We start from the raw sequence: 57,671 nt of genomic DNA on the forward strand, positions 1-57,671 counted from the left end.
TTCTAAAAACAACAATCAAAGGGGATTTAACTTATGAGCTTTTTCAATGATTTTCACATTTTACCAGGTACCCATACTTCATCATACACATCAAGTGTTTCCAACGATATCTTCGGTGGTTTACACAGCTTTATCTTAAACTTAGTTTCAGCATTCAAAGGCTTGTTCTCAAAATAAGCTCGCTTAAACTAACCAACAATACTGACTAAAAAGGGAGGATTTACATCATGAGTTTTTTCAATGATTTTCACGTATTACCAGGTACCCATACTTCATCATATACATCAAGTGTTTCAAACGACATCTTTGGTGGTTTCCATAGCTTTGTTTTGAACTTAATCTCAGCACTTAAAGGTTTGTTCTAAGCAACCATTGTGAGTGGCCCCAGTCTCAGCACTGGGCCATGACGCAACGCGTATAAGCGGATGAAGATGGTGGGTTGACAAACTTGTCACCCATCATTTTCGTAAAAAAAGCTTTTTAAGGTTGTATCCGGGGAGGATATCCAAATGTCAAAAGATAATCAAAAAATGACCGGTGATTCAGTTTATCGGGTAAAGATGTATAAAGATGGCAAAAAATGGGTTTATGCTGGTGCGACAACTTTAGCCTTAGCAGCTGGCCTCGTTTTTGCAAATGTTAACGCTTCAGCTGATACGGCAGCCAATGCTAGTTCAGCTGAACCACAAACGACGCAAGTAGCGTCCGCTGCGACTGATACCAGTTCTGTATCACAAACGCAAACTGTCACGCCTACAGCTGCCGCTGCACCAACGACGGCACCAACTGCTGCGCCTACGACAGCACCAACCACTGCGCCAACAACTGCCGCAGCTGAAACGCCTGCCGCTACGGCCGCAGCCGTTAGTCAAGCTGCCCCTGTTGTTTCAGCACCAGCTTCTGATGCTGCGGTTACAGTTAACAGTGCTGCCAGCGTAACGGTTACGTCGACTGCAGCTAGTCAAGCGACCTCAACGGCTGCTTCGCAAGTTGCAACCGGTGCCGGTGTTGTCAAGAAAGACAGTGCCGCACAAGGTGTTGGTGCGACGGTTGATGGGACCCAATTTAGTGCTGAAGCAGGGAAGAGCTACAATGTACAAGTAACTTTAACTAAGAATTCAGCGGTTGATTGGTCAAATACTAACGGTCAATTCAGCATTAAAGGTAACGTGGCTTCTGCTACTGGGACATGGAAGTTAGCTTCTTATGTCATTGGTGGTAAGACAACTACCTTAACTGACAACGATGCCGCTGCCATGGGTCCAATCGTCTACACGGCAATTGGCGACAATGATTCAGTTATTTTGAATTATGTTTATACGGCAACGACTTCTAGTGTGACCGGTGGGTTAGACTTTGAAGATGTGCCAGATGCTAATGCTGAAACTGATGTTACCAAGGTTGGCTGGAATTATGCCACGACCGTCACAACAGATGACAACACGACTACGCCAGTAGCAGATACTGATGATGTCAATGTTTATTACTTTGTTGTCGTTGGCATGAATGCTGATGGGACACCTAATGTTAAACGGATCAACGGCGCTGCCGATGATGCCGCAGCCGAAGTTGTTCAAAACGGTGATGTTGGTGGGACTTATACCATTACACCTGCTGATTTAGCTGGTTACACCTACATTCCACAGGATCAAAGCAATGCCCAATATGCCTTAACTGGTACCCTTGCTAAGGGTGGTGCCCATGTTGCCTTGATGTACATGGAAAATACTGGTTTAACAACCAAGTATCAAACTGCCGATGGTAGCACAGTTGCTGCTGATCAAAACTTCGTCAATGGTGCTGATGGGACCTTGACGCGTGCTGGTGGTTCTTATGAAGTTACCGCACCTGCTGTTGACGGCTTTAATTACGTTGGTTACAAGATTGGTGACGACAGCACTGTTCAAACTGGCAATATTGCCAAAGGCGCTTTAGCTGCTGGTAACAACGTCGTTACCTTCGTCTATGAAGCAATTCCTGCTGAAAAAGCTACGGTTACGGTCAACTATGTTGATGCAGCTGGTAAGGAAATCTCACCTGCTACTTCAACTGAATACACTGTTGGCGATCCATATACAGTTGGCACGCCAGCTATTGCCGGCTACACTTACAAGTCAGCTGATAATGATTTGACCGGGACGGTTGCCGGCAATACGACAATTACCTTAACTTATGTTGCTGATGCAACACCTGTTCAAAAGGGTACCGTAACGGTAAACTATTTGGATGATGCTGGTAACGTAATTTCACCTGCCACTTCAACCGAATACAGTGTTGGCGATGCGTACAGTGTTGACACACCAGCTATTGATGGCTACACTTATAAGTCGGCCGATGCTGCTTTAAACGGCACTGTCGCTGGTGATTCAATTGTTAACTTGACATACGGTAAGAATGGTTCTGCCACGACCGCGCCAACAACTGAACCAACCACAGCACCTACTACAGCTCCAACAACTGCACCTACTACGGCGCCAACAACCGCGCCAACGACTGACCCAGACACGAGTGATCCAGATACGATCAATCCTGGCGATGACAACAACGGTGGGACAACGACTGCGCCAGCAACGACGCCAGAAGGCAATACCACTGCACCAGTTACTGATACCACTGTAAGTGGCGATACTTTGACTGCTAGCGATAATGGGACAGCCGGCGTTGTGCCAACGAGCACTGTCTTAAAGCCAGTTGTAAGTTCAGCTGACCAAGCAACTAAGTCAGATGCCAAGACTTTACCTCAAACAGATGAAGAAAATGGCACGGCTTTAGCTGTCTTAGGTCTTAGCACCTTAGTGATGGGTTCAGCATTGTTCTTTGGCGCGACTAAACGTCGGAAGCACCAAGCTTAATTATTAAAAAAGGCTTGATTATTTGCTGAACGGATGGAAAGATCAGTTCGCTGACCTTTCTATTCTTTGAGCAAACAATCAAGTTTTATGGAGGAGTTGCATTATGAAGATGTTCAGTTTAAAGCGCAAAGATAAAGATGAAGAATTTGCGAGTGATTCTGGGCGCGCGACGGCCACTTCAACTGTTGCCGCACAGAAGCCCAAAGATACCCAAAGTACCACCAGCCCAAGTACGCGGCCGACAAGCTCACGGCCAGCGAGAAGTACTAGTGCAACGACTTCGCCAACGACTCCCGTTAAAGGACAAAATCGGGTTAGTCAACGTCGTGCCAGCCAAAAGGCAGCTAAAAACAGCCAAGCACTAGAACGTGAAATGGCCGATTTGAACAAGCAATATCAAGTCTTACGGGGCGAATTAAAGGTTCAATTAGTTCAAGACCGTAAACATGAAAGCCGTCAACGGGAAACGGTCGTTGCCGATCAAGCTAATTTAAGACAACAATTGGCAGATGCTAAGCTTGCCTTCAAAAACCAAGACAAGGTTGTCGAGAATAACGACGACGAACGCCAAGCCATGGTCACGAAGATTACGACTGAACAAACTGCTTATAATGATGCTAAAGCAACACTTGCCAAGAGTGATCAAACTTTAAGTTCATTAGCTAAAAAGATCAGTAGTTCAGAAACAAGTTTAGCCGACTTACGCAAGACTGAAGCTGACATGCGGCAAGCCATTCAAGGCGAACAAGACTTGAAGAAGTTGTTTGTCCTCATGAAGCAACAAGAAAAGCAAGCACAGGACCTTTATTCAAAGAGTGACGCTATCAACAGTGAACTCGTTAAACTTCAAAAACGGGAACAATCTGAAACGCGGCAACGTGCGAACAAAGAACATGCCATTACGACTGCTGAAAAGGCGTTACATACTGCACAAGATTCCTTAGTAGCCTATGACCGTAAGAAGAAGAGTGCGGCTGATGAACAAGACCGGACATTGAACTTATTGAAGCAAAAAATCAATCGTTTACAACATGATTATGATCAAAATGCGCAAAACGCTGCAAATCTTGAAAAGAAGATTACTGGTATTGATAACAAACTGCAATCAGATTACGGGACGACCCATTTGGTTTCACCAGTTGAGTTTGACCAAACGTCTCGTTACTTCCTGTTCAGCAACGATTTAATCCAGTCACTGTCACCTGAGGAACAAACCTCAATTAAGATGGTGATGGGCTTATTAAGCGATGAAGTCAAAAGTGCGCCGAGTGTCATTACGGTTAACTACAACGATAACTTACCAGCTATCTGGAAAGGCTATCATACCAATGACTTGGTTTCTAAGGATGCTGGCTTATACAATTTGTACTATACGATTCAAGAAAAAGTACCTGGTGAAGTGGCCAAGACTAAGTTGGAATTGCCAGACAATCCAGCTTGGGAATACAAACGGAATGAAGCCAAGCAAATTGTCTCAATCTCAGATGATGGCGGCAATTTGATCATGGACTTGAAGTATCGCAAGGATGGGGCTATTTGGTATATTACGTACTTTAACGGGTCAATTGCAACGCGTCGAGATGTCTACGATGCTGCTGGTTTCTTATCAGTCACACAATACCTCGACCGGTCAAATAACGCGCAAGTCACCCTTGAAAACTTCTATCGTCCAGATCATTCCGTGGCGATGATCAAACAATATGGCAATAATCATGAATTATCCATTCAACTCGTCAATGAAGACGAAGCCATCACCAATGTTTTCCATTCTGAAGAGCAATTATTAGTATGGTGGTTAGAATCTGTGATGAAGCAACAAAACAGCGTCTTGTTAATGGGTGTTAACACACCGTTATTTGACGAATGCTTGAAAGCGACTGATGATAAATTCCGCATTTTGCCAATCGTTTCTGCTGATGATTTGGATAATGCGCATGTCAAGGATATCATTGCCGGTAAGAGCCAGTTAACTTCGCTTGTGGCAACTGATCCTGATGTCCAAAAAGCGATTGAAAAACAAATGACGCGCGACTTGGAAATCACCGTGATGCCCGATGTTGCGGAACGCGTCTAAGAGTAACAGTCGTGGGGGATACCAGCTAGACACGACGATCACAAATGGGGTTGGAGAATTGAAAGCTGATACTATGGAAAAAAAAGAAAAATATAGCGACGAAGAGTTGTTTGATAAGATTTTAGTCGGGATGTCTTGGTTAGAAAGTCATCTACGCGAGATCATTCAAACGATGGTTGCTGACTTTGATATCTCGTTTGAACAGTTCTTAATCCTGTACTACTTGGACCATAGTTCGGATCATCGGATTACGGTAAAGGAACTGGCAGCTGATCGACACGTTTCTTCATCGGCAATTTCGAGAAAACTGACCTATTTAATTAATAATGATTTTATTATATTAAAAATCGATCCATATGATCGCCGTTATCGTTACTTGACACTGACAAGCAAGGGCGAAACAGCTGCGCATCTGATTGAAAAGGTCAATGAAGGACGACTACAAAAGTTTTTGGATGAATTTGGCCGTATCCGAATGTCCGAATTAAGTGATGAGCTTAAGATGGTTAACAAGGTATTGGTTGATACTAAAGAAATAAAAGGGTAGTTTGAAGCGACATCTCATTTGAGGTGTTGCTTTTTTGGTGGGGCTAAAGTTTGAAAGATCAAAATCGCCAGTAACTACTGGCATGTCAATGATTAGGGCATGAAGATTAGTTGACATGACCCGCTTCCGGTCGCCACTGATAACATGCGACCGTGGGACCGGATCAAGCCTGAGAAACGTCTTGAGCCTCGCCCGGAACCCTTGCACAAATCGCAAGTGTCCCGGACCGTCCGTGGCGTAACGCCGGCAAAAAGCATGCCGACCCAACGCCACCATCATGACCGATGCTATCAGTGGCGACTTCCAGCTAATTTGACAGTGTTTGCGAGTCCGTTTGTTCTTTCAACCTTCAGCTAAATTGGTTGACCGTTAGGATATGGGCGACCATCTTCAATTGTTGCTGAGTTTATATATATTGATGTAATGGCGTCTTCGCTGTCTTTAGCGGTGTCAATTTTTGGTAAACAAAATATTAGAGAGAGTAGAATCATCATAATTGTTGTATAAAATTGGATTGAAAGGTTTGGGGCATAGCTCAAACTTAGCCACTTTCGATGACTGAGCATTTCAGTAGGTTATGGGGGCCAATCTAAAAAGCAAGTCTTGAAAGATGTTTGTGGTGTAATTACCAAGCCCATGTGCTAATGCCACGGACACAGCGAATTATATGGCATGCTAGATATAGATTGATCGTGGGTCCAAATTAAAATCACGTCAGTACGATTGTATTAACGTGATTTTAATAAAACGGTCTGTATTCGAATGTCCCACTCCGGAAGTCAGTCGGTTAGTGTGGACGTGCTGAAATTTCTCTTAGCTGAGTGGGTTGCTCAGTTTAGAGAAAGGACAGCTTTCAAGATTTGTGGGCTTGACAAAGCTTGAAAGTGAGGCTGGCGACCGCTTTGTGGCGCCAACCGGTCCCAGCTCGGGAACACTAACCGACTGACTGGAGGAATCTGGTTAAAGACTTTTGTTTTGAGCGCTAAGTATGTTGAACGGCAACGATTATTTTGAACTTACGGCGATTGTGCCATAATGAACTTTGTGGTAATTGCATGCGAATTGAAATGTTGAGTTTTAAGAAAACAAAAAAGCCGTCATACGAGGTGTTAGCGACCTCGTTGACGACTTTCAAAACATTAAAATTGGGTATACTGGGCTCGAACCAGTAAATTACGGATTCAGAGTCCGCTGCCTTACCAATTTGGCGAATACCCAATAAACAACTATTCAATTTTAACTTTATGCACAAATCATGTCAACACTAATCCGATAAATAGGCCTTTTTTTTGCATATAAGCGTTCTGATGCAGGCCTTGTACTTTTTCCATCGACTGTTGTACGATTAAAATACGCATAAAAAGGAAAGCGGTGGTCACATGTTGTTGGTCGTCATAAGTTTTGTGGTGATTATTCTCGGAATCGTTTTGACGTTGTTGGCGGTGCGCGGTATGAGTAAGCAGCCGTTATTCACAGTGTCGGCTGGTGCGGATGCGACCACGGCCAAACGATTGTTTAATTTTTCGCCATTTATTGATTTTCGTCTGTGGGAGCGCGGCTTGGTCATTGTTGCGGGTGTTGTAGTAGTTGCGGCGATTGTTATGGCGCTGGTTGCCTTCAAGCAAGCGGCGACTCGATTATTTGCGCTCAGCTTTGATGTCGGCTTCTTAAGCTATTTGTTAGTCTTTCAACAGTGGCTACCAGCGCACTGTGTGCGCTTTTGGGATCAATACCCACCTATTGATCAGAACTTTCAGCTAACGCCGGTCACGACCAGACAGCGGCATCTGAGTAGTCGTTGGTTGCGAACGCTCGGCTTATTGTTGATTGCTGCTGGGGCAACCGGGTTCTTCTTCATTTAAGAAAAGAGGGTGGTCGCGTGACGGCCAAAGATTTAACACGATTGTTTAATCATATTCGGCAACAGTTAATTGTGTGGGCAGTGACGGCGATTGGGTTAGCGGTAATGCGGACCTTCTTGTTACCGCAACTGCTGACATTTGTCTTCTGGTGTAGCGTGGCTTATTGCCTAATTTTGTTTATTGGCTTGGTTGTCGTGACAATTTGGCGATTAAGGGTGAAATGAAGGATTGACAACACCGCTATTTTTCGGTAAGATAGTTATTGAATTTTGCCCGCTGGTCAAATTGGTTAAGACGTCGCCCTCTCAAGGCGGAGTTACGAGTTCGATCCTCGTGCGGGCGATTTGACAACACCTTGGGAGAACGAAAAGCTTTGATAAACACTGTTATGTCAGTGTTTGTTAAAGCTTTTTATTTGGACAAATTGACGTTGGGTAAACAAATTAGGTTTACGCAGGGAAAATGGGGACTATAATAGAGTTGTAGCTAGATGGGTAACGCCAAGTGGATTGACGTTGGTTAAAAATTTACCGGTAAAAAGTCAAAATAAAGGAGATCATGATTTTTGGTATACAAAGACGTGTTTGGAATTGACCACGAGGATTGTCACATTGTGCAGACCCGGCATGAATTCAACCGAATTTTTATTATTGAAAATGACGTTGGCTCACGGTTTACTTGTATCAAAAAAGATGCCCCGCTAGAAAAGAAAATGTCTGGTCATTGGAAGTATGCAAAGGCCAGTGATGCACCTAAAAACTACGCGGTTCCTTATAAGGCGCAAAAAAGTTAAGGCTACCGACTGAAAAGAGGATCGAGATGCGATTGTATCAACCGTTAACCAAACATAATGGGCGCGTGCCCCGTAGTGGAAAAGTTCGTAATAATCCATTTTACGGGATTCATGGTGCCGACTGGGTCAAAAATGAGAGTGCCTCGCTATTCAATGCCGAGCACGAACAGGCGCAACCCCATCACCAACTGCATCGGCGTGTTGGTCAAACAACGCGCAAGATTTTGTGGGCGATGGTCATCGTGATTGGCATGTTGATCATTGGTTTCATCCTTTATTCATTGGCAATTAACTTTTAAAGCAATCAAATAGAACGACACTTCAGCAATGACGAAATCGTCTCGTTGAAGTGTCGTTCTATTTTATTGTTATTTAAGCAGTCCCGCAAATGTTTCTAAGGACATGCCGGGTGTGACGCGTTGACGCGTTAAATTATAAGGGTCAGTCTCGCTAGTGGCAATTCCCGGAGCGGTTGATAAGGCGTACTTGTAGCCTGCCTTTTTGGCGGCGCGGCTGGTGGCTGCATTCGCCCGGCCGGCTGGATAACAAATGACTGGCGTTTTCTGGTGCAAGTTTTGATCGAGCCAGCGTTTCGACTCAGTGAGCTCTTTAAGCTGATCGGCATAGCTGAGTTCGTTTAAATCGAGATGCCTGACGGTGTGACTCTGGAAGTCGATGACGCCGGAAGCGGCCATTTTCTTTGCATCTGCGAGGGATAAATGGTTCGGATGGGTCGCAAACCCGGTAATGAAGTTAATCGTCGCATGTTGATGATTGGCTTTCAAAATTGGCCAGGCCGCAGTTTTGTTATCCGTGTAGCTGTCATCTAAGGTGACCCAAACGATTTTTTGTTGTGGAATCCGGTGATGAGATAAGGCGTAAACCGCTTCGGTCGTCGTCAATGTGCGGTAATGCTGTTGTTTCAAATAAGCCATCTCAGCCTTGAATTCAGTAGCTGGGACTTTGAGGGCATTGCCGCTGGAAATACTATGGTACATTAAAATCGGTAGTTTAACCGTTTTGACGGTTTTCCAGTCTGCATACGGCGACTTTTTGGGCTTGGTCGCTTTCCGTGTGACTTTTTTAGATGATACCGTTGAACTAGCTGCTTTAGAGTTGCTTGTGCCGCTACCACAGCCCGCTAAACCGACGATGAGTAATGTTAGCAAGCCGAAGCCTACAAAGTGTTTAAAACCCCTAAAATGCATAATAACTCCCCCCGAAATCTTGATTGTTTTAATTTTAACGGATTTTTTGGAATTTGGCGCGTTTTTGCTGAAAAAAACTGACAATTATTTAAGCTAGCAGTGCCCCTCAGGGAAAACTAATGTATTAAGAATTCGTTGACTTTGTTAGCAATTGTTTAATCAAGTTAAGAATGATTTAGCCCCTCTAGGCAGGCACGTTGCGGCTTGATACGATAGTGCTTGTAATCAAAAAATCACTCTTGCGGGGGAAACAAGTATGAAGAAATTAATTATTGGGTTGTTAGTTGTGATGGGCGTGAGTGTTGCGGCGCTGTTGGGTGCCGGGACGCTGACGAAGGATAGCGGGTCGGAGTTGTCAATGGCACTCGATAACGTGAATCCGTTAGTCAAGACGAGTACTGTTTATGGTGTCACCAACACTGCGATTAAAAAAGGGAAAGGCGGCGCTGGCGAAGACATTTATACTTATCGAATTAAGACCGTCGATGTGAAAGGCCAGGCCCGTTGGTTGACTTTTACCGCCGACAAACGGTTGAAACTAAATAAATATTTGAAGATCGACACCAAAGGTCAGAATGTCAATAGTTGGGAAGCAGTGAGTTTACAAGCGGTTCCCAAGACCGTGGTTCAGCAATTGGCGAACAGCTAAATGAAGCTGCGCCACCAGCTGTTTTGTATTTTCAAATTATCAAGTGTAAAAAATAAGGCTAAAAGACGAGCAAACCAGAAAAATCAGGTTGCTCGTCTTTTTTGATGTCGTCTAGATCATCGCTTCCAGTTGCTAACCCGCCGTACTTCACGATTATAAGTCATGGAGGGTTCACCATGAGTCTAATAGTGACCGGTCCGTTATAATGACAGTAAACGATGACTAGACACAAACTTTCGGGGCCTTAAGAAATTCTTAAACCCTTTTAGCTGTCAAAGCGTTAGAGTTGCGTTACAATGGTTTGCGTGAGACTTGTAAAGATGGTTGACAAAACACTGATTTTTAGCTAAATTAGATAATTGCACTGTCATTAGCATAATTATATTAGTGAAGGGGAGCGTGTTGATGCTTAAAATAGCAAAAGGGCGGATCTCAACGATGGCGGTTATCGGGGCAATCTTATTTATGATTGTCCAAGTAATCGCTACTTTGAATCTACCTAGTTTGACCTCAAATATTGTGAATAACGGGGTCGCCACAGGTAATATTAGTTATATTTGGAAAATTGGGTTTGAGATGATCGGATTTTCCTTGCTGTCTGTTGTTGCCGCCTTTGGGAATGTTTTCCTAGCTGCGCGGTCGTCACAAAAATTAGGTAAGAATTTACGTTCGGATATTTATAAAAAGGTTATTAATTTTTCGAATGATGAATTCGACAAGGTTGAAACCTCTTCATTAATTACACGAACAACTAATGACGTGGTCCAGATTCAAAACGTTGCGATGATGGCGTTACGGATGATGATTATGGCGCCCATCATGTTGGTCGGGGCGAGTTTTCTGGCCTATACCAAGAGTCATGAATTAACTTGGATCTTTGTCGTTTCAATTCCGGTATTATTGATCTTTATTGGGATAGTCATGGCTTTTGCAATTCCATTATTCCGAGCGATGCAAACCAAGACCGACCGGATCAACTTAGTTTTCCGTGAAGGCTTGACTGGGGTTCGGGTTATTCGGGCGTTCCGTCAAGATAAATTTGAACAAGATCGTTTTGAAGGTGCGAATAAAGACTACACCCAAAATGCGATTAAAGTTAACACCATCGTGGCGTTGGCTTTTCCAATCATGACGTTGATCATGAGCGGGACTAACGTTGCGATTGTCTGGTTTGGTGGTCAATTGATCAGTAGCCAAACGATGCAAGTCGGGAACATGATTGCGTTCATGACTTACGCCATGCAAGTTTTAATGAGCTTTATGTTGCTGGCGATGGTCTTTGCCTTGATTCCACGGGCTGCCGCTTCAGCAACCCGGATTCAAGAAGTCTTAGATATTGAAACTAAAATTAATGATCCAGAAAAGCCCGTGGCGTTGCCTGCAACGAAACAACACAGCTTGGCTTTTGACCACGTTGATTATCGTTATCAAACGGCAGAACAGTTGGCGCTGGCAGATATTGATTTCAGTGCCCATTCAGGTCAAACCGTCGCCATCATTGGTGGGACTGGTTCTGGGAAGACCACACTGGTTAATTTGATCCCACGGTTTTATGACATTGAAAAAGGTGCAGTGAAGCTTGATGGGGAGGACGTTCGCAGCTTAAAGACGGCGGACCTCCATCGGGCAATTTCCTTTGTGCCACAAACGGCGACACTGTTTACCGGGACTATTCGGGATAATTTGAAGTTTGGGAATGCGGATGCAACGGATGACGAAATTTGGCATGCGTTAGAAATTGCGTGGTCAACGGCAACGTTTGGCGATTGCGCGTGCGTTAGTTAAGCAAGCGTCTGTCTACGTGTTTGATGATTCGTTCTCAGCCTTAGACTTTAAGACCGATGCGCAATTGCGGGCTGAACTGCGTCAAGATGACCAAGTGCAACAAGCAGTGGTTGTCATCGTGGCCCAACGAATTGCAACGGTTGCTGATGCAGACTTAATTCTCGTGTTAGATAACGGGAAGTTAGTTGGTAAAGGCACCCATCAAGAATTAAAAGCGAACAACGAAGTTTATCAAGAAATTATGAAGTCACAATTACGAGAGGAGGATCAACTGTAATGAGTGAAAAGAAATCAACAAGTGCGGATACGCCACGTCCATCAGGCCCACGTCATGGCCCTGGTGCGCAAGGCTTAGTCGAAAAGCCGAAGAGCTTCTGGAAAACGGCTTGGCGCTTAATGAAATACATGTCTGATCGCTGGGTCGGTTTAGCGATTGTCATGATTTTTGCGATTGCATCGGTGATCTTCCAAATTCGAACGCCTAAGATTTTAGGGGAAGCTACGACTGAAATTTACAAAGGCATTATGAAAGGTGCTGCCCAACAAAAGGCCGGCATTAGTCAATCTGGTTATCCAATTAACTTTGAGAAGATTGGCGAAATTATCCTAGTTGTCATCTTGATGTATGTGGCATCAGCGTTATTCAACTTTGCCCAACAATATATTATGACGCGAATTTCGCAAGGCACCGTTTATAAATTGCGACGGTCATTTAAAGGTAAAATGCAAAACGTTCCCATCTCATACTATGATACCCATTCAAACGGGGATATTATGAGTCGGGCCGTCAACGATATGGATAACATCGCCAATACATTGCAACAAAACTTAACGCAAGCGGTCACGAGTACCGTGACCTTTGTGGGGACGTTGTGGATGATGTTGTCGATTAGTTGGAAATTAACGTTGATTGCCTTAGTTACGATTCCTTTGAGTGTCGTCGTCGTTGGGGTGATTGCGCCAAAATCACAAAAATATTTTGGCATTCAACAAAAGAGTTTAGGCTTATTAAACAACCAAGTTGAAGAAAATTATGCTGGTCACGTGGTTATCAAGAGTTTCAATAAGGAACAAGATGCCATTGACGACTTTGAAGTTCAAAATGACAATTATTATCAATCAGCCTGGAAAGCACAATTTATTTCTGGGATTATCATGCCATTAATGATGTTCCTGAACAATATTGGCTACGTCTTTGTCGCGATTATTGGTGGGATTGATGTTGCGAACGGGAAAGTTACCCTTGGGAACATTCAAGCGTTCTTACAATATACCCAACAATTTTCACAACCAATTTCACAATTGGCCAACTTATTGAACACAATTCAATCAACTGTCGCTTCTGCTGAACGAGTCTTTGAAGTCCTTGACGAAGAAGAAATGGTCCAGACGCATTCAGAATTACCAGCTGAAACGGATAGCGATAACTTAATTAGTTTAGAACATGTTCAATTTGGTTATACGGATGATGCCCTGCTGATGAAGGACTATAACTTAGATGTGAAACGTGGTCAACAAGTCGCCATCGTTGGACCGACTGGTGCCGGTAAGACGACCATTATTAACTTACTTGAACGCTTTTATGATATTAAAGGTGGCTCGATTCGGTTGAACGGTGTTGATACCCGTGATTTGAAGCGGGAAGACTTACGTTCTCATTTTGCAATGGTCTTACAAGATACTTGGCTGTTTACCGGGACCATTTTCGACAACTTGAAATACGGTCGTGAAGACGCGACTGACGATGAAATCTATGCGGCAGCTAAAGCAGCCCACGTGGATGACTTTGTGCGCAAGTTACCAGATGGCTATCAGACCATTCTGAATGAAGAAGCGTCCAACATTTCACAAGGTCAACGTCAATTATTGACCATTGCGCGGGCCTTCGTAGCTGATCCCGAAATTTTGATTTTGGATGAAGCGACAAGTTCTGTTGATACACGGACTGAAGTGCATATTCAACATGCGATGGAACGGCTATTGAAGAACCGGACGAGTTTCGTCGTTGCCCATCGGTTATCAACCATTCAAGGTGCCGATAACATCATTGTCATGAATCATGGTTCAGTGGTTGAAACCGGGACGCATGAAGAATTGATGGCACAAAATGGCTTTTACGCTGACCTGTACAACAGTCAATTTACCGGGAACATTAGCTTAGACTAAAGGAGGGGTGTCAAGTGTTTCGAAAAACAACATTCGTTGCCGTCACAGCTGGGCTGCTCGCCGTTGTTTTAGCCGGTTGTGGGCAAAATAGCCTATCAACGACCAAATCAACGTATACGCGAAGTGGACTAGTTGCGAGCGTGAAGGGCCGTAGTAATCAGAAGACGGTCAGTTACCGCTTAGACGGGCAAAAGACTAAAACAGCGAAAGTGCATAACAATACGTTTATTATTCAAGTGCCAACCAAGACAACCCGCCAAACGGTCAAGTTAACGGCCGGCAGTGCGAAAAAGACGGTTTATGTCAAGAGTGCCAAGCGTTTAACCACCTATACCAAGATGGCAACGGCTTATAATCAAGCGTTGATTGGCTCGAAAATGACCAAATCGCAACAGCAGGCGGCACAAAAGTTACAAGTTCAAGGCGCTGCGTTGAAGAAACAACAGGCGACGATCCAAGCGGCAGTTACCAAGGCAAAAGCCCAAGTCGCTGCCGGTGGGACCGAAGCTGCGACTGGCGCCGCAACATTGCAAGCGCAACAAGCCGCGGCTGCTAAGCTTCAAACGCAAGCCGCAAGTTTGAAGGCGAGTCAGAAAACTGTCGCTGCTGCGATGAAGACCGCTAAAGCCAAAGTTAAGGATGAGCTTTTGCCGACTAAAGTGCCAACGGGTGTGACCAACGTCTTAACCACTAAAGATTACAAGATTCGAATGAACGTTCAATCTGGTGATGTGATGGGGACGGCAATGATTGTGCCAACCAAGGCCTTTAAGAACAAGACCCGTCAAAAGAACTTTGGAACGTCATTTGCGTTGTTAAGCAGCACTTCTGGCGCTGACGCTAAACAAGTAATGAAGAAATTCAGTAAAGAGACTAAGAGTAACAAGAGCAGTACCACGACAATTGATCCAATTGTTTCAAAAGGGGTCCGCTTTACGATCGGTGTCTCCAGCTCTGATTTATATATCTTTATGACCAAATAATTTCGTCAAAAAAGCACTTATCACGGCCACAGCGGTTGTGATAAGTGCTTTTTTAGTCAAATGACTAAAGGTTGAGAGACGGAAATCACTAATAAACGCAGTCGTACCAGAACATTGGTGATGAAAAAAGCCAACGTTGTCGCTTCCGGGCGTCGCCGATTACATGCGGACGAGGGACCAGGCCAAGCCTGAGGAGCGGTCTTGGCCTTCGCCCGGAATAGTTGCAAACACCGCAACTATCCCGGACCGTCCGTCCCGTAAGACCGGCAAGAAACTGCCGCTCAAACGGGACTTTCACGTCCGATGCAATCAGCGACGCCCTACAGCTAGGCTAGTGGTTTTAAGGATAAAAAACTCAAAAGCAGTTGATTTGAGTCTTAAAATTATGGCATCAGTTAGCAATGTGTTGAATTTTGTTGGCTGCTTTCATTGGCCGTCCGTGGTGTAAAGTCGGTCAAAAAATAGAAGTGTTTATTATTGATGTGATGCTGTCCACGATTGTTCTAAAGTTGTAAATCGTTACTCAAATGACAACTCTAAGAAATAGCGATTTTTACTCGGTAAATGGGCGGTTGATACCCACACTTCATGGTAGTTGGGAACTTTTTTCTCGGTGTAATCGAAGAAAAAGTCTAATAAGCCACCATTTTTAGCAACAAACTCATCTTCAAAACGGTTGACGAGCAGTTTATCATTTGGGAAATAGATTTCGGGATTCGCAACTTTGATTCGATCGGGAATCGCCATGCGTACCACGTTGGTGTATTCGGGCGTGGTAAAGGTGATTTCAGCCGGGTGATGGACGATATAGAACAAGACATTATAAATTGAATCAGAATTAATAGCCACGACGAACCAGTCCTTTGTTAAATTTGTGTCTATTATACCAAAAAACACGTGTTTTTCATGAAAAATCTTTCCGGATGCTACTTGACAAAGCTCTCATAAACTATTAATCTTTTAATTAAATTCCAATTAATTAACTGTTGGTTGCCTCAGTCGCCACAGATTATTTAGGAATAAATTACATATAAAGGAAGTTGACTTAAATGGCAGATGTACAACTAGATTGGAATAACTTAGGGTTTAATTATCGGAATCTCCCATATCGTTATCGGGCTTATTATAAAGATGGCGAATGGGTTAAACATGAATTAACTGGTGATGCGACCTTACATATTAGTGAAGGCTCAACTGCGTTACATTATGGTCAACAAGATTTTGAAGGGTTAAAAGCGTATCGGACTAAGGATGGGAGCGTTCAATTATTCCGGCCTGATCGTAATGCGGCCCGAATGCAAACCAGCTGTGAACGGCTTCTCATGCCACAAGTGCCGACTGACATGTTTGTCGATGCGGTCAAACAAGTCGTTAAGGCCAACCAAGATTACGTGCCACCATATGGGACTGGCGCAACGTTGTACTTACGGCCACTCATGATTGGTGTTGGCGGTAATATTGGTGTGCATCCAGCGCAAGAATACATCTTTACGGTTTTTGCCATGCCTGTCGGTAGCTACTTCAAAGGTGGCATGACTCCAACGAACTTTACCACTTCAAATTATGACCGGGCTGCGCATAAAGGGACTGGGGCCTATAAAGTTGGTGGGAACTACGCTGCCAGCTTGTTCCCTGGGCAAGAGGCGCACGCCAATGGTTATTCCGACTGTGTCTATCTTGACCCAGTTGAACACAAGAAGATCGAGGAAGTCGGTTCTGCAAACTTCTTTGGGATTACGAAAGATAACAAGTTTGTGACGCCAAAGTCACCATCAATCTTGCCATCAGTCACCAAGTATTCACTACTTTACTTGGCTGAGCACAAGTTTGGCATGGAAACAGAACAGGGTGACGTTTATATTGATGACTTGGATCGGTTCGCTGAAGCTGGCGCTTGTGGGACTGCGGCCGTTATCTCACCAATTGGTGGGCTAGAACACAACGGCAACTTACACGTCTTCTACAGTGAAACTGAAGTTGGCCCAGTTACCAAGAAACTTTATGATGAATTAACTGGGATTCAATTCGGTGATCGTGAAGCGCCTGAAGGTTGGATTCAAAAGGTTGACTTAGACTAAATTGAGATTATGAACGAGTCTGGAAGTTATCATTTCCAGGCTTTTTTGATGTGTAGCTGAAGGTTGTCGCTTCCGGCTGGGACTGATAACATGCGGCCGTGGGACCGGTCCAAGCCAAGCGCGTCTTGGCCCTCGCCCGGAACCCTTGCAAAAATCGCAAGTGTCCCGGTCCGTCCGTGGCGTAAAATCGGCAAAGACAGCCGATTAACGCCACCTTCACGACCGATGTTATCGGTCCCAGCCTTCAGCTATTAGGTCTGTCTGACGGAGTACTCATCACGAGTTTAGTTTAGGTATGATGATATTGCCCTGTTCATATTTTTTGTACTTGCAACCTTTAGTATTCGAATACATTGATCTGAAAGTGGCGTTGTATTTATGACAGACGCCTTAATTTTGGTCAGTGCAAAATTTCTCTTGGTCGGAGGATTGGTTGACAAAGAAGCCCCCTTCATCTCAAATTAAGTTACAGACAATAATAGAGAGAAGCAGTCTTCCATGAAATAAATTTTAGTCGATTTTGAAGAAAAAAGTAAAGGGGCAAATAATTTTATTGCAGTTTGAGTTGGTGTTAATTAAAGCGTTAAGTAGCTTATTTAGTTTGATCATTGCAGCTTTGTTAGAGCAGATTTACGCCTGTACAACAGTGGACAGGTGCTCGAGTGTTACGAACGGACAGTCGAACCTTGAATGGTTTGTTGGGCACGATTTTTCTCAACGCCGTTTAGTTCAATGGATGGTTATTTGGCGAATATTTTTAGGTGACCGATAGTTCAAAACAATGCACAATTCTAGCCGTGAGGGGGCTTCGTTTGGAGCTCAGCCGTGGCGTTTGACTTAGCGCGGTGATTTGTCCGCGGTTAGTCAAAAACCAGCTTTTGAGACCGCTTTTTGGCTCAAAACTGGTTCATGGCGTTCCAGCCCCAAACGAAGTCCCCGGTAGGCGGAAATTAGTGCTATTCGTCAATCAATTGACAATCTGGAATTTGAATGAAAGACCTAACAGTAATGAATTTGGAGTGAACCGAGAAAAAACTTGATACTTAATAATTTTGATAAGCATAAGTGCATTGGCTTGTCCTAAGTTATAATAAGCTTGATATTAAGGGCAGCTAGTACTAGCGACAAATTCGATACAATGCTGAACAAATTAGTAAAATTAAAGAGAGAAATGAGACAAACGATGAGTTTTGAACGAACTAAAACTGAAATCCAACGATTAGTCGCTGAAAAAATTATTCCCGGCGCCAGTTATGCCGTGATTCAAGGAAATCGAGTTGAACAGGCACAAGTCGGGGTGGCTGAGCTCAAGCCGGAAATCAAGCCACTTTGGCCGCATGCGGTCTATGATTTGGCTTCCGTGACGAAGGTGGTTGGTACAACCACGGTGGCGCTGCAATTGATGGCAGCTGGTCAGTTGGCGATTGAGCGGCCGGTCCATGATTACTTGCCAGCTTTTGAGAATCGGCAAGTGACAGTCCTGAATCTCATGACACATACAAGCGGCATCAGTGGCTATATCCAAAATCGGAACGCCTTGCCGGCAGATGAACTGCTAGCGGCGATTCAAAAATTGCCAATTAGCCAAGCAAATTTGAATCATCGCGTAATTTATACTGATTTGGGATTAATCCTGACCGGGATGATCATTGAAAAAATCCTCGACCAATCGATTCAAACCGCTGTGACTGAACGTGTGCTACAGCCACTTGGATTGCCAGATGCCACTTTTAAGCCAGTTGTGGCCCAGGCCGTCCCGACGACCTATTCACCGAAAAATGGGCTATTACAAGGTGTTGTCCACGATCCTAAAGGCCAAATTTTGGGTGAACATTGCGGCTCAGCGGGTTTATTTGCGAGTGTCGACGATTTGGTTCAATTTGCTAAATTGATGCTAGGACAGGTGACCAATCCAGGGGTTTTGACGCCAGCGACGATTGAAAGTCTGTATCATGATTGGACACCCAATCATCACTTACGACGGAGTTTTGGCTGGAATCTTTGGCATATGGGAAGTGAGCGCACACCCATCATTTTCCATACGGGCTATACGGGGACGCTCTTGATGCTGGATCGTGAAAGTCAGTCAGCCCTAGTTTTCTTATCAAATCGGGTGCATCCAGTGGCACATAACGCGAACTTTTTACCTGCACGGCGGCGATTAATTGCCGCGTGGATCGCTGATGTCGTCAATAATCAACCAGGAGGACTTGTTTAATGAATAAAACTAAAACGACTATCGAATCTTTTTACGCACCATTCAATACCGGAAAAACGGCCGGTTATGACGCGATCCTAGCACCAACTTGGGTCAATCATCCTAATGATCCGGGTCAAACGCCGGACCTAGCCGGTTTTAAGGCCGGTGTACTGGATTTCAGACGGGCTTTTGACAATTTTGAGTTAACCATTCTTAAAATTATTATTGATGGCAATGATGTGGCCGTCCATCTGAAGATGACTGGCAAAATGATTGGCAGTTTCGCCGGATTTCCGGCGACGCAGCAAGTCGTGACATTTTATGGCTTAGATCGACATGAATTAGCAGCTAATGGACAAATTTTGGCGACTTGGCATTTTGAAGATTTCGACGGCTTGCAGGCATAATTCAACGGCAATCGCATAATCGTTGTCGCTGAAATAATTAAATCGGTTTCACAACCGCTTTCATTTATGCTAAAATTTAACTATAAATCAAGTAAATGGAGCGTGCATACAATGAGTGAACCTTATTTCTTAGAACCAGTATTCCACGAAAAAATCTGGGGCGGTTCCCGGTTGAAAACTGATTTTGGCTACGATATTCCGAGTGATCATACTGGCGAATGTTGGGCCATTTCTGCCCATCCACATGGCCCAGCGACCGTTGAAAATGGGCCTTATAAGGGCATGACTTTAGATAAGGTCTGGGCCGAACATCGTGATGTCTTTGGCAATGCCAAGGGCGATGTTTTCCCACTGTTGACTAAGATCTTGGATGCTAGTGAAGACTTATCCGTCCAAGTTCATCCTGACGATGCGTATGCCGCCGAGCATGAACACGAACTAGGTAAGACCGAATGCTGGTATGTAATTGCCGCTGAACCAGGGGCCACCATGATTTATGGTCATCATGCTAAGACCAAGGCGCAATTGGCCGACTGGATTCATAACGGCGAATGGGATAAGTTATTCCGGCGCGTACCAGTCAAGCCTGGTGACTTCCTTTATGTCCCATCTGGCACGATTCATGCGGTGGGTAAAGGGATCATGGTACTTGAAACGCAACAGAGTTCCGATACGACTTATCGGCTGTATGACTGGGATCGGGTTGACAAAACCACGGGTCAGAAACGGGAACTTCATTTACAACAATCCATTGATACGACGATTGTGCCTCATGAAGATCCTAAATTAGACATTACCACAACTCAAGTTGGCGATGCGACGGTCACTAAGTACGTGCAATCACCATTCTTCGGCGTTTGGCAATGGCGGTTAACGGATGGTCAAGCAACGTTTAATCGTGGTAAAGCGCCATACACCTTAGTTTCAGTTTTAGATGGTAAGGGGCGTATTATGGTTGACGGCAAAGATTATCCCTTGGCAAAAGGTGTCCACTTCATCTTGCCATTTGACGTCAAACAATGGACGCTAAAAGGTAACTTACAAATTATTGCTTCTGAACCTGGGGAACAAGCTTAGACAGTTAACCCCTTTAAATTATAAAAAAGATTGATAATCGCAATTTACGATTATCAATCTTTTTTTAGTTGGTCACTGATATTATCATGAAAAAATGACCAGGCACTTAAAATCACCATAAAATTTATTTATGAGTTAAAGGGGTGTCTTAATTAGGGCTTAACAACCACGTTTTTAGTGAGGTCTTCATGAAGCTGATCCAGTGCGCTAAAGTCGGCGTCCGGATATTTGCGTTGTAACGCTAGTTTTAAAATCCGTTTGGCGAGGGCTTCATTACGGGCCAAAATGGGACCGTGGAAGTAAGAGCCAAACGTGTTTTTATAAATGACACCCTCGGTTTGGTCTTGGCCATTATTACCATGACCTTGAAGGACGTCACCAAGTGGGCGTTCGCCCTTACCAAGAAAAGTCGTGCCGTTATGGTTTTCAAAGCCGTAATAAGTCTGACCCGTTTCAGCGTTTTTAATGGTGATATTACCAATGAAGCGATTATTGTCTTGACTCAACGTGTAGTGGTCCAAGGCAGCAATTCCCGGAATCTTTTCGCCGTGGGCACCGATGTAGTAGTGACCGAGCATTTGAAAACCGCCACAAATGGCTAGGAAGGGACCCCCGGCTTCAATGTAGTCCGTTAGTGGCACTTTCTTCGTTTGTAAATCTTTTGAGACGATCGTTTGCTCGTAATCTTGGCCGCCACCGAATAACACAAAGTCATATTTAGCCGGGTCAAATTGGTCGTCTAAACTGATCAGTTCGGTGTTGATCGTGGCGTCGACGGCTTTCGCATAATAGCCCATCGCTAAAATGTTGCCAATATCACCATACGTGTTCATTAAGTCGCCATATAAATGTGCGGCGTTTAAGGTGTATGTCATGTTAGGCCATCCCCCCATCAATAATGCCTTGACTAGCAAGTTGTTTACGCAATTGTAGCATCGCGGTATAAGTGGCGACGACGTAGACTTGTTGCGTTGGTAATTTTTGAATTTCAGCGGTCATGTTTGTCAAATCAGGCACAATGGTCAGATCCTTGGTTGGCACGCCAGCGACCTTCAAACGGAACGTGATGTCACGATAACGTTCACCACCACTAATATAAGCCGGAACGTTCAGTTTGGGTAACTGCTCGAAATCGCCATCCCAAATCCAACTCGTATCAATGCCGTCCGCATAATTCGCATTCAGCAAGGCGGCGAAGGAGAAGGGGCGGTCGTCCGTACTAATCATTTGCAAGACTTGATTCAGTCCAACCGGATTCTTGACTAAGATCAAGGTCACAGCTTTGTCGCCTACGTGAAAAATTTCTTGGCGGCCAAAGACTTGTTCATCGTTTTCGCTGAGCGCGTGAGAGATTTTAACTGGATTAACGTCCATGAAACGACCAACGGCATAGGCAGCTAAAGCATTATAAATGTTATATTGACCACCAATATTTAGATGCATCGTCTGGCCGTTGATTTCGAAGTCGGATGACGTTGGGGTCATCTTGGTCAGGGCATTCAATTTATAAGTTAATTGTGGCCGTTCAAAACCACAGTGCGGGCAGAAATACTTGCCCATATTGCTATAAGTCCGACGGTGATAGTGCAAGATATGCTGACAAACCGGGCAAAGCAGGCCATCGGTATTGGCCGGTGCTTGCTCGTCAGCATCAGGTTGGTAATCAAAGCCATAATATAAAATTGGATTTGGCAACTTTTTCGAATGAAAGAGTGGTAAATCACCATTTGCGATGATGGTCGCATCGGGTGCCAAGGCGACGCCGTCTAAGATTTTTTGATAAGTGGTATAAATTTCACCATAACGATCCATTTGATCACGGAAAATATTCGTGAAGACAAAGGCTTTCGGCGTAATATACTTAGTTACCATAATCACATTGGCTTCGTCGACTTCCAAGACGGCTAACGGTTTTTGATGCGATTTTGGCGCAGTTAAAAAGGTCGTGACAATCCCTTGTTTCATATTGGAGCCACTCGGATTAGTTAAAATGTCTGGATATTGTTCTTTTAACACTTTGACAGTGAGGGCGGTCGTCAAGGTTTTACCGTTGGTGCCGGTAATGACGATCACATCGTAATTTTTGGCAAGCTGTTTTAAAATAGCTGGATCAAGCTTTAACGCGAGTTTTCCAGGTAGCGAACTTCCGCCGCCACGAAAGGTATGCAAAAACCAATAGGCGGACTTTCCAGTCCAAGTTGCCACGGTACTTTTGATTGACATAATTATATGAACCCCTAACTGTATAAATAAAAGCTGACTTTTGCAGCTGTTCTCTCAAGTATTTTATACTGAACGCTTATAAAAGAAAAGCGTTTGTCCCGCTTATCACCTGCATTTACGAAATCATTAACCCTTTTTCGCGGTTGGTTGCTGAAATTAACGTTTAAATCAGCTATAATTAAAAAGAATATGGGTTTGAAAAGGGGACCGAGAAGCTTGGCACAGTTATTTTTTCGATATGGCGCAATGAATAGTGGGAAAACCATTGAAATTTTGAAAGTTGCTCACAACTATGAAGAACAGAATAAATCCGTCATTATTATGACGAGCGGATTAGACAGCCGTGATGGAGTTGGCTACGTGGCGAGTCGCATCGGTTTGAAGCGGGAAGCCATGCCGGTATTTGACGAGACGAACGTTTATGACGTCGTGAAAGCAACCAATCCGGATGCCGCTTGTGTCTTAATTGATGAAGCCCAATTTTTAAAGAAACATCATGTTTTGGAACTAGCACATGTCGTGGACGAGTTAAATATTCCAGTCATGACATTTGGGCTAAAAAATGATTTTCGAAATGACTTATTTGAAGGTAGCAAATACCTGTTGTTGTATGCGGATAAAATTGAAGAGATGAAGACCATCTGCTGGTTTTGTCGTAAAAAGGCCATTATGAATTTACGCTTTCATGATGGTGAACCAGTTTATGAAGGCGAGCAGGTGCAAATTGGTGGCAATGAAACTTATTACCCCGTTTGCCGTCGTCACTACTTCTATCCACCGAAATTAACGAAGTGAGGAATTAACCAAGTATGGATAAATTTTTTGATAAATTACAAGCGGTTGCCGATCGGTATGAAGAACTCGGTGAATTGCTAAGTGATCCAGAAGTCATCGCTGACTCTGATCGCTTCATGAAGCTTTCTAAAGAAATGGGAAGTATTCGCGAAACGGTCGAAAAGTATAACCAATATAAAGACGTGACGAGCCAAATCGCTGAAAACGACGACTTATTGCGTGAAAAACTTGATGATGACATGAATGCCATGGTCAAGGAAGATTTGAAACAGTTGAACGCGCAAAAAGAGACCCTTGAACACGAAATTACCTTACTGATGTTGCCACAAGATCCTAATGATGATAAAAACATCATCATGGAAATTCATGGCGCTGCTGGTGGTGATGAAGCGAGCTTGTTTGCTGCTGACTTGTTCAACATGTATTCCAAGTATGCGGAACGTCAAGGCTGGAGCGTGGAAGTCGCTGACCGTAATGAAACTGAAGTCGGTGGCTTTAAAGAAATCGTTTTAATTATTTCAGGAAATAAAGTTTATTCTAAACTGAAATATGAGAGTGGCGCACATCGGGTTCAACGGGTGCCAGTTACGGAATCTGCCGGTCGGGTGCATACGTCAACCGCGACTGTTGGGATAATGCCAGAAGCCAAAGATGTTGATATCAAGTTGGAACAAAAGGATATTCGAGTCGACGTGTTCCGGTCATCTGGTGCCGGTGGTCAGCATATTAACAAGACGTCTTCCGCTGTCCGCATGACTCATTTGCCAACTGGGATCGTCGTTTCGATGCAAGATCAACGGTCACAACAACAAAACCGGGCGAAAGCCATGGAAATTTTGCGGGCGCGGGTCTACGATTATTACCAGTCACGTGAACAAAACCAATACGATGCTGAACGGAAGTCGGCCGTTGGGACCGGGGATCGTTCAGAACGAATTCGGACTTACAATTATCCACAAAACCGGGTGACTGATCATCGCATCGGCTTGACTTTGAACAAGTTGGACCGCATCATGAACGGTGAATTAGACGAAATCATCGACGCCTTAGTTTTGGCGGATCAAACTAAAAAGATCGAGCAGTTAGCGAATGACTAAGTTACCGGAAAAACCAACGTATTTTGAAGCCCAGCAGTGGGCTTCTTTTTGTCTAAAAACGGCAACCTTACCCGTTGATAGCGGTCGCTTTTTATTGTTAGGCTTGAGTCAACTCGATCAGACGCAATTACTGGTTCATTATCGTGAACAGTTGCCGGCAGCGTTGTGGCAAGCTTACCAAGCGGCAATTAAGCGAGTGGTGGCTGGTGAACCAGCCCAATACGTCCTTGGTCGTGCGCCATTTTATGGCCTCGAGCTGGATGTGACGCCCGCGGTGCTGATTCCACGGGTGGAGACAGAGGAATTAGTGGACTGGCTCTTAACGGATGAAGCGGACGTGACTGACTTGTCAGTGTTAGATGTCGGGACCGGCTCCGGCGCAATTGCGTTAGCGTTGAAGCAGGAACAGCCAAACTGGCAGTTGACCGCGAGCGATATTTCGGCAGCGGCCCTAACCGTTGCCGAGGCGAATGCGGCCCGATTAAACTTAACCGTTAGTTTTCAGCAGAGTGATTTGTTCGCTCAACTCGGAGATCAACGGTATGATGTGATTGTCAGCAATCCACCGTATATCGCCGAGAACGAGAAACCAGTGATGGATGCGAGTGTGCTTAATTATGAACCGCAGCAGGCGTTATTTGCTGAACATGATGGGTTAGCAATTTATGAACAACTGGCACGGCAAGTTGCGTCGCATTTAACCGCACACGGCCGGTTGTATTTGGAATTTGGTTATCATCAAGGGCCAGCGATTCAAGCGTTATTTGCAACTGCATTACCTGAGGCCACGGTGACGCTGCGCCAAGATATGGCTGGTCATGACCGGATGCTTCGAGTTGTCCTGTAGCTAGTCACAGATAAAAAAGAAGGATTGAACAATATAATGGAAACTAAAGTTTTTAAACCCGCAGAAGTCGCTGCGGCAGCTAAATTGATTCAAGCAGGTCAGCTCGTGGCCTTTCCAACCGAAACCGTGTACGGCTTAGGTGCCGACGCGACCAACGTCACTGCAGTTAAACAAGTCTATCAAGCAAAAGGTCGGCCAAGTGACAATCCGTTGATTGTACACGTGGCGGATGTTGCGACGGTCGAACGCTTTGCCAAACCGTTATCACCCGCGGCAAAGAAGTTAATCAAAGCCTTTTGGCCGGGGCCGCTGACAATGATTTTCAACTTGAAGCCTGACGCCTTAGCGCCCGAGGTGACTGGCGGCTTAACAACGGCAGCGTTTCGAAACCCCAATAATGAAGCAACCTTGAACTTGATTCGAGCAGCTGGGACCCCAATTGTCGGGCCTTCCGCGAATACGTCAGGCAAACCTAGTCCGACGACCGCCCAACACGTTTTACATGATTTGGCAGGAAAAATCGCCGGGATCTTAGACGATGGTCCAACTCAGGTTGGGGTCGAATCAACGGTCTTAGATCTTTCAGGCCAGCAACCGGCGATTCTACGGCCTGGTGCCGTCACGGCCTCGGCAATCGAAGCAGTCATTGGTGAGCGCGTGTTGACTGAACAACATCACGTGGGTGCGACGGAAGTCCCTAAGGCGCCCGGAATGAAATACAAACACTATGCGCCGGACGCCCAAGTCTATATTGTGGATCATCGTAGCGATTGGCCAGCGGCTTTGGCTTGGGCTGGCAAGCAATCAATCCAGATGGGCGTCATGGCGACTGATGATATTTTAGCTGAGAATCAACTACCAGTAAATTGCGAACGATTTTCTCTAGGATTAGATGTTCAATCGGCAAGCCGAGAATTATTTGCGGGACTTCGGCACTTTGATACCGAAACTGAAATTAAAGATATTTTGTGCCAAGCCTTTGATGATCAGGGGTTAGGTGCTGCCTACATGAATCGATTAAATAAATCAGCCGGTCAAACTCATTTTAGTGTATAATGATTGAAATCGGGAAAACCCGAAAGTTGTCACTTGCGAAATGGAGGAGAATTATTCATGAATTACCAAGAACAAGATCCAGAAGTTTGGGCTGCAATTAGTAAGGAACAGGCGCGCCAACAACATAATATTGAGTTGATTGCGTCAGAAAACATTGTGTCTAAAGGTGTAAGAGCTGCGCAAGGCAGTGTTTTGACGAACAAGTACTCCGAAGGCTATCCTGGTCATCGTTTTTACGGTGGAAATGAATTTATCGATCAAGTGGAAACCTTAGCGATTGAACGGGCTAAGAAATTATTTGGTGCGGAATATGCGAATGTGCAACCACACTCTGGTTCACAAGCCAATGCCGCGGCCTACATGGCATTGATTCAACCGGGGGACCGCGTTATGGGGATGTCTTTAGACGCTGGCGGCCATTTAACGCATGGGTCAAGTGTCAACTTTTCGGGGAAATTATACGATTTTCAAGGTTACGGCTTAAATCCAGAAACGGAAGAATTGGATTATGACGCGATTTTAGCGCAAGCTAAGGCCTTCCAACCAAAATTAATCGTGGCTGGGGCATCTGCGTACAGTCGCCTGATTGATTTTGCGAAATTCCGTGAGATTGCGGATGCAGTCGGCGCCATGTTGATGGTTGATATGGCCCATATTGCTGGTTTAGTTGCGGCTGGCTTACATCCCAATCCAGTTCCTTATGCGGACGTGGTCACGACGACAACGCACAAAACATTGCGCGGCCCTCGTGGTGGGATGATCTTAGCTAAGGCGGAATACGGTAAGAAGATCAACTCTGCCGTTTTCCCTGGCAATCAAGGTGGCCCGTTAGATCACGTGATTGCGGGTAAGGCAGTGGCATTTGGCGAAGATTTACAACCTGAGTTTAAAACGTATGCCAAGCAAATTATTGCGAATGCGCAGGCTATGGCGGCAGTCTTTAATGACTCTGACTTAGTGCGGGTTATTTCAGGCGGGACTGATAACCATTTGATGACGATTGATGTGACTAAATCCGGTTTAAACGGTCGGCAAGTGCAAGACTTGTTAGACACGGTTTACATTACGGTCAACAAAGAAGCGATTCCAAATGAAACATTGGGAGCCTTTAAGACTTCTGGCATTCGTTTAGGAACGCCAGCAATTACGACCCGTGGCTTTAACGAAACGGATGCGGCCAAAGTGGCAGAATTAATTCTTCAAGCACTGAGCGCGCCCGAAGATCAAGCAAATTTGGATGCGGTGAAGGCCCAAGCTTTAGCCTTAACGGCAGCCCACCCAATTGATGTCGACTAATTAAAAATGAATTTGAAGCGACTGGCGAAATGCTGGTCGTTTTTTTATTCCTGTAAATATAAACAGAATTATTCGATTTTTTACGAGTTTTTCATAACTAATCACGCAGAGCCCTAGTTTTTTGTCGATAAATTAGCTACAATAGAAAGAAATCACTAAGGAGCGTGCACAGAAACATGGGTAAGTTTGAGGTTTTGAATCATCCGCTCATTCAACATAAGTTAACGATCATTCGGGAAAAAGAATGTGGGACAAAAGTATTTCGGGAAATGGTCAACGAAATATCCACATTGATGGCTTACGAAGTTTCACGTGATATGCCATTAAAGGATATTGAAATTGAAACCCCAATTACAAAGACGACTCAGAAAACTTTGGCAGGTAAAAAAGTCGCAATTGTGCCGATTTTACGTGCCGGTTTAGGGATGGTCGATGGCGTCTTGAACATGATTCCAGCTGCTAAAGTTGGTCATGTCGGGATGTATCGTGATGAAGAAACGCTGAAGCCAGTGGAATATTTCGTCAAGTTGCCAAGCGACATTTCGCAACGTCAATTATTTGTCGTTGATCCAATGTTAGCTACTGGTGGGTCAGCCATCATGGCGATGGACATGTTGAAGAAGCGCGGTGCTAGCAACATTAAGTTTATGTGCTTAGTTGCCGCTCCAGAAGGTGTTAAGGCACTTCAAAAGGCACATCCAGACGTTGATATTTATACAGCAGCGCTTGATGATCATTTGAACGAAGACGGCTATATCGTGCCAGGCTTGGGCGATGCCGGTGACCGGTTATTCGGTACGAAGTAATTAATTGAATTTATCGAAATCTCGTTGGCAACTTGCTGGCGGGATTTTTTGCTTCTAAGTAAAGGTTGAAAGAGAAAAATCGCTAATAATTACCGCCATGTCAATGATTAAGGCGTGAAGATTAGCTGACATGGCCGCTTCCAGTCGTCACTGATAACATGCGGCCGTGGGACCGGGTCAAGCCTGAGGAACGTCTTGGCCCTCGCCCAGAACCCTTGCACAAATCGCAAGTGTCCCGGACCGTCCGTGGCGTAACGCCGGCAAGAAACATGCCGACCCAACGCCACCATCACGGCCGATGCTATCGGCGGCGACTTTCAGCTAATTTAACTGTTTTTAGGTTAGGATTTAGCGGAAGCGGAATTACCACTAATTTGGAAGTGTCTGTTACCTATATGACAGTATTTACAAGCCCTTTTATTCTTTCAACTTTCAGTTTCTAAGTAAAAGGGCTCATGAGTACCGCTGTAGCTGTGAAAATCAGCTTCCGGTTGTCACTGATGTACTGATGTCATGCGAGCGAGGAACCGGGAGAAGCCTTAAAAGGCGGTCTTCTCCCTCGCATTGTGCAATGTATGCTTTGGATTGAATTACAACTAATAGTGCCTCTTTGAGGGCGATTTTAGTAAAAAGGGTGCTAATGTTTTGGGTTCTATGAAAAAAGTTATTAACCAACTTTGGAAAATCATTTCTAAATCAGAAATGATTTTTCTACCATAATATATGATAATTGTCGCATCGCTTTAAACGGTTCTAAATGTCGATATAATCCATTTTAAAACTAATTGACCAATTGGCTTGAAGCTACTGGTAATCATTGTGTGTCGACGTATTTAAACGAAAAATGCAGTGAGAGGACGACTGAACACTTGACTCAAAGCGATAACGATGGCTTTCAAAGGAAGAATTAGCATAGCCGTGAGGGGGCTTCGTTTGGGGCTCAGCCGTGGCGTTTGACTTAGCGCGGGTCTTGTCCGCGGTTAGTCAAAAACCAGCTTTTGAGACCGCCCTTTGGCTCAAAACTGGTTCATGGCGTTCCAGCCCCAAACGAATCCCCCGGTAGGCGGAAATTAGCAGGATTCGTGAATTAATTGATGAGCTGGAACTTGAATGAAAGACTTAACAGTAATGAATTTAGAGAAAACGAAGGAAAACTTGACACTTACCCATAACCAACCGCTATTGACAAAACAAATCAACTCAAGTAAACTTATTTCAATTAAACAGTTCCTTTAATTTAGCTCAGAGAGGCTGAAAAGGATTTGATCGGATCTTCACCATGAAATGGTGGAGCCAATTCAGACAGACCAGCCGCTTTGAGTGGGGGTCTGTCTTTTCTTTTGACTAAAAATTCATCGTGAGGGGTGCATTATGGCAAAGCAAAAACCATTTCATAATGATGATGTCGTACTCGACATTCATGACCGACCAAAATTTGGTAGTTGGCTCGGGTTATCAATTCAGCATTTATTTTCCATGTTCGGCTCGACCGTCCTAGTCCCAATCTTGGTCGGCTTAAATCCTGGGATTGCGTTATTCAGTTCTGGGGTTGGGACCTTGATGTACATTTTAATTACCCGGCACAAGATTCCCGCGTACATGGGTTCTAGTTTTTCTTTCATTGTCGTCATGCAATCATTGATGAAAACGGCGGGGTATCCGGCGATTGCGCAAGGGACTGTTGCGGTTGGCTGTGTTTACTTATTGGTCAGTCTCTTGGTCACGTTGATTGGTTCCGACTGGATTGACAAGGCCTTGCCACCAATCGTGGTTGGACCAATTGTCATGGTGATTGGGTTATCACTGGCGAGCACCGCGGCTAAAGACGCGACAATTAATGGTAATAACTATGATATTCGCTTCTTTGCGGTTGCCATGTTAACCATGATTTTAACGGTCATCTTTAATATGTATTTACGTGGTTTTATGAGCCTCGTACCAATCTTATTAGGCATTGTCTCCGGCTACTTAATTGCCGTATTGTTCGGGATTGTTGATTTTACCCCCGTAATGCAGGCAAAATGGTTTGCCTTGCCTAATTTCCAAATTCCATTCATTAATTATCATCCTGGGATTTATTGGGGCGCAATTTTTAGTATGGCACCAATTGCCTTTGTCACGATGTCGGAACATATGGGTCACATTATGGTCTTAAACAAATTGACCAAGCGGAATTTCTTCAAAGATCCAGGCCTGAGCCATACCTTAGCTGGTGATGGGACGGCGTCAATTATTGCTGGGTTCGTTGGGGGCCCGCCTGTGACTTCTTATGGTGAAAATATTGGTGTCTTGGCCATCACGAGAGTCCATAGTATTTATGTCCTTGCTGGGGCGGCATTCTTCGCGATTGTTTTCAGTTTTGTGGGCAAATTATCTGCACTGATTCAGAGTATTCCTTCACCAGTCATTGGTGGGGTCAGCTTTCTCCTTTTCGGGGTCATTGCTTCCAGTGGGATGCGAATTCTAATTGATAATAAAATTGATTTTAATTCAAAAAGAAATTTAATGATTGCTTCTGCCGTGTTGGTCATTGGAATTGGTAACGCCTATTTACAAATTGGTAGTTTTCAATTTAGTGGGCTAGCAGTTGCGACCGTGTTAGGAATTATTATGAACTTAGTGCTGCCAAAGACGGCGGTTAATGAGAAGTAAGCGGAAACATCAAGATGTAAAAAATGAAAATATGTGAAACTTCATGAAAATTCCACGGTATCAAAGCGGCTAAAGCCCTGATATCGTGGGATTTTTAACAAGTGACCAAATAATGAAATTGTTTTGAATTTTTAGGTTAGTGGTGGTATTATTACCATTGTATTTTAATTAGAGGTGACTCTAATTTACTATTTCATGTTTCGATACAATTGACGTTAATTGTTCCACACGTTATGGTTATCGTGTACACCGAAATTAAGGAAAAGAGGTGATATTCAGTGGGTGATCCAGTTCCTACGGTCAAATTCCTTGGGTTGACGTTTAATATCGCGAATGACATTTCGATTTTACTCACTTGTTTAATCGTGTTCATGTTTGTCTTTTTATTGTCGCGGCATTTGGCGTTGAAGCCCAAGGGTGGGCAAAATGTGCTGGAGTGGCTCATCGAGTTCACGAACGGCATTGTCAAGGGGTCGATCAAAGGTAATGACGCGGGACACTTCGGGTTATATGCATTCACGTTGTTCCTATTCATCTTCGTCGCTAACCAGCTTGGCTTGTTTCTACACGTCCAGGTCGGCCAGTATACGTACGTTAAAAGTCCAACCGCAGATCCGATTGTGACGTTGACGTTGTCATTTATGACAGTGGCGTTAGCGCATGCTGCTGGCGTACAAAAGAAGGGTATGAAGGGTTATCTTAAGGAATACACTTCACCATTCCTTGTATTCTTGCCGATCAACATTTTCGAACAGTTTACCGACTTCCTAACTTTAGGACTCCGGTTGTTCGGGAATATCTTTGCTGGTGAAATGCTATTGAGTAAGGTTGCGACTTTAGCAACCGGTGGGGGTAGTTGGTTCAGTTACGTCTACTCCTTCCCAATTGAATTTCTTTGGCAAGGCTTCTCAGTATTTATCGGGAGTGTTCAAGCATTCGTGTTTGTCACCTTGACTTCAGTTTATATTTCTCAAAAAGTATCGCCTGAGGAATAGTCATTTTCAGTTTTTTTAATTTTAAGGAGGATACACAAATTATGGGAGCAATTGCTGCAGGTATTGCTATGTTTGGTGCCGCTTTAGGTGCCGGTATTGGTAACGGTTTGGTTATTTCAAAGATGCTTGAAGGTATGGCCCGTCAGCCAGAATTATCTGGACAATTACGGACTAACATGTTCATCGGTGTTGGGTTAATTGAATCAATGCCAATCATTTCCTTCGTTGTTGCCTTGATGGTTATGAACAAGTAATCATTGGTCAACGAGTTCATTTTAATGAAAATGAAAGAAGGAGGTGTCATTAGATGCTCTCGCATTTAATTCTCGGTGCATCATCCAGTTTATACCTTGGCGATATGTTATTTATTGCGATTAGTTTTATCGTTTTGATGGCGTTGATTGCGAAAGTTGCTTGGAACCCAGTCACAAAAATGATGGGCGAACGGGCGGACAAAATTGCCAACGATATTGATTCAGCGAAGAAGTCTCGTCAAGAGGCGACTGATTTAGCTGAACAACGGCGTGAAGCCTTATCACATTCACGGAGCGAAGCGAGCGATATTGTCGCTGATGCTAAGCAAAGTGGTGAGAAGCAACGCACGACGATTGTCGCTGACGCTCAAAACGAAGCTACGCAGTATAAACAAAACGCGCGTAAAGATATTGAACAGGAGCGTCAAGATGCCTTAAAGAACGTCCAAGCTGACGTGGCTGATATTTCAGTTGAAATTGCTTCTAAGATTATTAAGAAGCAATTGGACCCTGAAGGCCAACAGGCATTAATCAATTCGTATATTGAAGGGTTGGGAAAGCATGAGTCTTGATAATCTTACAATTGCAAATCGCTACTCAAAGGCACTCTTTGAACTTGCAGTTGAAAAAGATCAGACCGAAGCATTCCTGGCTGAATTAAAACAATTACGGGAAGTCTTTATTGATAATCCGCAATTGGCAGAGGTCCTTTCAGGATCATTGCTCTCGGTTGATCAAAAGCAGACAACGTTGTCAACTTTGACTGACCATGCTTCAGAATACATTAAAAACTTTATTCAAATGTTGTATGATTACGGCCGCATGTCGAATTTGGTCGCCATTATCGACGCGTTTGAGCAACGTTATGATGAAAGTCATAAGATAGTGCATGCCGAAGTAACGTCCGCGGTCAAGTTGTCAGATGAGCAAGCTAATGCCATCGCAGCAGCGTTTGCCAAGCGTGTGGGCGCCGACAGTGTGAAGTTATCGCAAAAAGTCGACACCGCAATTATTGGTGGCGTGATTGTCCGTTCAAACAATCAAACGTTTGATGGCAGCGTCGCTTTACAATTAACGAACTTAAGACGAGCACTCATCAACAATTAAAAAGTCTTTTACGAAGAGGTGAAACTTTTATGAGCATTAAATCTGAAGAAATCAGTGCTCTAATCAAACAACAATTAGAAAGTTATCAAACTGAGCTCTCAGTTGCTGAAACGGGTACGGTCACCTATGTTGGTGATGGGATTGCCCGGGCACATGGACTCGACAATGCCTTACAAGGTGAATTGCTCGAATTCAGTAACGGAGTTTACGGGATGGTACAAAACCTTGAAAGCAACGATGTTGGTATCGTTGTTTTAGGTGATTTTGATGGTATTCGTGAAGGCGATACTGTTAAGCGGACTGGCCGCATCATGGAAGTTCCTGTTGGGGAAAACATGGTTGGTCGGGTCGTTAACCCATTAGGTCAGCCAATTGATGGTTTAGGTGAAATTAAAACGTCACATACACGACCAATTGAACACAAGGCGCCTGGGATTATGGAACGTCAATCAGTTAGTGAACCATTACAAACTGGGATTAAGGCCATTGATGCCTTAGTACCAATTGGTCGTGGCCAACGTGAATTGATTATCGGTGACCGTAAGACTGGGAAGACGTCTGTTGCCATTGATGCCATTTTGAACCAAAAAGACCAAGATATGATTTGTATCTACGTCGCAATTGGTCAAAAGGACTCAACGGTACGGTCACAAGTTGAAACGCTTAAAAAGTATGGTGCGATGGATTATACGATCGTCGTGACTGCCGGTCCTTCTGAACCAGCACCATTACTTTACTTGGCACCATATGCCGGCGCAGCGATGGGTGAAGAGTTCATGCATAATGGCAAGCATGTTTTGATTATCTATGATGATTTATCAAAACAAGCCACGGCTTATCGTGAACTTTCATTGATCTTACGTCGTCCTCCAGGTCGTGAAGCTTATCCTGGGGATGTTTTCTACTTGCATTCACGTTTGCTCGAACGGGCCGCTAAGTTGAACGATGATTTAGGTGGCGGGTCGATGACGGCGTTACCAATCATCGAAACGCAAGCTGGGGATATTTCCGCTTATATTCCAACCAACGTGATTTCGATCACCGATGGTCAAATCTTCTTGGATAGTGATTCATTCTATTCAGGTGTTCGGCCAGCCATTGACGCCGGGGCTTCAGTTTCTCGGGTTGGTGGGGATGCACAAATCAAAGCGATGAAGTCTGTTGCTGGGACTTTACGTTTGGATTTGGCTTCTTTCCGTGAATTGGAATCATTCTCACAATTCGGTTCAGACTTGGATGCGGCAACGCAAGCTAAGTTGAACCGTGGTCAACGGATCGTGGAAGTTTTGAAGCAACCTGTTCATTCACCATTAAAGGTTGAAGAACAAGTTATGATTTTGTATGCCTTAGCTAATGGTTACTTGGATAAAGTTGCCATCGAAGACATTGCCCGTTACCAAACAGAAATGTTTGATTTCGTTCACAGTAATCATCAAGACTTGTTCGATACGATTGTCTCAACGAAGAAATTACCAGATGCTGACCAAATCAATGGCGCATTAGATGAATTTGCAGAACAGTTCCAAGCAACTGCCGCTGCTAAGTAGTAAATGGCTGAAAAGGATGGTGAGTAGTGCATGGCAGAATCATTAATGGATGTCAAGCGCCGGATTGACTCAACCAAGAAGACCCATCAGATTACGTCAGCAATGCAAATGGTTTCGACATCTAAGTTGAACCAGATTCAAAAGCATACTGGCACCTATCAGGTGTATGCTTCAAAAGTTGAAAGCATCGTTTCACATCTTGCCAAAGCTCATCTGATGTCAGCGAGCGCTGGTGTTCCGAACAGTAATTCCAATACCATTTCGGTTAGTGAATTATTGGCTCAACGCCCCGTTAAACGCACCGGTTTATTAATCATTACCTCTGATCGAGGGTTGGTGGGAAGCTATAATTCGAACGTCTTGAAACAGACGAACGACTTTATGCGTCAACACCAATTAAATGCTGATAATGCCGTCGTGTTAGCGGTTGGTGGCACTGGTGCGGATTTCTATAAGAAGAACGGCTTAAACGTTGCCTATGAGTATCGTGGCGTTTCAGACGTCCCAACTTTTAAAGAAGTCCGTGAAATCGTTAAAACAGTGACCTCGATGTACCATAATGAAGTCTTTGATGAATTGTATGTTTTCTATAATCACTTTATCAACCGTTTATCTTCCGGATTCCGGTCAGTTAAAATGCTACCGATTTCTGAAGAAACGTTTGCGCAAAGTGAAAAGGATAACCGTCCAGCCAAAGACAGTCGAGTTGATGTCGGTCCCGAGTATGAAATGGAACCTTCAGAAGAAGCAATTTTGTCGGCCGTGTTGCCACAATATGCTGAAAGCTTGGTTTATGGTGCAATCTTGGATGCCAAAACTGCTGAACATGCCTCATCGTCAACGGCGATGAAGGCGGCATCAGATAATGCTGGCGATTTAATTGATAAGTTGAATCTGAAATATAACCGTGCGCGTCAAGCTGCCATTACGACGGAAATCACCGAAATTACTGGTGGTTTGGTTGCGCAAGAATAACGAATTTGGGAGGAATTAACGACTAATGAGTACAGGTAAAGTTGTACAAGTTATTGGACCCGTTGTCGACGTTGAATTCTCTCTAAACGACAAGCTACCTGATATTAATAACGCCTTGCTCATCCATAAAGATGGCGAAGAGACCTTAACGGTTGAAGTTTCGCTTGAATTAGGTGATGGGGTTGTTCGGACCGTCGCAATGGATGGTACGGATGGCTTGCGCCGTGGGATGGCCGTGGAAGACACTGGTTCTTCAATTACGGTTCCCGTTGGTAAGGAAACGTTAGGTCGGGTATTTAACGTTTTAGGAGAAACCATTGATGGTGGTCCAGAATTCGGTCCAGATGCAGAACGGAACCCGATTCATCGGGATGCCCCTGCATACGATGAATTAATGACCAGTACAGAAGTATTGGAAACTGGGATTAAAGTTATCGACCTGTTAGCCCCATATGTTCGTGGTGGTAAGATCGGGTTGTTCGGTGGTGCCGGTGTTGGTAAGACCGTTTTAATTCAGGAATTAATTCATAACATTGCCCAAGAACATAACGGGATTTCCGTCTTCACCGGTGTTGGTGAACGGACTCGTGAAGGAAATGACCTTTACTTCGAAATGAAGGCCTCTGGCGTGTTGAAGAACACGGCCATGGTGTATGGTCAAATGAACGAACCACCTGGTGCCCGGATGCGGGTTGCCTTGACTGGGTTAACGATTGCGGAATACTTCCGTGATGTTGCTGGTCAAGATGTCCTCTTGTTTATTGATAACATCTTCCGGTTTACCCAAGCTGGTTCTGAAGTTTCGGCCTTACTTGGTCGGATTCCTTCAGCCGTTGGTTACCAACCAACCTTGGCGACTGAAATGGGTCAATTACAAGAACGAATCACGTCAACCAAAAAAGGTTCTGTTACGTCGATTCAAGCCGTTTATGTGCCAGCCGATGATTATACCGACCCTGCACCTGCAACGACTTTCGCCCATTTGGACGCAACGACTAACTTGGAACGTTCTTTGACTGAACAAGGGATTTATCCAGCCGTTGATCCATTGGCTTCATCATCAATCGCTTTGGACCCATCAATTGTTGGGCAAGAGCATTATGAAGTTGCCACGGAAGTTCAACGGGTCTTGCAACGTTATCGTGAATTGCAAGATATCATCTCAATTTTAGGGATGGATGAATTGTCTGACGAAGAAAAGACCACCGTTGCACGTGCACGGCGGATTCAATTCTTCTTGTCACAAAACTTCTTCGTTGCTGAAAACTTTACGGGCCAACCTGGCTCATATGTGCCAATCAAGGAAACTGTTAAAGGTTTCAAGGAAATTCTTGAAGGCAAATATGATGACTTACCAGAAGATGCGTTCCGTCAAGTTGGTAAGATCGAAGATGCGGTCGAAAAAGCGAAATCGATGGTCACTGATTAGGAGGGGTTAACATGGCTGACAATGCAAGCTCATTAACCGTTAGCATCGTTACTCCAGACGGTCAGGTCTATGAAAGTAAGACGCCAATGTTAATCGTTCGTACGATTAACGGCGAATTAGGAATTTTGCCGAACCATATTCCCATGATTGCTTCTTTAGCAATTGATGAAGTTCGAATCAAGCAACAAGAATCAGATCAGGAAGACGATGAAATTGCCGTTAATGGTGGTTTTGTTGAGTTCAGTGATAATGTTGCCACGATTGTGGCGGATAGTGCTGAACGTCAGAACGATATTGATGTTGCCCGGGCCGAAAATGCCCGGAAACGAGCTGAAAGTCGGATTCAAGAAGCCCAACAAAAGCATGATGATGCTGAGTTGGCGCGGGCACAAGTCGCATTGCGGCGTGCCGTGAACCGATTGCATGTGGCTCACCGGTAATCTTTCTCGAAGACGTTTTATCATACCAAAATCAAAGTATCTACAGCCGATGGTTGTGGATACTTTTTTTGCAACTAAAAAAGTAAGCCCATATAGATTAGTTAAGTGTTGTCGCTTCCGGTTGTGGCTGATAACATGCGGTCGTGGGACCGGCCTGAGCCAGGCACGTCTCAGGCCGATCCCGGAACCCTTTCAAAAACCGAAAGTGTCCCGGTCCGTCCGTGGCGTAATGTCGGTAAAAACCAGCCGATGTAATGCCACCATCACGACCGATGGGATCAGTCGCAACGGCCAGCTAAAGTTTAATGGGATATGGAGAACAGGATTTTAGCGTGTTATTTTCGTGACAATTTTGTTGATTACGACAAGTGTCGTTGCCGCAGTGCTGGTGATGGTTGCTATCTGTGAGTTTGACGATAAGTTGTTTGTTAGTTAACTAATCACGAGATTAGAATATGAAGCGTTTACATCATCACTTGGCTTAAAACGTGTAAACTAGTTGAAGGACAGTCTCAGTGGTCGAAAGCCACTTCCTTTTAATTTCATCATGCAATGATTTGCTACTAAGAAGTCGGCTTAGGTTGGCTACTTGTTACTAGCAAGTGCTATTTAGTTAACTAATCATAGCCAGATGACAAAATGTTAAAAATGTAACACTTTTGTAAAATGTAATATTTATTCGTTAAGGGTTTATGTTATGATGATTAGGAAACTACTAGGGCTACCAACTGATTTCGCGATATTGTTGTGGCGGAATCAGCGGATTTTTTTAGTTGTAGTTTATGCGTATTTGGATTGCTTTTTGGGGCACACAATCGTTTTAATTGTGTGCCCGGTCGTAAGTATCGGCTAGGACTGAAATTGCTTGTCGAACCCAATCAAGGCGGCTAGCAGTGACTGAGGTCTTTGTAAGCGACTTAAGTGGCATCCAAAATTTTGCAAGCTGGTTTTGTTTATTATCGTTTGTGATGGAGGGTTATCCATGGAGGAAATTGTAGTTCATGGCGGTCATCGTTTGACAGGTAATGTCCATATCGAAGGTGCCAAGAATGCAGTATTGCCAATTCTAGCGGCTGGGTTGCTGGCTAGTTCAGGCACGACACATTTAACAAATGTGCCCGTATTATCAGATGTTTTCACGATGAATAGTGTGTTACGTTTTTTGAATACTAAAGTTGATTTTGATGAAATTAATAAAACGGTTGATATTGATGCCAGTCATCAATTATCAGCAGAAGCACCGTTCCAATACGTTTCAAAGATGCGCGCTTCCATTGTTGTGATGGGGCCGCTGTTAGCACGGTTAGGGCACGCGAAGGTTGCGATGCCTGGTGGCTGTGCCATTGGATCACGGCCGATTGATTTGCACCTAAAGGGGTTGAGTGCTTTAGGTGCCGAAATTGAACAGCATGATGGCTACGTGGAAGCTCGTGCTAGCCAATTACATGGTGCGTCAATTTACTTGGATTTTCCAAGTGTCGGCGCGACGCAAAATATTATGATGGCCGCAACGTTAGCCAAGGGAACGACGACCATGGAAAACGTGGCCCGAGAACCTGAAATTGTGGACCTAGCCAATATCTTGAATCAGATGGGTGCGAAGGTTACGGGTGCGGGTACCGAAACGATTCGGATTGAAGGGGTTCCTGCCATGCACGGCTGTGAACATAGTATCGTGCAAGATCGAATCGAAGCTGGGACGTTCATGGTCGCAGCTGCGGTAACGCAAGGCAATGTGCTCGTTGAAGATGCAATTGCCGAACATAACAAGCCCTTGATTTCTAAAATGCGCGAGATGGGTGTCACGGTTACTGAAGAGGTTGCTGGGATTCGGGTCATTGGCCCATCGAAGTTGAAGCCAACTTCAGTTAAAACGATGCCGCATCCAGGTTTTCCAACGGATATGCAACCACAAATGACCATTTTGCAGCTATGTGCTCAGGGCACAAGTTTGCTGACTGAAACGGTCTTTGAGAACCGGTTCATGCATCTTGAGGAATTACGGCGGATGAACGCAGATTTTAAAATTGAAGGACGTTCCGTGATTATGTATGGCCCAACTGATTTTAATGGTGCCCAAGTCACTGCGACCGATTTACGGGCAGCAGCTGCTTTGGTCATTGCTGGCTTGGTCAGTCATGGTTATACGGAAGTCACTAATTTGAAGTATTTGGATCGTGGCTACTTTAATTTTCATGGTAAATTGGCACAGTTGGGTGCAGAAATTGAACGGATTGATGTTCCTGATGAAGCCGTCTACGCGTTGAATCCTGATTTTGCCCATGAAGCGGCCGAATAGGATGAAAAAATAGCTTACAAAACCTTCAAAATGCGATAAACTCGTGTTTGAAGGTTTTTTTATGAAAAAAGTCATTCAGGAGGAACAGTATGTTCATAAATATTATTGATAAACACATCTCATTAAAACCAACGGAAGTGGCGGATGCCGAACCATTGTTTGATTTGGTCGATGCGAATCGTCAACATTTAAAGCCCTGGATGCCTTGGGTCGATGCGACGGCGACGGTTGCCGATGAACGCCATTTTATTGAAACGATGTTAACTAAACAAGCCAAAGCTGAAGTTTTCATTGCCACGATCGTCGTTGACGGTGAAGTGGCTGGTATGATTGATGTCCATAACATCAGTGCGGTAAATCATCATGGCGAAATTGGTTATTGGCTAGGCCAAACGGTCGTGGGTAAAGGTGTGATGACCAAAGCGCTTGAACGAATTGAAGAAATTGCGTTTACCGAACTGGACTTGCACAAGTTGAACTTGGCTGCGGATGTTGCGAATGACCGTAGTCGTGCGGTGGCAGAACGTCGCCAATACCATTTGGACGCCACCTTGCCTGAGAATATCTTAATCAATGGGCAATACAAGGATGAGGCAATTTATTCAATCACCGTTGACGAATGGTCTAAGCGCCGCGACGACTAGAACACGCGTTAAGTCTCGAAATTGAAAGGGGCAATTACCGCAGGCGACTAGTTCGCAGGCGGTATTGAGTATGCTATAATGAAAAGTTGTATAACTGCAAGTTTGAGAGGAGCAAAAACATGGCTTTAGATATTGGTATCGACTTAGGTACTGCCAATGTTTTGATTTATGTATCAGGGAAGGGCATTGTGTTAAATGAACCATCTGTCGTTGCCATTGATACGAACACGAATCAAGTATTAGCAGTCGGGTCGGAAGCCTATCAAATGGTTGGGAAGACCCCTAGCAACATTCGGGCAATCCGACCATTGAAGGACGGGGTAATTTCAGACTTTGATGTTACCGAAGAAATGTTGTCTTATTTCATTAAAAAATTAAATGTCCGTGGCATTATGTCACGCCCAAGTATTATGATTTGTACACCAACGAATACCACCGAAATTGAACGCAAAGCGATTTTACAAGCCGCTGAAAAATCTGGTGGGAGTAAGGTCTATTTGGAAGTTGAACCGAAAGTCGCTGCAATTGGCGCCGGCATGGACATCTTCCAACCACGTGGTAATATGGTCATCGACATTGGTGGTGGGACTAGTGATATCGCTGTGTTATCTTTAGGCGATATTGTGGCTAGCAGCTCATTGCGGCTAGCTGGCGACCGGATGAATCAAGATATTGCCAACTACGTTAAAGACGAACATCATTTATTAATTGGCGAACGGACTGCTGAAAATGTTAAGATTCAGATTGCCCAAGTCTTCAAGCAAGACGATGATGACGATCAAGTCATGCAAGTTCGTGGTCGTGATACGGTTACCGGGATGCCACGTTCGATTGATTTGGATTCTAATGAAGTCGAAGTTGCCATTCATGATACGTTGATGCAGATTGTGTCGACAGCCCATCATGTCATGGAAACTTTACCACCAGAAATTTCTGCCGATATTATTGATCGCGGGATTATGTTGACCGGTGGGGGCGCGTTACTACGCGGCTTAGATCAATTAATTAGTGAAAACTTAAAGGTTCCAGTGATGGTTGCTGAGCACCCCTTGAATAATGTGGCGCAAGGTGCCGGAATCTTATTGGAACATATGCAAAAGAGTCAGAAAAAATAATTGGCGATGAAACACGTCTTAATCAGCAGTATTCGCTGGTATCAACGGGCGATTTCTGCGTTTTCGCCGGCACACTGTCGCTATTGGCCAACTTGTTCTGCCTACACGATCGAAGCCATCGATCGTTTTGGCGCTGCACGAGGTGGCTTGATGGGGGTGGCGCGAGTTTTACGCTGCCAACCCTTTGTTAAAGGTGGCTTTGATCCAGTGCCAGCGAAATTTTCATTACGTCGTAATCCGGCCTTTAAGGAGGAAAAGTAATTGTCAAACAAAGATAAAGCAGTTTCAGTAACGCTTAATGAAACTAAGGTGAATGATCAGACCATCACCGAAGTTTTAATCGGCAAACAAGTGATTGGTCAAGTGACTCAAACGGGCGACCGATTTGACGCTGAGTTGTCGAGCGATACGCAACCTTTTGCGCATACAAAATCGTTCGATGAAAGTTTACAAGAAGTCATTTCAGCGTACCACTTACACAAAGGCTAATTTTTAGTTAACCTTCAACCTGGTTCCGATTATTCGGCACCAGGTTGTTGTATAATCAAGCTTATCTTAGGAAAATAAGGAGCGTTATTATTGTGGCAGAAGAATCTAGACTTCGTGGTCAAGCAGAAGACTCACGGATTGATTGGGGTATTATTTTCTCAATCATGATGCTAGGCTTGATTGGGCTGGCCTCAATTTATGTCGCCGCCAGTCACGATTCAAGTGTAGTTAATGTGACCAAACAAGTTGTGACCCAAATCATGTGGTTTGTGATTGGGACAACGTTGGCTATTATTATTATGCAATTTGACTCCGAACAACTCTGGCGGGTGGCGCCATTGGCCTACTGGTTCGGGATATTCCTCTTGGTGGCGGTCTTAGTCTTGTATAGTCGCTCAATGTATGCAAGCACTGGGGCCAAAAGTTGGTTTGCCGTTGGATCATTAACCTTTCAGCCGTCAGAAATTATGAAGCCCGCGTTTATTTTGATGTTAGGGCGGGTCGTGACCAATCATAATACAGAATATCCGGCACATACGACAGCCGGTGATTGGCAATTAATCGGTAAGTTAGTCGCTTATACCGTGCCATTAATTATTTTATTAAAATTACAAAATGACTTTGGGACGATGTTGGTCTTTTTCGCCATTTTGGGTGGCGTGATTTTGGTCTCTGGGATTTCTTGGCGGCTACTTGCACCAGCATTTGGTATTGTATTCGTGTTTGCTGGGACGGTGCTTTTTCTAGTTATTACCAATAGTGGCCGGAGCATTTTGGAAGCAGTTGGCTTCAAAGCTTATCAATTTGCACGAATTGATACTTGGCTAAATCCCTCAACCGATACGTCAAACAACGCGTATCAAGTTTGGCAAAGTATGAAGGCGATTGGTTCTGGTCAGATTACTGGTCGTGGCTTTAATGTCTCACACGTCACGGTACCGGTTCGTGAATCTGATATGATCTTTTCCGTCATTGGCGAGAACTTTGGTTTCATCGGTTGTACGATTGTCGTGTTATTATATTTCTTATTAATTTATCAAATGATCCGTGTGACTTTTGATACAAAAAATGAGTTTTATGCTTACATTTCGACTGGGGTTATTATGATGATCTTATTCCATGTTTTTGAAAATATTGGAATGAGTATTGGACTATTACCAATGACCGGGATTCCGTTGCCGTTTATTAGTCAAGGGGGTTCGGCGTTGATTGCGAATATGGCCGGGATTGGGCTAATCATGTCGATGCGGTTCCATTACAAGTCATACATGTTTAGCCGCAATGATCGGTTTGAATAATGAGTTAAATCAAGGAAAGCATGGTGTTGAATATGAGTGAAGATGCAAATTATTTTTGGACAAAAGATACTGACGGTCATACCCGAATTGGGTTAACAAAAGCTGCGCATGAAGCCTTAGGCGAAGTGAAGTATGCTGAGTTACCCGCCGTTGGTGACAAGGTTAGCCAAAAAGAAGCTTTCCTGAGCATTGAAGCAACTAAAGCAGTTTCAGAATTTAACTGCCCCATCAATGGGACAGTAACGGCGGTTAATCCCGCTTTGAAAGATGATTTTAAAGCCTTGAACAGTTTAGAAGATGGCGTCGCTTGGTTAATTGACGTCGATTAATTTTGGGGCTTGACAAGCAAAAAAGTCCTCGGTATACTCAGGACATTAATAATTCATTAGAAAATGTCATTTTGAAGAGATGAGTACGCGGCAGCGACTACTAAGAGAGTCCCAGTTTGGTGCAAAGGGATTAGGCGTGAAGCGGAAGATGGTCTTGAATCAATGCAATTCGGCGAGCAATGGTTAGCCGGGTTTGGATTGCACCCATTATCGTGCAGAGTTAAGAACTAACTCTTGAGACAGCTTGTGTGAGCAAGTTGCAAAGATGGGTGGTACCGCGAGACTAAGCTTCTCGTCCTATTGGTTATGATGGTGATCATAATTGATAGGACGAGAAGCTTTTTTGTTTGCAATGTGATTGAGATTGATAAATGATTAAGACAATAAAATTGGTTCAGACCAATTTCACTGGCATAAGAGGAGGAAATGACTTGATCGAATTTAAAGATGTGACCAAAACATTTGATAGCAAGCAAGGCAGCGTGCATGCGGTTCAAGATGTGAACTTAAAAATCGAAGATGGCCATATTTATGGCATTGTTGGTTATTCCGGCGCGGGTAAAAGTACCTTAATTCGGATGTTAAATGGGCTTGAAACGCCGACGAGTGGGGCCGTTAATATTGACGGTGTTGAAATTTCAGCATTAACTGGGGCGGCGTTACGAGAACAACGCCATAAGATCGGCATGATTTTCCAACATTTCAACTTATTGTGGTCGCGCACGGTTTTGGAAAATATTATGTTTCCATTGGAAATCGCCGGTAACAATAAAGCCGATGCCAAGAAAAAAGCGGAGCATCTGGCTGAGTTAGTTGGGTTGACTGGTCGCGAAACGGCGTATCCTTCCGAGTTATCTGGAGGCCAGAAGCAACGGGTTGGGATCGCTCGGGCGTTAGCTAATGACCCACAGATTTTGCTTTCCGATGAAGCAACCAGTGCGTTGGATCCACAAACCACTGATGAAGTGCTGGATTTATTACTAGACATCAATAAAAAATTGAATTTGACGATTGTGCTAATCACCCATGAAATGCATGTTATTCGTAAGATCGCGGATCATGTGGCCGTCATGGAAGACGGTAAAATTGTTGAACAAGGCCCCGTTTTGGAAGTCTTTAAACGACCCAAGCAGGCTGTGACCAAACGTTTCGTGAACGAAGAAGTGACACCATCCTTGAACGAAACCACCGCGGTTGTGGGACAATTGCTTGAAAAGTATCCGAAAGGAACCATCGTTCAATTAACTTTCCATGGCGATCAAGCGCAATTACCAATCGTTTCGGAAATGTTGAAGCAATATACGTTAGACTTAAACATTATCGAAGGGGCGATTCACCAAACCCAAGAAGGGGCGATCGGCTCGTTATATATTCAAATTAGCGGTGATCAGGATCAACTTGATGGCGCGCTAGCTTACCTACAAAAAATGCGCGTTGAAACGGAGGTCTTGAATCGTGAATAGTCAGGGATTAGGCTCATACTTTAATTTCTCAACTGTTGATTGGGGTAACATGTTGAGTTCTACTTGGGAAACGATTTGGTTGACCTTAGTGTCCATGATCGTTGTCGCAATTTTAGGCATCGCGTTAGGCTTGCTATTATTCGAAACGACGAACAGCCAAAACCCATTGGCTAAATTACTCAATTGGGTGGTTGCCTTATTCGTCAACGTCTTTCGGTCCATTCCATTTATTATTTTAATTGTTTTGTTATTACCAATCACGCAAAAATTGGTCGGGACGATTATCGGTCCCAGAGCAGCCTTGCCGTCACTTATCATTTCGGCGGCGCCATTTTATGCCCGGATGGTTGAGTTAGCCTTTCATGAACTTGATCATGGGGTCGTTGAAGCGGCAGAATCCATGGGAGCTACCCGCTGGCAGATTATTCGCAAGGTGTTATTGCCTGAAAGCATGCCAGCATTAGTTTCTGGTATCACCGTGACCACGATTTCGTTGATTGGTTATACCGCAATGGCTGGCGCGATTGGTGCTGGGGGCCTTGGTAACTTGGCTTACCAAGATGGGTTCCAATCGAATAACAATGCGATTACGTTAGTCGCAACAGTTATTATTGTGATTATCGTCTTTATCTTTCAGTTTATCGGTGATTTTGCGGTCAAGCATATCGATAAACGCGCAAATTAACGGGTTTAGGCAATTTTAAAAAAGGGTTCAACAATTTGATTAGGAGGAATTAAGTATGCGAAAAAAGCGGATTTTAGGGTTATTAGCTGTGGCGGCAACGGCCTTTTTATTAGTCGGATGCGGCAAGTCAACGTCTTCAAAGACGACGACCATTACAGTTGGGGCTTCAGCGGTGCCACACGCTGAGATTTTAAAACATATCCAACCAGAATTGAAAAAGGAAGGCGTTAACTTAAAGATTAAAGTTTTCCAAGATTACGTTTTGCCGAATAAGGCCTTGGCTTCTAAAGAATTGGATGCTAATTATTTCCAGCATGTGCCATTTTTAGATAACTGGAACAAAGAGAATAACGGTAGCATAGTTTCAGCAGGCGCCGTTCACTTGGAACCAATCGGGGTTTTCTCAAAGAAAGTCAAAAATCTTAAAGACTTAAAAGACGGCGCAACCGTCTTAGTTAGCAGCAATGTTGCTGACTACGGCCGAGTCTTAACTTTGTTCAAAGATGCTGGACTGATCACCTTGAAGAAGGGGACCGACATTACGTCAGCTAATTTTAGTGATATCGCGACGAATAAGAAGCACTTAGTCTTCAAGCATTCTTACGAAGCAAAGCTAATGCCTCAATTTTACAAGAATAATGAAGGCGACGCCGTTGTCATCAATGCCAACTATGCGGTTCAAGCTGGTTTAGATCCACGCAAAGATGCCATCGCGCTTGAAAAATCCGATTCGCCATACGCTAATATCGTGGCGGTTCGGAAGGGTGACAAAGATAAGCCAGCTATTAAGAAATTAATGAAGGCACTTCGGTCGAAGAGCACCCAAACTTGGATCAAGAATCATTACAAAGGGGCAATTTTGCCAGTTAGCTCAACCAACTAAAACGGTGAAAAGTCAGTCTGAAAATGACTGGCTTTTTGTTTACATTAAAATCGCATGAGACTAGGCGCCGCTTGACTTTAGCCCCCCTGCAAGGTACGCTAACTTTAGCAAATAATTTACAGAATGGAGTTAGTGTTATGCGTAAATATGGTGTGATTGGTTTAGGTCAAGTTGGGGCAACAGTCGCTTACACATTAGTGCAACATGGGACCGTTGACGAGTTAGTTTTGATTGATCATGATGAAGCCTTGGCACGCGCACAAAAGTTAGACTTAGATGATGCGTCGCCACGCTTGGGTTCCACAACTAAAATAATTTTGAATGATTATGCGGCCTTAGCGGATGCAGAAGTGCTGATTGTGGCTTCTGGGAATATCGGGGCCATTGATATGACTAGCTCAAAGGGGCGTTTTGGTGAATACGAGTCTAATCAAGCGATCGTTCGCGATATTGCACCTAAAATTGTGGCATCTGGTTTTAAAGGCATTTTAATTGATATTATGAATCCTTGTGACGTAATGACCGACTATTTACAACGCATGACCGGCTTCGCCCGCAACCGGGTCTTTGGCACTGGGACGTTCTTGGACACTGCTCGGATGCAAAAATACGTTGGCCAAGCCTTAGGCACTAACGGTAAAAATGTGGCCGGCTATGTTTACGGTGAACACGGCAATTCACAATTTGTTGCGTGGTCAACCGTCGCGGTCAATGGTCAACCCATTGCAAACTTTAAAACTTTAGACTTGAAACAGCTTGAAGAAGATGCCCGTCAAGGCGCTTTTGCCGTTATGGCAGGGAAGCACTACACTAACTTTGCGATTGCCACTTGTGGGGTGCGACTTGCGGAAGCAGTCAGCGCCGACGAACAACTTGCTTGTCCAGTATCAGCCTTTGATCCTGATTTCGGCACCTACGTTGGGATGCCAGCCGTGATTGGCAAGAACGGGATTGAATCACTGATTCATTTGGAACTGACCGCTGCAGAGCAGGACTCATTAGCTTCGTCAGCCAAATTCATCAAGTCAAAGGTTGATGTCTTACCACAGGCGGCAAAATAGCCGACAAACAAACTACTAGCCCAAATAATTAGTCGTTTCAACGAAGCTCGCTTTCGTTGGGCGGCTTTTTAGGTTAGTCGTTGAAAGCGGGCCTGCTAGTAAACACTTGCCTGCCGCTTCCAGTTGGGACTGATTGCATGCGGTCGTGGGACCGGTCCGAGCCAGGGGCGTCTCGGACCTCGCCCGGAACCCTTGCAAAAGGCGCAAGTGTCCCGGACCGTCCGTGGTGTAAAGACCGATACAATCAGTCCCAACCTTCAGCTAAGTTGGCATAGTGGGAACAGGTAGAGTCAGTCAGCATACAGGCGACTAAAAAAACATGGATCATCGGCTTTTAGGTGAAGCTGCAAACCATCCTTGGGCTAAGGCATGTAGTCATAAATACTTGTAGCTGTCCGATCTTTAGGTCGTGCTTGACGCGCTAAATTTATACGGCTCGTGTAAAATTTTTCTCAGCAGGAAAATAGTTGACAAAAAGACACTTTCATTTCTAAGTGAGTCACCACACACCCAATAGAGAGTAGTGGTCTCACATGAAATAGTTGAATACTAAATGGTCAACTCAAAATAGCACACAGATATAGCCGTGAGGGGGCTTCGTTTGGGGCTCAGCCGTGGCATTTGACTTAGTGCGGTGGTTTGTCCGCGGTTAGTCAAAAACCAGCTTTTGAGACCGCTTTTTGGCTCAAAAATGGTTCATGGCGTTCCAGCCCCAAACGAAGCCCCCGGCAGGCGGAAATTAGAACGAAAGACTTAACGGTTATGGATTTAGAGAGAATTTGCCCCATACATTAACGTGTAAGCGATGTGCAAAGTCTGGCAATCATGATAAAATGAAGGATAAAAACGAGCAATCGAGGTTATTATGGAAGCACAGAAATTAGCAACTTTAAAAGCTGACGTGACGAAGCTACGCCAACAATTACGTGCTGGTGACTTGTATCAATCACTCCCACAGCGGCTGGGCGACTTGATTGATCAAATACCAGTGACACCGGCCACAACCGTTGTTGCGGTGGACGATGGCGACGTTTTAGATTTAATCAAACAGTTACACGCTGGCTTGGATGCTGGCAACCTTACCGAAATTAATGACGACCAATTGACTTTATTGTTGGCACATCTGGGCTCAACGAATGCGCTGGTTCGCGATCGGGGCTGCTACTATTTGCTCAACGAGGCGTTACAGCAGCAATTGTTGACGAGTGATCAGTTAGGAACGATTTTTGATACGTTGGTGCAAGATGATCATTTATTTACACATATTGATCAACCGGAAAATGATGGCGTCTATCAACGGTCATTTTCAATCTTGATTTTATCGGTATTGTTATACGCCGATCACGCTGGCATGGCCTTTATGACCGCAGCACGCTTGGAACAGGTGGTGCAACAATTTACGACTTACTTGCTCTTAGAACGGGATACGCGTGGTTTCGTGGCTGATCATGGTTGGGCTCACGCCTTTACGCACATGGGGAACTTGTTAGACGAACTGGCAGATGAGAATGAGTTGGCTCGGGCCGATAAATTGATGATGTTAGCGTGTTTGATTGAACGCTACCAGCGCTTGACGACACCACTGATTTTTGGCGAAGCTGAGCGGTTATCCACTTACTTGGCGTTGATTACGACTAAAGATGACCTCTATGCAGATTATTTGTTGCGGGCCTTTAAAAAGTGGCATCAGCGCTTAGCAATGGGCGCGGCACCTGCCAGTGAGGCTGCTTGGACTCGGGTGTTTAATCGCAATCGGTTATTGGAAGCCATGGCGTTACATGATGATTTTCCAACGTCAATTGTGGATTATTTAGATGACGAATTAGAATTCTTAGGTTAGTTTGAAAGGGAGTTACGGTGATGCAAGCAAAAGCAGTTGGCGCATATGCTGGACACGCAATCAGTGATGAAAAGGCGTTTGAGGACGTGACGATTGAGGTTGCGCAACCGACTGGACGCGACGTTTTAGTCGAAATTCAGGCTGTTTCAGTCAATCCGATTGATACGAAACAACGACAAACGCAACCAGCCACGCAGATTCCGCGGATTTTAGGCTTTGATGCGGTTGGTCGCGTGATTGCAGTGGGCGACGCGGTGACGAGTCTGATGACGGATGATGTTGTTTATTATGCTGGTGCCAATGATCGACCCGGCAGCAATGCCCAATATCAACTGGTCGATGAACGTTTGGCCGCACTCGCACCGAAAAATTGGGCGGTGACGGCCGCCGCGGGGTTACCGTTGACTGGGTTGACCGCCTGGGAAGCGTTATTTGAAAAGTTGGCTTGGCAACCGGCCAAAAATGCTAATGCCGGGCACTCAGTCTTAATTGTTAATGGTGCTGGTGGTGTCGGTTCAGTCGCGATTCAATTGGCAAAATGGGCGGGCCTGACGGTGATTACGACTGCCGGACAATCTAAGACGACTGCTTGGGTCAAAGACCTCGGCGCTGATATTGTCTTGGATTATCATCAAGATTTGGCGACGCAACTCGCCGCGCATCAGATTAGCACGGTGGACAGTGCAATTTTGTTACAGTCCACTGATGCGTATTTACCGATAGTGGCACCGTTGATGCGGCCGTTAAGCACCATCGTTGCGGTGGTCACGAATGCTGAACCATTACCGATGGCACTTTTAAAAGCAAAAAGTTTAAACTTTGCTTGGGAATTCATGTTCACGAAAGCCGACTATCAGTTGCCAGAAATGGCGACCCAAGGCATGATTTTGGCGAAGATGGCCCAGTTGGCAGATGATGGCATTTTGCAACCAACGACGAAAAAAGTGATTGACGGCATTAGTGCCGCGACCTTAAAAGCGGCCCATGCTAGCGTTGAAACGGGGCAAATGTTAGGTAAATTAGTCTTAACGGCTCCCTTTAATGCATAATAGCGGTTTCAAAGTTGCAAAACTATTTCCAATTTTAACAAGGTATTGTAAAATTAGGACAGCCGTAATATGAAATAAATCTTGATAGGATGAACATAAATGGACACACAAAAAAAGATCCATGTTGGCATGTTGTTTGGCGGAAACTCTTCTGAACATGACGTTTCGAAGCGTTCCGCTCATAATATTTACGATGCAATGGACAAAAACAAGTACCAGATTGACTTATTCTTGATTACCAAGAATGGGATTATCTTAAGTGATGCGGCAACGCGTCGGATCTTTGATGGTGAACCAGAAGATAAAGTCGTGGCAGAAGAACTGCCTAAGCTGGATATGAGTGATCCATTGGCGCCAATCAAGAATTTGGCAGCGGCCAAGGACATTGATATTTTCTATCCAGTTGTGCATGGCAACTTGGGTGAAGATGGCACTTTACAAGGGTTATTCAAGTTATTGAAAAAGCCTTATGTTGGCAGTGGCGTCTTAGCCTCCGCAGCAAGTTTTGATAAGGACATTACGAAGCAAATCTTGACGCATCACCATATTCAAAATACGAAGTACGTGGTTGTCACACCTGAAAATCGGGAACAGATGACTTATGCGTATTTGACAGAACATGTGGGTGCGCACTTGTTTATCAAGCCAGCCAACCAAGGCTCCTCGGTTGGGATTCACAAAGCTGAAAATGAACAAGACTATTTAGACGGGTTAGCGGATGCCTTCAAATATGATTACAAGATCTTAGTTGAAGAATCCATTGATCATCCACGCGAAGTGGAATGCTCAATTTTAGGGAACGAAGATGCCGTGGCTTCCAAGCTGGGGGCCATCGACGTGCCTAAGAGCGACACGTTCTATGATTATAATAATAAGTTCGTGGATGCTAGTGGTGTCACGTTTGAATTACCGGTTGACTTACCTGCTGATTTGACAAAACGAATTCAAGACATGTCATTAGGGGCTTTCAAAGCTTTGGGCTTGAAGGGTATGGCACGTGTGGACTTTTTGGTCTCTGAAGATGGCGAACCTTATTTGGGTGAAATCAACACCTTGCCTGGATTCACTAACATTAGCTTGTATCCAAAATTGATGGAAGTTTCAGGGATTGGTTATACTGATTTAATCGATCGTCTGATTCAACTTGGTTTTGACGAATTCAAACGTCAATCTGAGATTCATTATGATTTCGTGGCGTTGGACGCAGAATAGTTCAGTTAAACGCTTGAAACGGTCGAGGTGAAAGTGATTTCATCGCGACCGTTTTTTACATATTGGGGAAACGAGGGCGATGGTGACGAAAATTTTGATTGGGCTAAAACGGGGCAACAATCAACTTAGTGGCCCGTTGAGTTTTTGGTGGGTGAGTGGCTTCTTTTGGGCGTTAATGGTGAAATGGTTAGGTCTGCAATTTGGCGGCTGGGTTAGTTTACTTGGCCTACTCGGATTAAGTTTTTGGTTGCCGATCTTGGCGGAACGGACGAGTGCACAAGCCTGGTCTTGGCGTCAACGAGGTTTTATCTGGCTTGGTCAATTGATTCTGGGATTAATTTGGTTACCCTTTGGCTGGGGTGGGTATTTAGCCACACTGCAAGCCAGTATTCAGTTGCCGGCCGAGTTTCAAAATACGCTTTTCATGACCCGTTATGATTGGTTACCGTGGGTGGTCCCGATTTGGGGACTGTTATGGCTAGGGTCACTCAAATGGCTACCGGCGTGGCGCAATCAGCTTCAGGCGCCTACCGGATGGCGGGACTGGTGGCGACAAGGTTGGCGGCAACGGTGGTGGCCAGTATGTCGTAAGTTGGTTAGGTTAGTTGGCTGGGTCATTGGTTGGCTAATGCTGGCGCTGGTCTTAATTTTGGTGACTGGTGGGCTGGAAAATGGCAACGTTGAACTTGGCCGCATTGTCGCTATTTTAAGTGTGGCGAGTTTGCAAGGGCTGGCCTGGGTCATTTTGGCCAGTTGGTGGGCCGGCTGGTTTAAGCTGCCGATGACAAGGCCTACCAAACTGAGTCGTTATTTAATCACTGGGCTGATAATTGTGACAATCGGCGGTGCGAGGTGGTGGCTACAAACGCCCCCAACGGCCACAACAGCCATTATTGCGCATCGGGGTGTCAATGGTGACGATGGTGTGCAAAATACCACGAGCGCCCTTAAAAGGACGGTACAGGCGACAACCCCGGCCTATGTCGAAATGGACATTCAACCGACCGCTGATCGCCACTGGGTCGTCATGCACGATCCGACCTTACAAAATTTAGCCGATAAGCCGGGTCCGGTGCAGGCTTATCGCTTACAACAACTGGCAGGCTTGCCGTTAAGAGAGCATGGGCAACGTGGCGAATTGAGCACCTTTAACCAATACATGCGTGCGGCACAAAAATTGAAACAGCCTTTGTTGGTCGAGATCAAGGCTGTCGGTGATGCCGTTCAGTTGATTTCGCCATTTGCGGACCAGTATGCGGCCAAGATTGCCGCCGGTGGTGGCGCGATCCACTCGCTAGATTATCAAGTGCTCGTCCGGCTAAAGCAACGGACCCGGCAGTTGCGTGTCGGTTATATCACACCATTTTATTTAACCGCGTTCACGCCCAACGTGGCGAATTTCTACTCGTTACAAGCATTGACCGTTACTCGAGAACAACTTGCAACGGCGAAACGTGAGCATAAAGCGGTCTATCTGTGGACTGTTGATCGGCCGATGCAGCTACAGCGGCTCTCAGCACTTGGTCCAACGGGGATCATCACGAATCAACCGGGACGGCTGCGCCGATTGCAAAACCAAGCACCGCACTATTATTTTTACCAGCTTATTAATTGGGTAATTAGTTTATGATAGCGACTGTGGTTAAAATGAGAAGATTAAGAAATAGCGAGTGCTTTTAAAAGACGGCAGAATAGTCTTTTTTGATGGGATAGGTTAATAATTATAAACACTGTTAAATTCTAGTTTGAATCGGTTTCATTAGTCCGGTGACTGAGTTAACTATGCGTAAATTAGTTGTGATAACTAATCAGAAAGCTGGATAATTATTAAGTGAACTGGGACATTAACCCTAGTATAACTTAATATTAAATAAGAATTACTCTTATTTCTTGCGTATTATCACTTATCTGAATATAATAATATGCGTAATTGGTATTGTCCAATTTGACTGTGGACAACTGATTATTTAATCGAAACTTGAGGATTGATTAGATGTTAGCGACGTTGGGCTTGCGAGTGGGGTCGGGGCTAACGGTGATTAAATTAGTGTTAGGTTGAGGCAGTAGACAAAAGAGGGGTTTAAGATGAGAATATTGGGAGAGAAAGTTCGGCAATTCCGGAAGCGTAAAGGCATGTCGCAAAAAGAATTGGCGGAGGGTATTTGTACCCAAGCAACGATTAGCTTAATTGAGAAAAAAAGCAAGATTCCTAGCATGAAAATTATGATGAAAATTTGTAATCGATTAGGAATTCGTTTGTCTGATGTGATCGTGGAAAATGATGATCAGTTATATCGCACCTTCAAAAAAATTGATTCTTTGATTCGACATGATCAGTTGGAAGCGGCTAATGATGTCTTTACTAAGATTCGACCAAAACAGCTCCGGAGTAATACCGACAAGAAACAATACTATTACTATGAGGGCTATATCCAATTAGTGTTGAATGACAATCCTGATGAAGCCATTTTTAATTTTGGGATGTTATTGAACCAATTTGTGAAGTCGAGTCATGATATGTTTGCCATTTTGGCAACATTAGGCACTGGACTAGCCTACGAACGTAAGCAGTCCTATGACAAGGCAGAAATCTTCGTCAAGCAAGCCGTCGCAACGCTCCATACGATGGATGCCCAAGCGATGCCAATTGGCGATGATGATTATTTACAAAATGAAATTTTGATTTATGCCTCCGCGGCGCAACTTTATGCGAAAATCAATTTCCCAGAGGAAGCGTTGGAGTTAATTGATTTGGCCTTGAAGAAGGCACAAGAAAGCCAGTCATTGTACTTGTTAGATCGGCTGTACGCGCAAAAGGCGGCCAACGAAGTGGTCTTAAATAATGTGGCTTCGGCGCATGATCACTACTACGTCGCTTACGCGTTGAGCTTAGTGACACATAATGAAAAGCTCACTCAGAAAATTACTAAAGAAATGGCTGAATATCACATTGCACCTTTGCAAGTGGCCAATGAAGCTTAATTAAAAAATGACATCCAGTATTGCGTGAAAGCAACTGGGTGTTTTGTGTTTGTTAGGGGGATTTGAAATGCTAAAACAATGGGGACCCGCTTTTTCAGTCGGGGTGATCAACAGTTTGATTTTGATCTGGCTTTGGGGCGTGTGGCGCCGCTGGTCAGTACCGGTTCAGCTTAACCAGCAGTTGTTGATGGTGATTACTGCGGCTTATTTACTTTCTCTGGTTGCACCATTCCTATTGAGTGAAAATTTTCACTGGCAACCAAGCAAAGTCATTTGGCATTGGATGTTAGGTTGGTTAGGTTACGGTATCGCGTTAATGTTCGTACCCAGCTGGTTTACAGTGACGCAGGCGAATGAGATCGGGCTTGGATTTGTATTCAGTTTCGCAGGCATTCTATGTGTTGATGCGCCACGTAACGGCGTACTTGGAATTCGTGTCAGCTGGACCTATGCTTCCGAGGCAGTTTGGCATCAAACAAATCGGTTAGGTGGCTGGCTGTTGTATGGCAGTGGCCTAGTCGGGATTGGCCTCAGTGCTTGGCAACCGGCTGTTGGGATGGTACTGGTGATTATGCCAGGTTTAATCAGTTGTGGGATTGCGTTGGTGTACGCTTATTGGTTGTCGCGGCGAACCGTGTGACAGGGCTGAGCTAGGCTAACTTTTAGCAAAAATAAAAAGGCATCATGACGGTACTTTCAACTGAAAGCCATCATGATGCCTTTTTATGAATCAATTAATTACTTTTTCTTTGGTTTAGGTGCTGGTTTGTTTTCCAAATCAGTCCGAACAACGAGAACATCACAAACTGCCATTCGAGTCACATATTCTGTGACAGAACCGATTAAGAGCCGTTCAACCGCGTTTAGCCCAGTGGCACCAATCATAATTAGGTCAATGCCCAAATCTTTAGGCACATCGCGTGCGATGATCGTCTTTGGTGCGCCGTATTCGATGGAATAATCGACGTTATCCAAGCCTTCCGACTTTGCTTCTTCGACATATTTGTCTAATGTCTTTTGAGCAGTATCGGTAACTTGCTCAACCATGGTCGTGTCAAAACTAGAAATGTTCTGGAATGCCCGGGTATCAACCACGTGCACCATGTGAACTGACGCTTTAGGACCGTTACGCTTGGCAACAGCGACCGCCTTTTTAAATGCTAATTCCGCTTCATAAGACCCATCTACGGGAACTAAGATATGTTGGTATTGTTGTAACATCATTCTCACCCCTCAATACTTTATACTTATATTGTAAAGGTTTTCGTAAAAAATAAAAAGCGTTTTCTCTCGATTTACATGAAACTGATGAGTAGCAGGCCAATTGCCATCATAATTAAACAACCGCTCGCGAGCACTAACGCAATAATGACAGTACTTTGATAGAATATGGTAATGGCGCTACCGATTGCAACCAGTAACATCAAGCATCCACCATAACGGGCAATATGCCGGACTGTGGCAGACGCTGTCGGATCAAAAGTGAGAAAACGTTTATTTTGATGACGAACGAGGTAGTAACCAAGTCCGGCAGCGATTACGGTGTAGAGGATTAAGGGTAGGGTGATCAAAAGTTGGACGCCTCCTGAAAAAAATTAGGTATTTGTTGGCTGTTTTCAATGGTGCGGTTTTAGTTGAATGGTCGTAACGTGTTCGCTCGGACTGAGGGTTCCGCTTGCTACGCTAGCCACAGAATGCACAAAACGCATTTTGTGGTTAGCTAGGCAATGCTCACCCTCAAACCGTCCTCGTTCACACTCAACAAAAAAGGGCCAGGACAAGTCCTGACCCACGGAAGTTTCCTTCCGAAAAAAACTAGTGGTGCCGTTAGTCGCCCTTCAGTATTGACCCGCTTCAAGGCAGGTGGGATCGGCTGTATAGCCTTCTAACTACCAAATGATAAGGCATGTTATGATGACTACCTAAAGCCAATCCCAAAGTAGTATTAATTGTTCGGCAACACTTTGTTTAGAGCAATGCGCACACCTTAGTAATTTCGACTATTAGTCTAGCATATTAAAATAAAAGTTGCAATGATTGTACTGGCGATAAGGATGTTAGCGGTTTCTTTGGTTAGCTTTTAATAATTTTTTATATTGTTCACCAAGGGCAGTTTCATAGC

54 protein-coding genes, 2 tRNA genes, 1 other RNA gene and 1 pseudogene (1 of these 58 running past the window's edge) are annotated in these 57,671 nt (G+C 44.5%); 49 read left to right on the top strand and 9 right to left on the bottom strand.

The window, feature by feature from the left end; translation table 11 throughout:
- The first annotated feature begins 33 nt into the window (after window positions 1-33).
- The 4 genes from FFM74_RS00405 (at window position 34) to FFM74_RS00425 (ending at window position 5,473) form a co-directional block, all read left to right on the top strand.
- Window positions 34-177 (top strand): hypothetical protein, encoded by a 144-nt coding sequence (locus tag FFM74_RS00405; RefSeq protein ID WP_137624686.1) that lies wholly within the window; start codon window positions 34-36, stop codon window positions 175-177.
- 332 nt (window positions 178-509) lie between these two features.
- Complete coding sequence (locus FFM74_RS00415; RefSeq protein WP_137624687.1) at window positions 510-2,852, top strand: MucBP domain-containing protein; 2,343 nt, start codon at window positions 510-512, stop codon at window positions 2,850-2,852.
- Window positions 2,853-2,955: 103 nt separating this feature from the next.
- The gene (locus FFM74_RS00420) at window positions 2,956-4,926 is read left to right on the top strand and encodes a coiled-coil domain-containing protein (RefSeq protein WP_137624688.1); all 1,971 of its coding nucleotides are present in this window, start codon (window positions 2,956-2,958) and stop codon (window positions 4,924-4,926) included.
- Window positions 4,927-4,999: 73 nt separating this feature from the next.
- A complete protein-coding gene (locus FFM74_RS00425; RefSeq protein ID WP_137624689.1) occupies window positions 5,000-5,473 on the top strand; it encodes a MarR family winged helix-turn-helix transcriptional regulator in 474 nt (157 codons plus the stop codon).
- A gap of 1,145 nt (window positions 5,474-6,618) precedes the next feature.
- On the opposite strand, the gene FFM74_RS00430 is transcribed toward FFM74_RS00425, so the two are convergent.
- Window positions 6,619-6,691 (bottom strand) — tRNA-Gln (locus FFM74_RS00430).
- 161 nt (window positions 6,692-6,852) lie between these two features.
- Here FFM74_RS00430 and FFM74_RS00435 point away from each other — a divergent pair.
- From FFM74_RS00435 to FFM74_RS00455, 5 genes are all read left to right on the top strand, one after another.
- Window positions 6,853-7,335: a hypothetical protein gene (locus tag FFM74_RS00435; protein WP_171000609.1), complete on the top strand. Its 483-nt coding sequence runs from the start codon at window positions 6,853-6,855 to the stop codon at window positions 7,333-7,335.
- Between the two features lie 17 nt (window positions 7,336-7,352).
- Window positions 7,353-7,559: a hypothetical protein gene (locus tag FFM74_RS00440; RefSeq protein WP_137624691.1), complete on the top strand. Its 207-nt coding sequence runs from the start codon at window positions 7,353-7,355 to the stop codon at window positions 7,557-7,559.
- Window positions 7,560-7,605: 46 nt separating this feature from the next.
- Window positions 7,606-7,678 (top strand) — tRNA-Glu (locus tag FFM74_RS00445).
- Window positions 7,679-7,900: 222 nt separating this feature from the next.
- A complete protein-coding gene (locus tag FFM74_RS00450) occupies window positions 7,901-8,128 on the top strand; it encodes a hypothetical protein (RefSeq protein WP_137624692.1) in 228 nt (75 codons plus the stop codon).
- A 26-nt stretch (window positions 8,129-8,154) separates the two neighbouring features.
- The gene (locus tag FFM74_RS00455; RefSeq protein ID WP_137624693.1) at window positions 8,155-8,427 is read left to right on the top strand and encodes a hypothetical protein; all 273 of its coding nucleotides are present in this window, start codon (window positions 8,155-8,157) and stop codon (window positions 8,425-8,427) included.
- Window positions 8,428-8,496: 69 nt separating this feature from the next.
- Here the strand turns inward: FFM74_RS00455 and FFM74_RS00460 are convergent, their stop codons facing one another.
- Window positions 8,497-9,336 carry a polysaccharide deacetylase family protein gene (locus tag FFM74_RS00460; RefSeq protein ID WP_137624694.1) on the bottom strand — a complete coding sequence of 280 codons (840 nt, stop codon included), beginning with the start codon at window positions 9,334-9,336 and terminating at the stop codon, window positions 8,497-8,499.
- A gap of 256 nt (window positions 9,337-9,592) precedes the next feature.
- On the opposite strand from FFM74_RS00460, the gene FFM74_RS00465 reads away from it, so the two are divergent.
- The 4 genes and pseudogenes from FFM74_RS00465 to FFM74_RS00480 all read left to right on the top strand — a co-directional run bounded on the left by FFM74_RS00465 (window position 9,593) and on the right by FFM74_RS00480 (window position 14,919).
- Complete coding sequence (locus tag FFM74_RS00465) at window positions 9,593-9,985, top strand: YxeA family protein (protein WP_137624695.1); 393 nt, start codon at window positions 9,593-9,595, stop codon at window positions 9,983-9,985.
- A gap of 405 nt (window positions 9,986-10,390) precedes the next feature.
- Window positions 10,391-12,047: pseudogene (locus FFM74_RS00470) on the top strand (ABC transporter ATP-binding protein).
- Window positions 12,047-13,936 (top strand): ABC transporter ATP-binding protein, encoded by a 1,890-nt coding sequence (locus tag FFM74_RS00475; protein ID WP_137624696.1) that lies wholly within the window; start codon window positions 12,047-12,049, stop codon window positions 13,934-13,936. The pseudogene FFM74_RS00470 and the gene FFM74_RS00475 overlap by 1 nt, the downstream one beginning before the upstream one ends.
- A 14-nt stretch (window positions 13,937-13,950) precedes the next feature.
- Entirely contained in the window at window positions 13,951-14,919 is a 969-nt protein-coding gene (locus tag FFM74_RS00480; protein WP_137624697.1) for a hypothetical protein, read from the top strand.
- 519 nt (window positions 14,920-15,438) lie between these two features.
- Here the strand turns inward: FFM74_RS00480 and FFM74_RS00485 are convergent.
- On the bottom strand, window positions 15,439-15,801 hold the full coding sequence (locus tag FFM74_RS00485; RefSeq protein WP_171000614.1) for a hypothetical protein: 363 nt from the start codon (window positions 15,799-15,801) through the stop codon (window positions 15,439-15,441).
- A gap of 167 nt (window positions 15,802-15,968) precedes the next feature.
- On the opposite strand from FFM74_RS00485, the gene FFM74_RS00490 reads away from it, so the two are divergent.
- The 4 genes from FFM74_RS00490 (at window position 15,969) to manA (ending at window position 20,681) form a co-directional block, all read left to right on the top strand.
- Window positions 15,969-16,997, top strand: coding sequence for a branched-chain amino acid aminotransferase (locus tag FFM74_RS00490; protein WP_137624699.1), 1,029 nt, complete (start codon window positions 15,969-15,971; stop codon window positions 16,995-16,997).
- Between the two features lie 1,183 nt (window positions 16,998-18,180).
- Window positions 18,181-19,215 carry a serine hydrolase domain-containing protein gene (locus FFM74_RS00495; RefSeq protein ID WP_137624700.1) on the top strand — a complete coding sequence of 345 codons (1,035 nt, stop codon included), beginning with the start codon at window positions 18,181-18,183 and terminating at the stop codon, window positions 19,213-19,215.
- The gene (locus tag FFM74_RS00500) at window positions 19,215-19,604 is read left to right on the top strand and encodes an ester cyclase (RefSeq protein ID WP_137624701.1); all 390 of its coding nucleotides are present in this window, start codon (window positions 19,215-19,217) and stop codon (window positions 19,602-19,604) included. The genes FFM74_RS00495 and FFM74_RS00500 overlap by 1 nt, the downstream gene beginning before the upstream one ends.
- 111 nt (window positions 19,605-19,715) lie before the next feature.
- Window positions 19,716-20,681 carry a mannose-6-phosphate isomerase, class I gene (gene manA / locus FFM74_RS00505; protein ID WP_137624702.1) on the top strand — a complete coding sequence of 322 codons (966 nt, stop codon included), beginning with the start codon at window positions 19,716-19,718 and terminating at the stop codon, window positions 20,679-20,681.
- A gap of 152 nt (window positions 20,682-20,833) precedes the next feature.
- On the opposite strand, the gene FFM74_RS00510 is transcribed toward manA, so the two are convergent.
- Together FFM74_RS00510 and FFM74_RS00515 are read right to left on the bottom strand one after the other, a co-directional pair.
- Window positions 20,834-21,556 carry a type 1 glutamine amidotransferase gene (locus tag FFM74_RS00510; protein ID WP_137624703.1) on the bottom strand — a complete coding sequence of 241 codons (723 nt, stop codon included), beginning with the start codon at window positions 21,554-21,556 and terminating at the stop codon, window positions 20,834-20,836.
- A gap of 1 nt (window position 21,557) precedes the next feature.
- On the bottom strand, window positions 21,558-22,904 hold the full coding sequence (locus FFM74_RS00515) for a Mur ligase family protein (RefSeq protein ID WP_137624704.1): 1,347 nt from the start codon (window positions 22,902-22,904) through the stop codon (window positions 21,558-21,560).
- Between the two features lie 216 nt (window positions 22,905-23,120).
- Between FFM74_RS00515 and FFM74_RS00520 the strand changes: the two genes are divergently transcribed.
- From FFM74_RS00520 to FFM74_RS00675, 32 genes are all read left to right on the top strand, one after another.
- Window positions 23,121-23,699, top strand: coding sequence for a thymidine kinase (locus FFM74_RS00520; protein WP_137624705.1), 579 nt, complete (start codon window positions 23,121-23,123; stop codon window positions 23,697-23,699).
- Between the two features lie 14 nt (window positions 23,700-23,713).
- A complete protein-coding gene (prfA, locus tag FFM74_RS00525) occupies window positions 23,714-24,796 on the top strand; it encodes a peptide chain release factor 1 (protein ID WP_137624706.1) in 1,083 nt (360 codons plus the stop codon).
- Window positions 24,789-25,643, top strand: coding sequence for a peptide chain release factor N(5)-glutamine methyltransferase (gene prmC, locus FFM74_RS00530; RefSeq protein ID WP_137624707.1), 855 nt, complete (start codon window positions 24,789-24,791; stop codon window positions 25,641-25,643). Before prfA ends, prmC begins: the two co-directional genes overlap by 8 nt.
- A gap of 36 nt (window positions 25,644-25,679) precedes the next feature.
- Window positions 25,680-26,699, top strand: coding sequence for an L-threonylcarbamoyladenylate synthase (locus FFM74_RS00535; protein ID WP_137624708.1), 1,020 nt, complete (start codon window positions 25,680-25,682; stop codon window positions 26,697-26,699).
- A 57-nt stretch (window positions 26,700-26,756) separates the two neighbouring features.
- On the top strand, window positions 26,757-27,995 hold the full coding sequence (locus FFM74_RS00540; RefSeq protein WP_137624709.1) for a serine hydroxymethyltransferase: 1,239 nt from the start codon (window positions 26,757-26,759) through the stop codon (window positions 27,993-27,995).
- 176 nt (window positions 27,996-28,171) lie between these two features.
- The gene (upp, locus tag FFM74_RS00545; RefSeq protein ID WP_137624710.1) at window positions 28,172-28,801 is read left to right on the top strand and encodes a uracil phosphoribosyltransferase; all 630 of its coding nucleotides are present in this window, start codon (window positions 28,172-28,174) and stop codon (window positions 28,799-28,801) included.
- A gap of 1,371 nt (window positions 28,802-30,172) precedes the next feature.
- Window positions 30,173-31,453, top strand: coding sequence for a uracil-xanthine permease family protein (locus tag FFM74_RS00550; protein ID WP_137624711.1), 1,281 nt, complete (start codon window positions 30,173-30,175; stop codon window positions 31,451-31,453).
- Between the two features lie 278 nt (window positions 31,454-31,731).
- Window positions 31,732-32,448, top strand: a complete 717-nt coding sequence (gene atpB, locus FFM74_RS00555) for a F0F1 ATP synthase subunit A (RefSeq protein ID WP_137624712.1) — start codon at window positions 31,732-31,734, stop codon at window positions 32,446-32,448.
- A 41-nt stretch (window positions 32,449-32,489) separates the two neighbouring features.
- Window positions 32,490-32,702, top strand: a complete 213-nt coding sequence (gene atpE / locus FFM74_RS00560) for a F0F1 ATP synthase subunit C (protein WP_003639224.1) — start codon at window positions 32,490-32,492, stop codon at window positions 32,700-32,702.
- Between the two features lie 53 nt (window positions 32,703-32,755).
- Window positions 32,756-33,274: a F0F1 ATP synthase subunit B gene (gene atpF, locus FFM74_RS00565; RefSeq protein WP_137624713.1), complete on the top strand. Its 519-nt coding sequence runs from the start codon at window positions 32,756-32,758 to the stop codon at window positions 33,272-33,274.
- A complete protein-coding gene (atpH, locus tag FFM74_RS00570) occupies window positions 33,264-33,809 on the top strand; it encodes an ATP synthase F1 subunit delta (RefSeq protein WP_137624714.1) in 546 nt (181 codons plus the stop codon). The genes atpF and atpH overlap by 11 nt, the downstream gene beginning before the upstream one ends.
- A 29-nt stretch (window positions 33,810-33,838) precedes the next feature.
- Entirely contained in the window at window positions 33,839-35,356 is a 1,518-nt protein-coding gene (gene atpA, locus FFM74_RS00575; protein ID WP_137624715.1) for a F0F1 ATP synthase subunit alpha, read from the top strand.
- Between the two features lie 30 nt (window positions 35,357-35,386).
- Window positions 35,387-36,331: a F0F1 ATP synthase subunit gamma gene (locus FFM74_RS00580; protein WP_137615596.1), complete on the top strand. Its 945-nt coding sequence runs from the start codon at window positions 35,387-35,389 to the stop codon at window positions 36,329-36,331.
- Between the two features lie 25 nt (window positions 36,332-36,356).
- Window positions 36,357-37,760 (top strand): F0F1 ATP synthase subunit beta, encoded by a 1,404-nt coding sequence (atpD, locus tag FFM74_RS00585; RefSeq protein ID WP_137624716.1) that lies wholly within the window; start codon window positions 36,357-36,359, stop codon window positions 37,758-37,760.
- A gap of 11 nt (window positions 37,761-37,771) precedes the next feature.
- Complete coding sequence (locus tag FFM74_RS00590) at window positions 37,772-38,200, top strand: F0F1 ATP synthase subunit epsilon (protein WP_137624717.1); 429 nt, start codon at window positions 37,772-37,774, stop codon at window positions 38,198-38,200.
- A gap of 982 nt (window positions 38,201-39,182) precedes the next feature.
- Window positions 39,183-40,499: a UDP-N-acetylglucosamine 1-carboxyvinyltransferase gene (murA, locus tag FFM74_RS00595; protein WP_137624718.1), complete on the top strand. Its 1,317-nt coding sequence runs from the start codon at window positions 39,183-39,185 to the stop codon at window positions 40,497-40,499.
- Window positions 40,500-40,588: 89 nt separating this feature from the next.
- Window positions 40,589-41,143, top strand: a complete 555-nt coding sequence (locus tag FFM74_RS00600; RefSeq protein ID WP_137624719.1) for a GNAT family N-acetyltransferase — start codon at window positions 40,589-40,591, stop codon at window positions 41,141-41,143.
- Window positions 41,144-41,262: 119 nt separating this feature from the next.
- A complete protein-coding gene (gene mreB / locus FFM74_RS00605; RefSeq protein ID WP_137624720.1) occupies window positions 41,263-42,258 on the top strand; it encodes a rod shape-determining protein in 996 nt (331 codons plus the stop codon).
- Window positions 42,259-42,264: 6 nt separating this feature from the next.
- Window positions 42,265-42,519, top strand: coding sequence for a membrane protein insertion efficiency factor YidD (yidD, locus tag FFM74_RS00610; protein ID WP_137624721.1), 255 nt, complete (start codon window positions 42,265-42,267; stop codon window positions 42,517-42,519).
- Window positions 42,520-42,747 carry a DUF2969 domain-containing protein gene (locus tag FFM74_RS00615; RefSeq protein ID WP_137624722.1) on the top strand — a complete coding sequence of 76 codons (228 nt, stop codon included), beginning with the start codon at window positions 42,520-42,522 and terminating at the stop codon, window positions 42,745-42,747.
- Window positions 42,748-42,839: 92 nt separating this feature from the next.
- Window positions 42,840-44,045 (top strand): FtsW/RodA/SpoVE family cell cycle protein, encoded by a 1,206-nt coding sequence (locus FFM74_RS00620; RefSeq protein ID WP_137624723.1) that lies wholly within the window; start codon window positions 42,840-42,842, stop codon window positions 44,043-44,045.
- A gap of 32 nt (window positions 44,046-44,077) precedes the next feature.
- On the top strand, window positions 44,078-44,374 hold the full coding sequence (locus FFM74_RS00625) for a glycine cleavage system H family protein (protein ID WP_137624724.1): 297 nt from the start codon (window positions 44,078-44,080) through the stop codon (window positions 44,372-44,374).
- A 431-nt stretch (window positions 44,375-44,805) separates the two neighbouring features.
- Complete coding sequence (locus FFM74_RS00630; protein WP_137624725.1) at window positions 44,806-45,837, top strand: methionine ABC transporter ATP-binding protein; 1,032 nt, start codon at window positions 44,806-44,808, stop codon at window positions 45,835-45,837.
- The gene (locus FFM74_RS00635) at window positions 45,830-46,522 is read left to right on the top strand and encodes a methionine ABC transporter permease (RefSeq protein WP_137624726.1); all 693 of its coding nucleotides are present in this window, start codon (window positions 45,830-45,832) and stop codon (window positions 46,520-46,522) included. Before FFM74_RS00630 ends, FFM74_RS00635 begins: the two co-directional genes overlap by 8 nt.
- Window positions 46,523-46,577: 55 nt before the next feature.
- On the top strand, window positions 46,578-47,405 hold the full coding sequence (locus FFM74_RS00640) for a MetQ/NlpA family ABC transporter substrate-binding protein (protein ID WP_137624727.1): 828 nt from the start codon (window positions 46,578-46,580) through the stop codon (window positions 47,403-47,405).
- A 137-nt stretch (window positions 47,406-47,542) separates the two neighbouring features.
- Entirely contained in the window at window positions 47,543-48,466 is a 924-nt protein-coding gene (locus FFM74_RS00645; RefSeq protein ID WP_137624728.1) for an L-lactate dehydrogenase, read from the top strand.
- Window positions 48,467-49,331: 865 nt separating this feature from the next.
- Entirely contained in the window at window positions 49,332-50,306 is a 975-nt protein-coding gene (locus tag FFM74_RS00650) for a DUF2785 domain-containing protein (protein WP_137624729.1), read from the top strand.
- A gap of 20 nt (window positions 50,307-50,326) precedes the next feature.
- Complete coding sequence (locus tag FFM74_RS00655) at window positions 50,327-51,355, top strand: zinc-binding alcohol dehydrogenase family protein (RefSeq protein ID WP_137624730.1); 1,029 nt, start codon at window positions 50,327-50,329, stop codon at window positions 51,353-51,355.
- Window positions 51,356-51,454: 99 nt separating this feature from the next.
- On the top strand, window positions 51,455-52,567 hold the full coding sequence (locus tag FFM74_RS00660) for a D-alanine--D-alanine ligase family protein (protein WP_137624731.1): 1,113 nt from the start codon (window positions 51,455-51,457) through the stop codon (window positions 52,565-52,567).
- A 79-nt stretch (window positions 52,568-52,646) separates the two neighbouring features.
- Window positions 52,647-54,197: a glycerophosphodiester phosphodiesterase family protein gene (locus FFM74_RS00665; protein WP_137624732.1), complete on the top strand. Its 1,551-nt coding sequence runs from the start codon at window positions 52,647-52,649 to the stop codon at window positions 54,195-54,197.
- Window positions 54,198-54,652: 455 nt separating this feature from the next.
- A complete protein-coding gene (locus FFM74_RS00670; RefSeq protein ID WP_137624733.1) occupies window positions 54,653-55,549 on the top strand; it encodes a helix-turn-helix transcriptional regulator in 897 nt (298 codons plus the stop codon).
- A gap of 67 nt (window positions 55,550-55,616) precedes the next feature.
- Window positions 55,617-56,189, top strand: a complete 573-nt coding sequence (locus FFM74_RS00675; RefSeq protein WP_137624734.1) for an SdpI family protein — start codon at window positions 55,617-55,619, stop codon at window positions 56,187-56,189.
- 98 nt (window positions 56,190-56,287) lie between these two features.
- On the opposite strand, the gene FFM74_RS00680 is transcribed toward FFM74_RS00675, so the two are convergent.
- The 4 genes from FFM74_RS00680 to FFM74_RS00695 all read right to left on the bottom strand — a co-directional run.
- On the bottom strand, window positions 56,288-56,770 hold the full coding sequence (locus FFM74_RS00680; RefSeq protein ID WP_137606483.1) for a universal stress protein: 483 nt from the start codon (window positions 56,768-56,770) through the stop codon (window positions 56,288-56,290).
- A 74-nt stretch (window positions 56,771-56,844) separates the two neighbouring features.
- Complete coding sequence (locus FFM74_RS00685) at window positions 56,845-57,120, bottom strand: hypothetical protein (RefSeq protein ID WP_137624735.1); 276 nt, start codon at window positions 57,118-57,120, stop codon at window positions 56,845-56,847.
- Window positions 57,121-57,357: 237 nt separating this feature from the next.
- A non-coding RNA gene (gene ssrS / locus FFM74_RS00690) (6S RNA) lies at window positions 57,358-57,546 on the bottom strand.
- A 60-nt stretch (window positions 57,547-57,606) separates the two neighbouring features.
- A protein-coding gene (locus tag FFM74_RS00695) for a replication-associated recombination protein A (protein WP_137624736.1) crosses the window boundary here: on the bottom strand, window positions 57,607-57,671 show its end. It continues 1,216 nt past the right edge of the window; the window shows 65 of its 1,281 coding nt (coding positions 1,217-1,281); the start codon falls outside the window, past its right edge — the gene reads right to left on this strand; its stop codon occupies window positions 57,607-57,609.

The organism is Lactiplantibacillus pingfangensis (assembly GCF_005404945.1).
In the GTDB taxonomy this organism is placed as follows: domain Bacteria; phylum Bacillota; class Bacilli; order Lactobacillales; family Lactobacillaceae; genus Lactiplantibacillus; species Lactiplantibacillus pingfangensis.

Excerpts from the sequence above, each read along its gene's own strand:
- FFM74_RS00590 (WP_137624717.1), top strand. The coding sequence starts at position 37,772 with ATGGCTGACAATGCAAGCTCATTAACCGTTAGCATCGTTACTCCAGAC.
- FFM74_RS00640 (WP_137624727.1), top strand. The coding sequence starts at position 46,578 with ATGCGAAAAAAGCGGATTTTAGGGTTATTAGCTGTGGCGGCAACGGCC.
- FFM74_RS00515 (WP_137624704.1), bottom strand. The coding sequence starts at position 22,904 with ATGTCAATCAAAAGTACCGTGGCAACTTGGACTGGAAAGTCCGCCTAT.
- FFM74_RS00465 (WP_137624695.1), top strand. The coding sequence starts at position 9,593 with ATGAAGAAATTAATTATTGGGTTGTTAGTTGTGATGGGCGTGAGTGTT.
- mreB (WP_137624720.1), top strand. The coding sequence starts at position 41,263 with ATGGCTTTAGATATTGGTATCGACTTAGGTACTGCCAATGTTTTGATT.
- yidD (WP_137624721.1), top strand. The coding sequence starts at position 42,265 with ATGAAACACGTCTTAATCAGCAGTATTCGCTGGTATCAACGGGCGATT.
- prmC (WP_137624707.1), top strand. The coding sequence starts at position 24,789 with ATGACTAAGTTACCGGAAAAACCAACGTATTTTGAAGCCCAGCAGTGG.
- FFM74_RS00510 (WP_137624703.1), bottom strand. The coding sequence starts at position 21,556 with ATGACATACACCTTAAACGCCGCACATTTATATGGCGACTTAATGAAC.
- upp (WP_137624710.1), top strand. The coding sequence starts at position 28,172 with ATGGGTAAGTTTGAGGTTTTGAATCATCCGCTCATTCAACATAAGTTA.
- prfA (WP_137624706.1), top strand. The coding sequence starts at position 23,714 with ATGGATAAATTTTTTGATAAATTACAAGCGGTTGCCGATCGGTATGAA.
- FFM74_RS00600 (WP_137624719.1), top strand. The coding sequence starts at position 40,589 with ATGTTCATAAATATTATTGATAAACACATCTCATTAAAACCAACGGAA.
- FFM74_RS00405 (WP_137624686.1), top strand. The coding sequence starts at position 34 with ATGAGCTTTTTCAATGATTTTCACATTTTACCAGGTACCCATACTTCA.
- FFM74_RS00550 (WP_137624711.1), top strand. The coding sequence starts at position 30,173 with ATGGCAAAGCAAAAACCATTTCATAATGATGATGTCGTACTCGACATT.
- FFM74_RS00455 (WP_137624693.1), top strand. The coding sequence starts at position 8,155 with ATGCGATTGTATCAACCGTTAACCAAACATAATGGGCGCGTGCCCCGT.
- FFM74_RS00415 (WP_137624687.1), top strand. The coding sequence starts at position 510 with ATGTCAAAAGATAATCAAAAAATGACCGGTGATTCAGTTTATCGGGTA.
- atpA (WP_137624715.1), top strand. The coding sequence starts at position 33,839 with ATGAGCATTAAATCTGAAGAAATCAGTGCTCTAATCAAACAACAATTA.
- FFM74_RS00475 (WP_137624696.1), top strand. The coding sequence starts at position 12,047 with ATGAGTGAAAAGAAATCAACAAGTGCGGATACGCCACGTCCATCAGGC.
- FFM74_RS00420 (WP_137624688.1), top strand. The coding sequence starts at position 2,956 with ATGAAGATGTTCAGTTTAAAGCGCAAAGATAAAGATGAAGAATTTGCG.
- FFM74_RS00425 (WP_137624689.1), top strand. The coding sequence starts at position 5,000 with ATGGAAAAAAAAGAAAAATATAGCGACGAAGAGTTGTTTGATAAGATT.
- FFM74_RS00580 (WP_137615596.1), top strand. The coding sequence starts at position 35,387 with ATGGCAGAATCATTAATGGATGTCAAGCGCCGGATTGACTCAACCAAG.
- atpH (WP_137624714.1), top strand. The coding sequence starts at position 33,264 with ATGAGTCTTGATAATCTTACAATTGCAAATCGCTACTCAAAGGCACTC.
- FFM74_RS00670 (WP_137624733.1), top strand. The coding sequence starts at position 54,653 with ATGAGAATATTGGGAGAGAAAGTTCGGCAATTCCGGAAGCGTAAAGGC.
- atpE (WP_003639224.1), top strand. The coding sequence starts at position 32,490 with ATGGGAGCAATTGCTGCAGGTATTGCTATGTTTGGTGCCGCTTTAGGT.
- FFM74_RS00645 (WP_137624728.1), top strand. The coding sequence starts at position 47,543 with ATGCGTAAATATGGTGTGATTGGTTTAGGTCAAGTTGGGGCAACAGTC.
- FFM74_RS00495 (WP_137624700.1), top strand. The coding sequence starts at position 18,181 with ATGAGTTTTGAACGAACTAAAACTGAAATCCAACGATTAGTCGCTGAA.
- FFM74_RS00435 (WP_171000609.1), top strand. The coding sequence starts at position 6,853 with ATGTTGTTGGTCGTCATAAGTTTTGTGGTGATTATTCTCGGAATCGTT.
- FFM74_RS00535 (WP_137624708.1), top strand. The coding sequence starts at position 25,680 with ATGGAAACTAAAGTTTTTAAACCCGCAGAAGTCGCTGCGGCAGCTAAA.
- FFM74_RS00625 (WP_137624724.1), top strand. The coding sequence starts at position 44,078 with ATGAGTGAAGATGCAAATTATTTTTGGACAAAAGATACTGACGGTCAT.
- FFM74_RS00660 (WP_137624731.1), top strand. The coding sequence starts at position 51,455 with ATGGACACACAAAAAAAGATCCATGTTGGCATGTTGTTTGGCGGAAAC.
- FFM74_RS00460 (WP_137624694.1), bottom strand. The coding sequence starts at position 9,336 with ATGCATTTTAGGGGTTTTAAACACTTTGTAGGCTTCGGCTTGCTAACA.
- murA (WP_137624718.1), top strand. The coding sequence starts at position 39,183 with ATGGAGGAAATTGTAGTTCATGGCGGTCATCGTTTGACAGGTAATGTC.
- FFM74_RS00680 (WP_137606483.1), bottom strand. The coding sequence starts at position 56,770 with ATGTTACAACAATACCAACATATCTTAGTTCCCGTAGATGGGTCTTAT.
- FFM74_RS00655 (WP_137624730.1), top strand. The coding sequence starts at position 50,327 with ATGCAAGCAAAAGCAGTTGGCGCATATGCTGGACACGCAATCAGTGAT.
- FFM74_RS00665 (WP_137624732.1), top strand. The coding sequence starts at position 52,647 with ATGGTGACGAAAATTTTGATTGGGCTAAAACGGGGCAACAATCAACTT.
- FFM74_RS00675 (WP_137624734.1), top strand. The coding sequence starts at position 55,617 with ATGCTAAAACAATGGGGACCCGCTTTTTCAGTCGGGGTGATCAACAGT.
- FFM74_RS00650 (WP_137624729.1), top strand. The coding sequence starts at position 49,332 with ATGGAAGCACAGAAATTAGCAACTTTAAAAGCTGACGTGACGAAGCTA.
- FFM74_RS00540 (WP_137624709.1), top strand. The coding sequence starts at position 26,757 with ATGAATTACCAAGAACAAGATCCAGAAGTTTGGGCTGCAATTAGTAAG.
- atpD (WP_137624716.1), top strand. The coding sequence starts at position 36,357 with ATGAGTACAGGTAAAGTTGTACAAGTTATTGGACCCGTTGTCGACGTT.
- FFM74_RS00490 (WP_137624699.1), top strand. The coding sequence starts at position 15,969 with ATGGCAGATGTACAACTAGATTGGAATAACTTAGGGTTTAATTATCGG.
- atpF (WP_137624713.1), top strand. The coding sequence starts at position 32,756 with ATGCTCTCGCATTTAATTCTCGGTGCATCATCCAGTTTATACCTTGGC.
- FFM74_RS00500 (WP_137624701.1), top strand. The coding sequence starts at position 19,215 with ATGAATAAAACTAAAACGACTATCGAATCTTTTTACGCACCATTCAAT.
- manA (WP_137624702.1), top strand. The coding sequence starts at position 19,716 with ATGAGTGAACCTTATTTCTTAGAACCAGTATTCCACGAAAAAATCTGG.